The following is a 57,671-nucleotide window of genomic DNA, read 5'->3' on the forward strand; positions in this document are numbered from 1 at the left end:
CCTTTAATCCAAAGCGGTATTAAAATCGCTTCTAATAATGGCATCTATGCGAACTCTGTTGTTTTGGATGAGGGGGGCAGCCATTTTAAAGTGTTTTTCAACTATGGGTGGGTATTTTAGGGGTTAATGGGGGGGGTTGGTAAATCAAAAGGCTTTGTTTAAGAACTGATAAAAGAGCTTGCATCAAGCGTGCCAAAAACAACAGCGCCAACCATCAAAAAGCGATTTTAATGCGTCTATCTTTATATTTAAGTTCATTCTGATACAAGGATCTTTTCCAAATCTTGTTTGAAGGTTTCTAGCGTCTTTTTCTTGGATCGTTGTTTAACGCTGTGCCTTTTGGGGTATTCTTCAATGGGTTTTTCATTTAATTTATGTTATGTCTATACTTTTTTATACTTTTTAAATTCAGACAAATTTAGGCTGAAAGCTTTGTGTTTCAAGCTTTCCAATGGCCATTGAGTTGCAATAACTCTTTGCTGTTTTCTGCTTTTTTGATGAATTAGGCGAATTTTGCATATTCTCTGGCATCATGGATATTTGGAGCTACAAAAACACTGAATTTTTCTCTAATATCGGTGCTATTCTTAACCAATTCTTTTAAATGTCTGGCAATAGGTATCATTTCGCTTTGACTTCTGTCTCTAATCAAGCTCACTTCTATATAACTTTGGGCTGTCCATAGCTACAATATCAGGTTTGTTACCGCTTGCTGTGTATACGGGCAAGCCTTCATCATCGCTTTTATAATTGGGTATCACGCTTAAATTTTTATAAGGCTTTAGTTTGTTTAGTCTATTTGGTGGGAATAAAAGCCAAAAATCTTTAGAGAGCTATTTTAAAAATGCCGCATCCAACAAAACAATAACGCTATAAAACTAAGGCGCAAAGTGGGATTATTACCCTACTTATAGCCCCGTATTGCCTTGCCCTTCTTTATTGGCATAATCTTTCAGTTCTTTATAAAGTAAAGATTGCAAGCGTGTGATAGCAAAATTCTTATTCTTTTCATCCACTTCAAGGCTTCTATTCAATACGGGCGTGCCTTGACAATCGCTCGCGCTAACAACCACTCTAATGCGTGTGGTACCATTAGCGCTGTCTGTGAAAACTTCATTTTTGATTTGATAGAGTTTTTCTTCATCGCTAGGGGTTAATACTCTAGCATAAGCACTTATGAGAGCGTTTTTAATCTCTGTATCGCTGTTGTTATCAAAAGTGATTTGCACTTTAGGTTTGAAAGCGTTTTGATAATAGATTTTTTCATAATTTTCTAACGAACTCACCGGAATAGAATACGCTTTTAAAATCCTTTCCATAGGCATCGCTTTAGCTAATAAATCCCCCATATTCTTGGATTGCTGTAAAAAAACCCCCTTGCAAGCTTTAGGCATTAAAGTGGCGAATTGCCCATAAAGAGCGTTATATTTATCCCTTAAACCCTGCAAAAACAAGTTTTGATTAATCCTTACTCTGGTGTAGTAGATCCCTTTTTGCGCTTCTTGATTGACAATTTCTACATTATCCAATTCCAAGTCATCGGTTTTTAAGTTAATCGTTTGCGAATCGCTGGATTTTAACTTGTTATCCACACGACTTTTTTGAATATGGATTTGTGAATTGACCACCACACTAATAGACGCCACTAAATCCGCTAACGCTTTCTGTTTAGAAGCCTCTTTAGAAGTGGCTGAACCACTCCCATAAAGATAGCCTTTTTGGGTGTTTGTCTTGTTATAGGCCTTGCTATACCACTTAGGCTCTGCGCTTAAATTGGCACCCACAAAAGCCATAAGGCATGCAAGAATAATCTTTTTCATCATTAATCCTTACTCATTCATTAAAGTGATGTGTTTCTTAGTGATTCTTAGAAGCACATAAACTTTATCCGTATCAATAAAAGTGGCCTTTAGCTCACTAGCCTTAATCTCTATCTTATCCCCCTTGAAAGCTTCCATCACTTTCTCTAAGGCGTTTTGTCTGGCTGAGGACAAGCTATAATCCATATCTGAAAGCAATATATCGCTCATCCCACACACCAAAATTTTTTCATCTTTGGTTTGGGTCTTTTCAATCTGCACTTCTTTTGAGCAATCCCTAGCCCATTTAGGCAAGGATTTCCCCCACATAACCCCCAATACCAAAATAAGTGCAATAGCAAGACGTTTCATTAAAGCCCTACTTTTTAACCATACCTAGCTCTTCGCGTACTTTATCCACAATTTGCTTATCCAAACCGACTAAAACAAAAACCCTATCCTTACCGACATAGCGGGCAAGCATTTTAGAAGCGATCAATTCCTTATCCACCAATTGAGAGATTTTTTCAGTGTCAGTGCCGCTGATGGACCTTTTACCAGAAGCGTCTACCGTTCTGGTTTTTTCATTTTCCAAATCTTTTTGTAAAGTGGATTTTAAATTCGCCGCTAAATTAGCCCTAGCTTTCGCTGTAGCCTGGTTAGTGGAATAATCCACATCATTATTAGTGATCAAATCTTCAGCCCTTCCTAAAAAGACCCCTGAATATTTTTCATACTTCGCCACTTTTTCTAAATCCCCTACAACCCAATCAGGAGCGCCTTTAGTCGCTTCTTTGTAAGCCTTATTGCTTTTACTGATACCTGATTTTGGGGCATGGCTACAACCTACGATCACCATCGCTGCTATCACGCTCATCCCTAAAATTTTTTTAACTTGATTTTTCATCGCTCATCCTTTCAAATATAAATTTAAAACATACGCTTATTGCTAGCATTTTTCACAATAGGCTTAACATCGCTCCATACCTCTTCACCCGTTTTCCTGTTGGTAAGGCTTAGGGTGAAGTCATAGTCCAAGCGCTGCCTAGAACTACTAATAGAGGCTGCGATACTGGATACTTTACCACTTAAAGATAAATCAGCAGCTTTTAAAGTGCCTTTTTCTACAGTGGTGTCTTGATTATACTCTTCGCTCTCTCGTTCTTTTTCGCGCTGTTTCACCATTCGGCTGTCCGCTGCAATGCCACTCCCTCCACTCGCTCTTGTGATATTGAACCTCCCATTAGATCGCAACCGCAACTGCCGTGCGATTTCAGTCGTGAGAAGATTCATGTCCAAATTGGGCTGCGTGGTGTCGTTAATAACATCTGAAACTTCAATCAAATGCTTGCCCTTGAGTTGCTCAAAATTAGGGTCGCTAAACATGGAATCTAACATCGCGTTAGCGGTTAGCAATAAATCCGTGCTATTAATGCTTGCAGTCGTATTTTTAGTGGCATCATTCACGTTTTGATAAGTTGCCATTTCGCTTGAGCAACCCACCCACAACAAAGCGCTCAAAATCACCGAGCTTATAATTTTTAATTTTGTTTTCAATAACATAATGATAGAAACTCCCTATTCAAAATTTAAAACAGATACATCTGTTTCTAATTTTAAACTTCTAATCTAAACACATCGTCAGTGTTTTTGCGGATTTTAGCATTTTATGCGTCTTTTTTTTCACATTTTCAAGTTTTAGCCCTACAAATTTCACACTGCAAGCATTAATACCACATATTCGCTCATTTTTAGCTTAATTAGAGGAACTTTTTAACAAACATGTTTTTGTTAAAAATGATAAAAACGATTTTTAAGATAAAAGATAATATAAAAGTTCTTTGAAGTTAGCCCCCCTAAAAAAAGGGACTATGAAAAAAGACTAAATAAAAAAGGGGTTAAAAAAGATTTTTTTAAACTCTTATTTTTGTAATAAGACTCTTTACAACGCCCCTTACAATAACGCTTTTAGAGCGTCTTCAATCGGTTTTTGAGAGCTAGGTTCTACAAGCCTTTCACCCACTTCTTTGGCGTTTTTGTAAAAAATCAAAGTAGGGATCTTGCGGATGCCTAAACTCTCTTTTAAATCCTGGCTCTCATCAAAAGAAACCTTAAAAAATTCCACCTTGCCTTTGTAAGTTTTGGCTAAATTTTCCATGATCGGCTCAATCTTTCTGCAATCCGGACACCAGCTCGCCCCCACATTGACCACTACCGCTTGATGAGCGATTTTTTCTGCGTAATTCTTCCCGTTAATCACTTCTAACATGATAATCCTTATTTTTTATTTCCCCCAACCGCCGAAGTATAGCACAACAAACGCTAATCCTCTTTAACATTAACCCTATTAGCCATAAACGCATGCAACTCATTGTATTCTTGGCGGTTTAGAAAACGCATTTTCCCTACCGGTAAGGCATTCAAATTCACAAAACCATAACGAACGCGCCTTAAATCCAACACTCCAGCGTTAAAAAACGCAAAAAAACGCCTTAGTTCTCTGTTTTTCCCCTCATTGATAATGACTCTCAGTTTAGAATATTTGGCATGGTTTTTGATAATTTCATAACCAATAAAGGGGGCAAATTCCATGCTTTTAATGGGGGTTTTTTGGTGCGCTCCCTTAGTAGCGTTTTCTAATTTCAAGCCCTCTTGCATGGCGTTTTCTATCTCTCTTGTAACAAAGCCTTGAATTTTAACAAGATATTCTTTTTCTAAATTCGCATGCATTAAAGCGCTCACCACCGCCTTACTATCGCTCAATAATAGCACCCCCTCGCTCGCAAAATCCAAACGCCCCACCGGCGCGAAATGGGCGTATTTTTTCTCCAAGCTTTCATAAATCACACGCCGTTTTAAGGGATCGGCTTTACTCACTAGTTCGCCCTTTGGCTTGTGATAAACTAACACGCTGAATTTTTTGTTTTTTAAGGGCTTGATGAGTCGTTTGTCTAAAAACACCTTGTCGTTTTCTTTAACCACGCTAGCGAGTTTGGCATGCTCATGGTTGATTTTCACCCGCCCTTCTAAAACCAATTTTTCAGCTTCTCTTCTGGAGTGCTTGGTGTAATGGGCTAAAAACTGGTTGATCCTCAAGCTAAATCCCTCCACTCTAATTCTTTAAAATCGTCCTTAATCTTTTCATTTACCATTAAATCGCTTTGGATTTTAAATTGCTTGCCCTTATCTTTGATGATCAAATACAAGGGGCGTTTGCCCTGGTGTTTTAGAGCGCTCTCTTTGATTTGTCTTAAAAACTCTTTTTTCACGTCATTTTCTAACACGATCGCTAAAGAGCAAGAACTGGAGGCGAGTATTTCCATGGGGGGGATTTCGCGCACATCTTCTTTTTGCTTTTCAGGGTCTTTATAGCGGGCTTTAGGGATTTTAACCTCTCTAGCGCTCTCTAAATCCAAGATCTCAAAAAGTCTCAATCGCGCCACTTCTTCTTGCTCTTCAATCTTGCATTTAAACACTAAAGGCTTGTTAATATCCAACTCCTCTAAGGCGTTTAATTGCTTTTCAAAAAGCATGAGTTCAAACTTGCCGTATCGATCCAAAATGTCTGCTGTGCCATAAGGCTTACCGCTTCGTTTGCCAATTTTCTTTTTAACTTCCATGATTTTACCCAGCAAATAAGCTTGCGAGCCGATTTCTAACTCTTCAATATCAATGCTTTTGACCAAGTTTTTAAAGCCCTTAATTTCTTCTTTAAACTCATCTAAAGGGTTGCCTGAAACATGGATGCCTAAAGTCTCGTATTCGCATTCTAAAAGCGTTTTAGCGTCATGTTCGCCTAAATCAACCATATCCAAAATAACCTGCTCTTTGGTTCCGCCTTCCATGGCTCCAAAAAGGGAGTTACCCCCTTGCATCATTTCATTAGCCTTGTCTTTAGTGCGCCCCGCATCACAGATCAAATCCAAGTTAGCGAGCATGGTTTTTCGGGTGTAGCCTAAATTGTCCAAGCTCCCGGACTTCACTAATGGCTCTAAAGATTTTTTAGTGAGTTTAGAAAAATCCACCCGTGAAATAAAATCTTCTAAACTCTTATAATCCCCTTTAGCCCTTTCTTCAATGATGTTTTTAATCGGCTCACCCCCAACCCCTTTAATTGCTCCCAAACCAAACACGATTTTCTTTTCCAACTCGCCCTTTTGATTTTTAAACTCCGCCACGCTGAAATCTTGCATGGAAGAATTGATGTGTGGGGGCATCACTTCAATTTCTAAAGCCCTGACCTCATCAATATAGCGTGCCACGGATTCAATCTTATTGGATTCGCTAGTGAGCATCGCTGCCATGAACTCATGCTTGTAATAAGTCTTTAAATACGCCGTTTGGAAAGTAATCATCGCATAGGCGGCGGAATGCGATTTGTTGAAGCCATAGCCGGCAAATTTAACGATCAAATCCCACAAATTAGCCGCTTTTTGGCCATCATGCCCTAAATTTTTAGCGCCTTCTACAAACTTAGCCTTATTGTCCGCCATGATCTGAGCGTCTTTTTTCCCCATAGCGCGGCGGATCAAATCCGCTTCACCCAAACTAAAACCGCCGATAGTTTGCACGATTTGCATCACCTGCTCTTGATAGACGATCGTGCCGTAAGTGGGCTTTAAAATCGGCTCTAATTCTTTAAACGCATAAGCGATAGGCTCAATGCCATGCTTTCTGTTCACAAAATCATCCACCATGCCTGATTCCATAGGCCCCGGTCTCCCTAGCGCGATAATGGCGATAATGTCTTCAAAGCTTGAAGGCCTTAAGCGCTTGTTAAGCCCTTGAAACATTCCGGATTCAATTTGGAAGATCCCCACCGTATCCCCACTTTGGATCGTTTTATACACTTTCGGATCGTCCATATCCAACGATAAAAAATCCACGCTAATTTTGTGCTGCGTTTTAATGATTTTAAGCGCATCATCAATCACGGTCAAGGTTTTAAGCCCCAAGAAGTCAAACTTGATCAAATCCACAGGCTCTAAATACTTCATGGAATATTGCGTAACGATACCACCGGTTTTTTCAGAAGCAAATAAAGGGGTTTTGTGCCACAATTCTTTTTGGCTATCCACCACTAAAGCTGCAGCATGCACGCCTGCATTGCGATTCAAATTCTCTAAATTGAGCGAATACTCCCACACTTGTTTGGCTAATTCATTACTCTCTACTAATTCCTTGATTTTAGGCTCTAATTCCCACGCTCCCTCTATGAACTCGCCATTTTTTTCATAGCCCTTAAGCGTGATGCCTAAGCGGTTGGGTATGAGTTTGGCAAAATCATCAGCCTCCTTATAAGGCATGTCCAAAACCCTTGCGACATCTCTGATCACGCCTTTAGCCAACATCTTATTAAAGGTGATGACTTGGGCCACATTGTATTTGCCGTATTTTTCAATCATGTATTCTATGATTTCCTTACGCCGGCGCTGGCAAAAATCCGTATCAATATCAGGCATGCTGACTCTTTCAGGGTTTAAAAACCTTTCAAAGAGCAGATCGTATTTCAAAGGGTCAATATCCGTGATTTTTAACGCAAAAGCCACCAAGCTCCCGGCCGCACTCCCCCTACCAGGCCCTACAGGAATGCCCATTTCTTTAGCGTAACGGATAAAATCCCACACGATTAGCATATACCCTGGGAATTTCATGTTCGTGATGACTTCAATTTCTTTTTCCAAGCGTTCTTGGTATTGATCATGCTTTTCTTTTGGCACTAAGATTAAGCGCTCTCTCAAGCCCTCTCTAGCCTTATGGGCAAAATAAGAAGCGTCATCTTCAAAATTCAGACCCTCTTCTTGAGCGTAAGCTTTAGTGAATTTGAAACTTGGAGGGGTTGGGGGGTTCTTTTTATCGTCTTTTAAATCAATCTCTAAAACGCATTTATCCGCAATTTCTTGGGTGTTTTCTAAAGCTTCTGGAATATCTGCAAACAGCTTCGCCATTTCTTCAGGGGATTTAATGTAAAACTCATGCACGGAGTGTTTCAAGCGCCCCTTATCGTTTAGGGTTTTACCCATCGCTACGCACATCGCTACTTCTTGAGCTTTGGCGTCATTGGGCATGGTGTAGTGGGTGTCGTTGGTAGCAATGATTTTTAACCCTGTTTCTAAAGACATTTTAATGACTTGCTCATCAATGAATCGCTGATCTAAAATGCCATGACGCATGATCTCTAAATAAAAATCGTCTTCAAAAATCTCTTGGTATTCGCAAGCGATTCTTTTAGCTTCATCATAGCCTTTAGCCCCATACTTGCGGTTTCTCTCATTATTGGTATTCAAATGGTAATTGACTTCCCCTTGCAAGCACGCGCTAGAAGCGATAATGCCTTTAGAATGCTCTTTTAGAAGCTTTTTATTGATGCGCGGGAAATAATAAAACCCTTCTAAATACGCCATAGAGCTTAAGAACATCAAATTTTCATAGCCCTCTTGGTTTTTAGCGAACAGGCACAAATGGAAACGCTGCTTGGTTTCTTTGCTAGAAAGGTTGTCATCATTATGGATATACGTTTCCATGCCGATGATAGGCTTAATGCCTTCTTTTTTCATGCTCGTATAAAAATCAATCGCTCCAAACATGTTCCCATGGTCGGTTACGCTCACGCTTTTCATGCCCAATTCTTTAATGCGTTTGGCTAGAATTTTAATCTTATTCGCCCCGTCTAAAAGCGAATATTCCGTGTGCAAGTGCAAATGCGTGAAGGCTTTATTCTCTTTCATTGTCTAACCCCTATTTGGATTTAACGCCATTATACCTATCGCTCTTTAAAAAACCCTTTATCCGTTCGTTTAGTGGTAAATTATTTTAAAATGGTGGTTATAATAAGAAAGTTTTTATTATTTTTAATGCTATTTTAGGAGCTCATCATGAAAAAATCCGTTTTATTGGGCGTTTGCTTGGCTTTTTCTTGCGCTCATGCCCTGAACGATTTAGAATTGATCAAAAAAGCGAGGGAAAGCCAATTAGAGCCTATGCCTATGGGCAAAGCGCTCAAAGAATACCAGATCAAAAAAACCAGAGATGTGGGTATTGGCACCAAAAACAGCGAGATCATGACTCCCGCTCAAGTGGAATTAGGCAAAATGCTCTATTTTGACCCTAGGATTTCCACTTCCTATCTCGTGTCTTGCAACACATGCCATAATCTAGGCTTAGGCGGGGTGGATTTAGTCCCAAGCGCTATAGGCTCTCAATGGAAGAAAAACCCCCACCTTTTAAGTTCCCCAACGGTGTATAACTCTGTGTTCAACGATGTGCAGTTTTGGGATGGTAGGGTTACGCATTTAAACGAACAAGCGCAAGGGCCGATCCAGTCTTCTTTTGAAATGGGGGCTGATCCCAAAGTGGTGGTAGAAAAAATCAATTCCATGCCAGGCTATGTCAAGCTCTTTAGAAAAGCTTATGGCTCTAAAGTCAAAATTGATTTTAAATTGATCGCTGATAGTATCGCTATGTTTGAAGCCACGCTTATTACCCCAAGCCGTTACGATGATTTTTTAAGGGGCAATCCTAAAGCGCTCAGTAAAGCCGAAAAAGAAGGGCTAGATTTATTCATTTCTAAAGGCTGTGTGGCTTGCCATAACGGCATCAATCTTGGGGGGACAATGCAGCCTTTTGGGGTGGTCAAACCTTATAAATTCGCTAATGTGGGCGATTTCAAAGGCGATAAAAACGGGCTTGTGAAAGTGCCTACTTTAAGGAATATCACCGAAACGATGCCTTATTTCCATAACGGGCAGTTTTGGGATGTCAAGGATGCGATTAAAGAAATGGGCTCTATCCAGTTGGGCATTGAAATCAGCGATGAAGAAGCGAAAAAAATTGAAACCTTCTTTGGAGCCTTAAAGGGTAAAAAACCTAAAATACTCTATCCAGAACTCCCTGTAATGACAGACAAAACCCCTAAACCCTCTTTTTGATTTTAAAAAGTCCTTTTGGGGGGTTTTTGGTGCTAAATCTAAAAAACACTCAAAGCATCTTTTATGATCAACAATAAAAAAGCCAAAAGCAAGCGGTAATCTCTTAAAAAGCGCTTAAAAATCTCTTTTTAATCCCTAATTTAGTGATCTTAGATCGTTTTGAAACCAACAACCCACTCAAGGCGTTTTCAAATAAATTTTCATTTTTTGGTTGTCTAAAATGAGCGTGTCCTTGCCCTTAGTTACCGTAAAATTACCCTTAAAATTCTCCATAAATTCCAATTCAAACGCCATCAAATGCTCATCTTTACACACTTTTCTTGAAATCCCACTGTCTTCAATCCCAATGTGCTTGTCGCCTTGCCATACATAGCTGGCAAAATACCGGTTGCAATAGCCTTTCCCATAAATACGATTTTCTTTTTGATCAAACACAAACTCTCCCATAGAGCTTTTGGGCTTTGGTTTCTTTTTAAAAAGCTCATACCAGTGTTTTCTTTTTTCTTTTCGCTCTTGCTCTTTGGCTTCAAGCGTTGCTTTATCTTCAGGTAAAGCGGTATTTAGAGAGGAATCTTGCTCTTCTTCATGCTCTCTAAAAGCACTATCAGCGAGCATGGTTTCAATGTCATACACCTGATGGTTCATTTCCACTTTTTGGATATGCCAATCGTTGCTAGAAAGTTTTTTATCAAACATTTTTAAAAAAAAACACCCCGAAAAGACACAAGCCGTTAAAACGCTTGCTCCAGCCAATCGTAAATTCAAACAATTCCTCCTTATGTTTTATTTTTTTAACGGGCTTACGCTTTGCGCTTCAATGGCTTTTTTAATCAAAGAAACCGCTTCTTGCATCGCTTGCGTGCTTACATGTTGGAGGGATTGTATTGCGCTTTCTTGAAAATCTTGATTGCCATCTTTACTCGTTTTGGTCGTTTTATTTTCCAAGCTAGAAATGTTTTCATGCTTAATGATCACTCCAGAATGCGAATCGCCTTTCACGCTAATATCATAGCCTAGCGCAAATTCCGCCCTATAGGTAGAATTTTCTTTTTCTAAAAGAGAAAACGATAAAATCGTAAAGCGCACCGCATAAGTGGGCGTGCCCGCGCCATAAGGGGGCAAAGCCACGCCTAAGCATGCTTTTTGCGCTTCTTGCATGAACATGGTTTTTAACATGTTGCGAGGCAAGTCTATCCATTTTTGGTGCTTCCCATGCGTGATCTGCCCGTCTTTGGCTTTAAACACGATCTCTTTAGTGTTGAATAAATCCGCGCTCAAAATACTAATGAGCCTCACTTCAGTCAAAGGTTTAGGGCATTGCGTGATTTCAAAAGAACTCGCGTTCAAATCATAAGTCCTGATCTCTGGCAGCATTTGTTTTAAATTGATGCTCAAGCAACCCTGAAGCAAGAACGCTAATGCTGATGAGAGTGAAAAAATTTTTATCGCCGTAGCTCTCATGATTATTTCCTTTCTCCAAAAATCGTTTTATAGGGGTTAGCGTCAAATTTGTCTATCAAAGCAGAGCCTTTTTCCACAAAATTATCAATGTTTCTCAAGCTCAACTGCGCTTGCATGATCAAGGGAGTAAACATCGCTTTAAAGTCGTATTGCCCTTGTTTTAGGCGCTTATCTACATCTAAAGCCACATTATTGACATTAGAAACGAGGTTGTTAGCGTTGCTGATTAGTGAATCAAATTGAGTCTTTCTTGAATCCAAATTAGCGATGAGATCATCCACTGAAGCGAGAATGTGCTTGAATTTTTCCACATTTTCATCATCTAAAATCTTATTCACGTTTTTAATCGCTTTCATCACTTCTTGCATCACTTGATTAGCATCCACGCTCAAGCGATCCATAAGCCCTTCTTTAAAGATCAAAATGCGCTCCCCTTTATCGCCACTACCATAAAATTCTTCATTGTGGCTTTGCTCTAAGGCTAAAAATTTTAACCCCATAAGCCCCCTAGAAGAAACCGCCACTTTGGAGTCTTTGCGGATCTTAACGCTGGATTTAATCATCAAATCCAAACGGACCACCCCCACTTTATCCTTTGCAAAGCCCACCTTGATGACATTACCCACTTGAATCCCCTTGTAATTAACGGGCGAGTTGGTCGCAATGCCTCCCAAGTCTTTGTCCGTATAGACCACGTATTCATAATACTTCCCGTCATCTAATCCCAAATGGCCTAGCCATAAAATAAAGCCTACCATGCACACTAAGCATAAAAAGAAGAGCCCGCCGATTAAAGTGTAATTCACATGCCTTTCCAAAATTTCTCTCCTCGTGTTGAATTGAATAAATTGCCTTCATCTAGCCCTTGAGTTTGAGCTTTTTTAATAAAATCTTTTAAATCCCCGTTAAACTCTAATAGCCCGTCTTTGAGCATGATGAATCGATCCACGCAATCATGCACAGAATCCAAATCATGCGTGATCATCACCACCGTAAGCTGTAAGCTCTCTTTGAGTGTCATGATCAATTCATCAAATTTGCCCGCGCTATAAGGATCTAGTCCGCTTGTTGGCTCATCTAAAAATAAGATTTCCGGATTAGTCGCCATAGCCCTAGCTATACCCACGCGCTTTTTCATCCCCCCACTCAATTCATAGGGGTAAAGGTGGTAAGCCCTAGGGGGCAAACCCACTTTTTCAATCCACATTTTAGAAATTTCTTCAACAATTTTTTTAGAATAAGCGCCGTATTGCTCTAGCATGACACCCACGTTTTCCAAAACCGTTAAAGAGCTATAGAGCGCGCCAAACTGGAAGCAAATGCCGCAACGGTTAAAAATCTTTTGCTGCTCTGCTTCTTTGAGTTTCCATATATCTTCCCCAAAAAGCAACACTTCCCCCTTTGTGGGGCGATTGAGCAAGATCATGCACCTTAAAAGCGTGCTTTTACCGCTCCCTGAACCCCCTAAAATCGCCATCACTTCGCCCTTATGCACGCTAAAACTCACGCCCCTATGGATAATGGTGCTCCCAAAAGCGCTATGGAGATCCTTCACTTCAATTAAGACCTGGTTGTTAGTAGCGTTCATTATACGTTCAACTTAGAAAAGATGATAGAAAAAATAGCGTCTAAGAAAATGATCCAAAACAACGCGTTCACGACGCTAATGGTGGTCAAGCGCCCAATGCTCTCAGTATCCCCCTTGACTTCAAAACCGCGCATGCACCCCACCATCGCAATCGCAAACCCCCAAAAAGGAGCCTTGATAATCCCTACTAAAAAATGGTTCCAACCCACTGTGTCATGAAATCTGTCTATATAACTCGGGAAGCCTAAATCCAATTGGTATTTAATCGCAAACATGCCCCCAAGAATGGCGAACGAATCGGCAATAAACACCAATAAAGGCAAAACAATCACTAAGGCCAACACCCTAGGTAATACTAAAAACTCAAAAGGGTTAAAGCCCATGGTTTTCATCGCGTCCAATTCTTCAGTGATCTTCATCACCCCAATTTGTGCGGTAAAACTGCTCGCGCTCCTCCCAGCCACCACAAGAGTTAAAATAAAAGGGCCGATTTCTCTTAAAGCGAGTTTAGCCGTCATTTCAACCGACATTAAAGGTGCACCCATGTCTTGTAATTGCAAAGCCCCTTGTAAAGCAACGGCAAACCCCACGATAAATACCGTCAAAATACTCACCGGCAAAACCTTAAACCCAGATTCATTAATATGATAGAGCAAAGGGGTGATACAAAAGCGTTTGGGGTTGAAAACGCTTTTAATAAAGTAGAATAAAATCATGCCGCAAAAATTGAACGCGTTTAAAAAGGTGTTATAAGTCTCTACGATACTCTTACCCAATTTAGTGATCATAAGCTCGTGTTTTTTGCCCGCTTTTTTAGACTCTAAATCCTCTTCTTTTTCAAGCCAGTCTTTAACCACTTTCAAAGCGCATGCGTTATTCTCGCTCACATTGCACAATTCAATGTTTAAAGAACGCTCCTTAACTAAATCAAATAAAAACATGCCAAAAACAAAATCCACTTTTTGGCACTCTGAAAAATCCATTTTCAAAGACCCTTGATGATCTAATAAATTTTTTTTCAACTCATCTAAACGAAACACGCTCGTTTTAAAATCCCAATCCCCTCTTAAAATCAGCACAGAGTTCGCCCCATCTTTACGCATCTCTAAAAATTTTTGTTTCTCTGTCTTCATTAGAATATATTCTCTCTCAGATTAGATAAAATCTATTAACAAAATCTTGTTTTTTAAAGCGATTATTTTAACACAATGATAAAACAAAAAGTTAAACAACATTCTATTGGATAAAGGATTAATTGTTTTTAAAATGTTTAAAAAAATCATTTTTTTTGGTGTTTTCTTGATCGGAGGATTTGTTGTCTCGCCCCTTGATGCAATGCCTATTTTGCACGATAAAACCCCTAAAAAAAATTACCAAGAAGCCCATGAAAAGCTCTACAGGAGCATCATTAACCGCCAAAAGCTCACGCGTAAAAAAAGCGGGTGGTATTTTTTAGGAGGGTTTGGCGCTGTAGAGGCCATTAAGGACTATCAAGGCAAGGAAATGAAAGATTGGATCGCAACGCTCAATTTAAAAACCGGCGTGCAAAGTTTTTTCAAAAAATATATCGGGATTAGGGGGGTTTTTGCATGGGATCTTGGGTCAGGAAAAGTGAATTACCAAAGCCATAAAGATCCTACAAACTCTTTTTTTACCATGCTTGCGGTGGGTTTGGATGTGATTATGGAATTTCCTTTAGGGAGCTATAAGCATTATTTGGGGGCGTTTGGGGGAGCTAGGGGGGCTTTAGTCGTTTATACAGACAAGCAAAATTTCAAATTTTTTAAACATTCGGTGGTTTCAGGGGGCTTAGCGATTAATGGGGGGGTTATGCTCACGCTTTTTTTAAGACACCGCATTGAATTAGGGTTTAAAATCTTACCCACCGCCAGATTGCTTTCTAGCTCCAAACGCTTTGAGACTTCGCCCTTATTTTATGCGGCATACAGCTATAAATTTTAACCTTTTAGCCAACTTCAAAAATCCAATCTTTAGGGGCTTCTTGTTCGCCTTGCTGGATAGATAAAAGCAAATCATAGAGTTGTTTAGTAATATTGCCTGGCACTTCAAAAAAATAAGACTTGTTGTTATGCGTGATTTCTTTAATGGGCGTAATGATCGCAGCTGTCCCGCACGCTCCGGCTTCTTTAAACGCATCTAATTTATCAATCAAAATTTCTCTTTCTTCCACTTTCAAACCCAAATATTCTTGAGCCAAAACCATCAAGCTTTTTCTGGTGATGCTTGGCAGAATGCTTGGCGAATGCGGGGTGATAAAGGCATTATCATGCGTGATGCCAAAAAAATTCGCCGCCCCCACTTCTTCAATTTTAGTGTGCGTGGTAGGATCTAAATAAATGCAATCATCATAGCCTTGCTCTGTGGCCATTTTATGGGCTAATAGGCTTGCAGCGTAATTCCCCCCCACTTTCACCCCACCGGTGCCTTTAGGCGCGGCCCTATCAAAACTCGTAGTGATAAACCTAGCCCCACCCTTTTCTATACCCCCCTTAAAATACGCCCCCACAGGCGCGCAAAACACGATAAAAAGGTATTCATTAGCCGGCTTCACCCCCAAATTATCCCCCACGCCTATGACAAAAGGGCGCAAATACAAACTCGCCCCGCTTTTATAAGGAGCGAGCCATTTTTGATTCGCTTTGACTACTTCAGCACATGCCCTTAAAAACAATTCTTCGCTCACTTTGGGCATGAGCAGTCTTTCGCATGAAGTTTGCAAGCGTTTGGCGTTTTCTAAAGGGCGAAAAAGTAAAGCCTTCCCCTTTTGAGAGCGGTAAGCCTTCAAGCCTTCAAAACAAGCCTGCCCGTAGTGCAAGACCGGCGAGCCTTCGCTGAGTTGCAACGCATTTTCGCTCACCAATCCGCCTTGCGACCAAGAGCCGTTTTTATAAGTAGCGATGAAGCGAAAATCCGTTTTAATGTAATTAAAGCCTAAATTTTCCCAGTCTAAATTTTCTAAATTTGCCATTTCACACCTTTAAATGGATAGTTTTAGGTGCGATTGTATCTAAAAAGGGGTTAAAAATCCCTCAAGTAACTGATCTGAAACGCATAGACTCTGCGCACATTAGCTTGTAAGGTGTATCCTTTTTCGTTGGTAAGAGAGAAAAGCTGGTGCGTGATCGTAGGCACTTTAATCCCTAACTCCAAGCTGTTGTGTTTAGCGATATGGGTGCGGACCCCAAACTTCCATAAAAACTGGAAATTAGCCGGACTATAACTGGAATTGCTGTGGTGTTTTGCATAATGAGCGATCTCTTTACTGATGCTCGTTGCCCAGCTATCCCCAGCTAATTGGATCCCCACCACAAAGCCAAAAACCATGTTTTCTTTATTCACAAAATTCCACAGCGTATCCAGCCCCACACCATAAGTGAACAAATTGACGTAGTATTGCCCTTGATAGGAATCCCTTTCGGTTAAAGTCGTCCCTCCAAAACTAAAACTATTGTAAATAAACCCGCTCTCGCCCACCGCAATGCCCTTTTTCATCACGCCAAAGCGATCATGCGTGTAATCAAAAAACCCATAATAACGCATACCAAACCATTTTTTCTTGCCAAAAAATTGCTTATAGCCCACTTCAAAACCCGCTCCTGCATAAGGCGGAAACTTCATCAAAGGCTTTTGCAAGCCGTTTTCATTCACCATTTTAGTCTGATTTTGTATCATGCTCACCTGGTAATTGACTCCCACAAAAGCCGTGCTCTCTTCAGCACTCGCTAAAACACCCAAAGCCCCTAATAATATTATTCTTTTCAGCATTCAGTCTTTTCCCTTTATTTTTTGATAACCACTTTATATTATATTAGCTTAACATGGTTAAGTATTACTTATAAAGAAATAATAATATATTTTTTCTTAAACTCAATTTAAAAAACTAACCTTTTAATTCATTCCAACGATTCGCCACAAACGCGCTCGTTTCTAGCGGCACCCTTAAAGCATACACCTCATTATTGAGAATGCGTTGGATTTCTTGCTGCAACTCTAGGGCGTTTTTTTCTTCAACCTCAAAAATCAATTCGTCATGCACTTGCAAAAGCAGCCTCACCGAAGGGTCATTTTTGAAACGCTCGCTCACTTTGAGCATGCCTAATTTCAATAAATCGCTGGCACTCCCTTGAAAAATCGCATTCACGCCCTCTCGCAAATAATTGCCCTTAACGTAATCATTCACGCCATTAAAATCAAACACCCGATAACGCCCAAGCAAAGTGAAAGCCTTAGAAGTTTTTAAAATCTCTTCTTTCATGCGGTTTAAATAATCTTTGATGCTAGGGAATCGTTTGAAATACGCTTCTATGTAGCTTTTAGCCTCATTTAAAGGGATGTTTAAAGTTTCGCTCAATTTCTTACTCCCCATGCCATACACCAGCCCAAAATTAATGCTTTTAGCGATGGATCGTTTTTCTTTGGCCAAATCTCCTCCAAACAACGCCCTAGAAGTTTCTAAATGGATGTCTCGCCCCTTTAAAAACGCCTCCATTAAATCCTTATCCTGGCTGAAATGGGCTAACAGGCGCAATTCAATCTGCGAATAATCCACCCCTAGCAAACAATATTCTTTAGAGCTGGCAATAAAACCCTTACGGATGAGTAAGCCCTTAGGCGATCGCACCGGGATATTTTGCAAATTAGGCGAATGCGAGCTTAAACGCCCGGTAGCTGTGCCGGTTTGGATGAAAGTGGTATGGATTTTATCGTCTTTGTCTTTTAAGCGCAATAAGGGGGTGGTATAAGTGTTAAAAAGCTTGTTCAATTCTCTGTATTCTAAAATCAAAGGGATACTTGGGTGCTTGTCTAGGATTTTTAACAAACTTTTTTCATCGGTAGAATGGCTTTTATTTTTAGGAAGCCCTAATTTTTCATACAAGACTTCGCCAAGTTGTTTGGGTGAATTGAGGTTAAAATCCACGCCGATTAGATCCAAAATTTGGCGCTCTAAAACGTTTAATTCATTCTTAAACTCCTGCTCTAAACGCTTGAAATAAGGCGCATCAATCTTAAAGCCTTGAAATTCCATGCTCATTAAAACTTTCACAAACGGCGTTTCAATTTCTTTAGCCAAAGAAAGCAAGTTTTCTTCCAATCCCCCTTTTTCAAAATACTCGCACAAACGCTTCAAAGCGTTTAATTCCATGCTTAAAAGTTCTAATTTTTCCGCCTTGCTTGTTGTTTTAAAATCTTTGATTTTTTCATGCGGGATTAAATCTTCTTTTAAATATTCCTTTAAAACCTCATCAAACCCCACTTTTTCCGGATTCTTTAAAAACGCTAAAATTTGAGTGTCTTGGATGCGGATGTTTTCTAAAGGCACCTGGTATTTGGCTTTTAAAAAGCTCAGTAAGGGCTTTAAATCATGCCCAATGATACACGCATGCTGTAACATTTGAGAAAAAGCGTTTTGCAAAAACTCTAAAGAAAAGGGCGAAAATAACGCCTCTTCTAAAGGTAAAAAATAGCCTTGATCTTCATATAAAAACGCTAGGGCCAAAACTTTTTTTTCTTTATTTGACACCAAACGCATAAAAACCCTAGCGTTAGGATTTTCTAGTTTTTCTAAAAACGCACTAAAAGGCTCAGCGCTTTCCAAAACGATCATGCTTGATTTTGTAGGGGCGTTGTCTGATGTGGGGGCGTTGTCTGATGTGGGCATGCTGTCTAATATGGGGGCGTTTTCTAAAATTAAAGGCGTAGGGGAATTTTCTAAATCCCTTAAAGTAGAAATAAAACCATATTCTTTCAGTTCATCTTTAATTTTCAATAAGGGGTTTTCGCTAGGAAAAGCGCAACTTAAAAAATCAAATTCTTTAATGCATCCTCTTTCTAAAGTGGCTAATTCTTTGCTTAAAAACGCGCTTCCTTTGTCTTGTATCAGGGCTTGATACATTTTAGGGCTGAGTAAATTTTTCGCCAAGTCTAAATTTTCATAGATTTTTTCCAAACTCCCTAACCGCTGTAACAATTCCTTAGCGTTCTTGCTCCCAATGCCTTTAACCCCCTTGTAATTATCGCTACTATCCCCCACAATGCCCTGATAATCCGTGAATTGACTCGGCAAAATCCCGTATTTTTCCACGCAATCTTTCGCCAAAAACTCCGTTTTGCCATCAAAAAGCGCGATTTTATCGCTCAAAAGCTGGTTAAAATCCTTATCTTTAGAATAAATGCGGGTTTTATAAGGGCTTAGCGTGGCTAGAGTGGCGATAACGTCATCGGCTTCAAACCCATTCACTTCCACGCAAGTAAAACCCATTTTTTGCAACCATTCTAAGGCGATAGGGATTTGTAAAAGCATCTCTTTGGGAGCGTCTTTGCGATTTTGTTTGTATTCGCCTAATTTTTCAGCTCTTTTAGTTTTAGTCTGGCTTTCTAGAGCGAACACGATAAAAGGCATGTTTTTTCTGTCTTTATAAAATTTTTTAACCATGCCCACAAGCCCCGTTAAAAGCCCTGTAGGAAAGCCCTTATCGTTCGTTAAAGGCTTATTTTTAGCGCTCATGTAATAGCTTCTAAACAAATACGCAAAGGTATCAATTAACGCTAAAGTCCCCTCTTTAATGACTGGCTGCTCCATTGTTCAACCCTCTTCAATCAAGCAAATTTTAAGTTTATTGTAACACAAGCTGGACCTCATCTCTTTCAAAATAACGAGTCTTTTTGAACGGGTGTTTCTTGGCTGATAACCTCTTTTGCGGCCTGTATTTTAGCACCGCAGTATTGAGCCACGCCTTGAATAATTTGTTTCATCAGGGCGTTGATGAGGGTGTGCATGAAATGGAAATCTATTTTGCCATGTGGGTTGGTGGGTAGTAGGATTTTTTGCTCCCTAAAAGTTTTATCAATATCCCTAACTAATATACTCAATAAAGGGCGTTTTAAGGCGTTTAAAAGCATTGTGAAATAGTGGGCTGTGCGCGAATTAATTTTATTTTTGATTTCAGCTTTTGGCGTGATTTTTCGCATGAATTGTCCCGCATACCATGATTTTTTACGATAGAAAAAATCCATTTGTAAAAGCCCTAAACTCCAAGTAAATGGTGGGTTTAAATTTTCTGCATTGACAAATCCTGTGGTTTGCAAAACGCCTTGATTTTGCGAAGTCCTTGTAATATAATCGTAATCTTCTCCTTGCGTTAAAGCGTCTTTATTAAAGCTTAAGGTTTTTTCAATTTCAAACAAATCCCCTAATCTGAAGCTTTGCCATGTTAAGCTGCATGGGGTATTACCCCCCATAGAATTATTGAAAACATTAAGGGCGTTTTCTTCATCCTTAGAAAGGGTGGTGTTTTCTAGCCCTGTAGCTTTTAAATAAGCCTCAAGTTCGGCGAGCCGACACTGCTCAAGTTCGGCTATGAATTTTTCCATGAAATCAAAATCAATATCTTTAAGGGTTTGAGTTTTAGCGGTGGGTTTTAGGGGTAGAGAAATTAACTCGTTTTTAACTTTATTCCAACTCGCTTTATTTTCATAGCTAAATTTTAGTTTAATAGCTTTATAAATACAAGGCGTAAAAAATAATAGCGTTTCTCTTGTTGGCGTGAATTTTGGTTTTATTAAATAGGCGTTATAAAGAACTCCTGTTTTAAGGGGTTGTGGATAAACATTTGCGGTTGAAACTGCCCCATCATTGACAATAATCATTGACAATATCAATTGTCATTTCTGCACTTTCAAAATCGCTTGACCTACCATAATACATAATTCCATTATCACCATTTTTAGCATTGACAAGAGGTAAATCAAACTCGCTCGTTTGGACTTTTGAAATATCCTTTTGCTTATTAAAGATTTTTTTCTTAAACTTTAAGTCTAATTTTTCAAACAAATCCCCTAATTTGAACTCGCCCCACTTAATAGCGTTGAGTTGGCTACTAAGGGGGCCAATCACTTTGGGGGCGTTTGGTTTTTTAAAATCAAGCCCACTTCATAAGAAAGGTAATCGGCTATCGTTCTTTTAAAATCCTCTAATTCGGGTTTGGTGTCGGTGGGTTTGTTTTGGTTCCAATCGCTTCCGTTTTTGGGGTCTATGGTGTTTTCATAGTAGTCATCTTCGCTTAAAAATTTCAAACATGATTGGCCAATATGGACTAAATCCACGACTTCGTTGTAGCGCTCTTTGGCGTTATGCGTGTCTTTTAAATTGTGGCTGGCTTTGGCTTTTTTGCGATTCGCTCTAGCGTAGCCGTCGTTACTGAAATTAATAAATTTCACCCTTTGCTTAGCGTCATGCTTTTCATTGACTCTAAAAACATAGATGTGGGTTTGAACGCTGCTTTTACCGATGAATAAATCTAATGGCATTTTAATGCTCGCTAAAAGCGTGTGTTTTTCTAAAATCCTTACATTGTATTCTTTGGCTTTGCCACTGCCCGCGCTTGATTGGATGATCACGCTCGCATAACCACTTTGCATTTTTGCTAAAGCCTGCTCCACAAACACCATGCCATTACCGGGAGCGGAATAAGGCGGATTTAAAACAAAAGCGTTAGCTTTAAATTCTTTGTTATTGACTTTGCCATCAAAACCGCTCAAGCTGTTTTGGTTTAAGATTTGACTGCTCCCATCGCCCATTAAAATCATGTTTAACACCGCTAGGATGTGGATATCCGGTAAGATTTCTATGCCTAAAAGTTGCTTGGCTTTAATATGGGCGATTTTTTGTTCCAATTCCTCTGGACTAGTGATACACTTTTTAGCGTCTTCTATCATTAAATTCATGCTTGCGACTAATAACCCAGCGCTTCCGGTAGCAAAATCCCACACAAAACTATCCTTATTGACTTTAGAAAGTCTGGCTAAAAGCGTGGCGGCATAAGGGGGCGTGAGCACCACATCGTTTAATTTGTCTTGCGTGAAACCCAGCCAGCGATACATTTCATTGAACAATTTACCGGTAAAATCCGTGCTAAGACCGATCTTATAATAAATGCCCAAATTATCCACGATTTCACTAAAACAGCGCTTCAAACGGCTTTCGCCATTAATGGCTTTATTGTTGTTTTCATTTCTTAATAAAGGCTCTAATAAAGAAATAATGCTTTGCTCTTTTTCTTCGGGCAAATCCTTATGCTTTAAAAAGGATCGGATTTTTGTAAGTATTTTATCGCCATCTCTTTGAAGGATCTCATCGCTAGATTTTAAATCTTCTTTGTTTAGTGGGTCTACCAAATTGGGGATGCCTAAATTAGCGATAATACTCGCAATCACTAAATATACCCGATTGTGTTCGCTTAAAAAATTCTTTTCTTTGTCATAAATATTGTTATTGAGACAAGTCAAGCAGTCTTCTATTTCTTGGTTTTTCTTTTCTCTAATGCGCTCTAAATCTTTATCGCTTAAAGAAAGGGTGTCTACTCGTTTAATAAAGTCGTTAAAATGCTTACGGCTTAAAAAGGATAGATCACTATAAGCTTTCTCGCCTTTTGAGACATCTATCCCCATACCTAAATTGTTTTTATTCACATAATAGACAGCGATTTGAGAGCATATACCGCCCTTATCGTCTTTATAGCCTGTGATGCCTATGGCGATGCATTCAGTGTAGATCGTGTGGTGTAAAATCGCATTAGCGTAATGTAAAGCCCCATTTAGGGCGTATTCTCTAATGTTTTTATAATGAGGCTCATGGTTTTTAAAGTTTTCTACCAGTTTGTTTTTGTCTAATTTAATGAGCTTGTCTTTTAGCCCTTTGTATTCTATTAAAATAGGGACTCTTCTGTTGGGGTCTTGTGTGTTTAATAAAAGTTTTACATCAGGGCGGTTACCCCCTAAACCCCCTCTTTTAGAAGCGTAATTTTTTAAAGCTTCATCAATTTCTGTATTCAGGCTTTCTTGCTCTAGTTTGTATTCTAGGTTATAACTTCTTAACTCGTTGTTGAACTTATCAGCGATTTGAGGCTCAATGGATTGAACTTTATTCATGGGTATCCTTTTTAAAAAACAAAATTATAACTCATTCATCTGCGCTGCAAAGCGCGATCGCAAAGTGCGCTTTAATGTTTAAAGCTTTAAGGTGTTTTAGGGCTTCTTTTAAGGTGGTGCCGGTGGTGATAATATCATCTAATAAAAAATAATCTAAACTTTCATCGCCTTTGAATTTAAAATTCCGTGGGTTGTTGGCGCGAAATTCCAGGCTTTTCCCGGCATACGAAATGGTATTAGTCGCCCTTAAACGCCCGTAAGTGGCTTTTAAATTGCCTTGACAAAAGCCTTTCAAAAGCGCGGCTGAATGCGAATAAAAGGATTTGATTTTATCATCAATGGCGATGCCATAAAGGGGAATATTCAAGCCTTGTTCTTGTAAGATTTTCACAAATTCCGCGCCGGCTTTTTGAGAAAGCAAGGGCAAAATGCGAGAGCCAATCAACGCGTATTTGCTTTTAATGAGCTCTTCTATTTCGCTATAAGCGTAAAAACTATACACGCTCACGCCCTCTAAAACCCTTACTTTTAAGCTTAAGGGCAAATCGTTCAAGCAATTTGGGCAAAGAGGCTTGAAAGAAAGCTTCAAACAAGTTAAACAACGCATTCAATAAAAGCGGCGATTTTTTCGTGCAAGTTTTTAGCGCTTTCTTTGGCGTCTAATTCCAAAACTTCGCACCCGAATTTTTCTTGTAACGCATAAGCGTGGGTTTTGAGCTTTTGCTGGATTGTGAGTAATTTTTCTGTGCCTTGGTTTTCTATTTTGTCTAAACTTTTAAGGCTTAAGCGCTGTTTTAAGCCCTCTTCATCTATCACTAAAAGAATGATTTTTTCAGGCAAAATGCTTTGAGTGGCAAGCAGGTTTAATTCTAAGCTTGAAAATTGGCTATAAGCTATGCCAGAAATCAAACTCCTGTCGCTAATGACGAGCTTTTTTTCTTTCAATGCCGGTTTTATCACGCTTTCTACATGCTCAGCCCTATCGCTTAAAAATAAAAACGCTCTAGCCAACTCGCTGATATTTTCATTCAAAGCGATACGCCTCAAACTCTCGCCTATTTTTGTCCCCCCTGGCTCTTTGGTAAAAAGGGCGTTTTTAAACCTGTTTTTTAATAATCCTACTTGAGTGCTTTTGCCCGCGCCATCAACGCCTTCTAACACCACATACATTTTAAACCTTTAAAATCAAAGGATAAATTTCTTCAGGCACTAAATGGCTCGCATCGCCCTTATGCGCGATAATGGATCGCACGATAGAAGAGCTTATGAAAGCGTTTTGTAAAGTGGGCATGAAATACAAGGTCTCTAATTCGTGGTTTAAGGATTTGTTCGCATAACCCATTTGCAATTCGTATTCAAAATCGCTCACCACCCTTAAGCCCCTAACTAGCACTTTACAATGGTATTCTTTAGCCAAATTAGCCAATAGCCCTTCAAACGCGATGCATTCTACATTTTTAAAACTTTTAGTGGCCAGTTGCATCATTTTTAAACGCTCTTTTAAACTAAACATGGGGTTTTTAGCGCTTGAATGCGCCACAGCGACAATGAGCTTTTCAAACAATTCGCTAGAGCGGTGGATGATGTCTATATGCCCATTCGTGACCGGATCAAAAGTGCCCGGGTAAATGCCGATTTTTTGCATCAGTTCATTCCCCATCGTGGGTATAAGTCATTTTCTATCCCTAAGCTGTCAAACCACTTCCCCACTAAAAAATCTTGCATCGCTTCTAAAGTCTTGCTCTGGGTGTAATAAGTCATCATCGGTGGCGCGATGATCGCGTTAGAATGGGCGAGTTTGAGCAAATTTTCTAACATGATAGCGCTTAAAGGCATTTCTCTGGGGGCAATGAGTAAGGGGCGTTTTTCTTTAAGCATCACAGAGGCGCTCCTAGAAATCAAATCCCCCCCAAAGCCATGCGCGATTTTAGCCACCATGTCCATGCTCGCTGGAATGATCGCCATCTTATGGATGCCATAACTCCCTGAGGCAATGCTTGCATGAATATCTTGCTCGTTAAAAAAAGTCGCGCCAGGCCGTAAATCCTTCATGGCGTTTTTAAGGTTGATATTAGATTCTTCTAACGCCACGACATGTGCGTTTTTAGACGCCACGACAAACACTTCAATTTCTTGGGGTAATTTTTCTAAAAACCGCAAGGCTAGGGGTATCCCGCTCGCCCCACTGATGCCTAAAACCAATTTCATGAATATCCTTTATAAGATTTGCGCTTTAGAACTGCTCAACACTTTTGCTTTCAGTATTTTATTGCTTTCTAAATTCTTCGCTTGAATGATTTGATGGAGCGCACCATTTTCTAGGGCTTTTAGGCTTATTTCTATGCTGATTCGCCCCTCTTCATACACCCCAGTGATAATGTCGTTTTTACGCACGATGATTAAGGCTTGGGTTTTATCCGCGCTTAAAAGCGTGTCAGGGGGGATAAAATTTTTTGCGCTCACTTTATCGATCGCGCCCTCTAATAAGGGGTTAGAAAGCGCGCCAAACAAAACGCGCTCTTTTTGAGTGTTGTTAGCGGTGATGTTTTCATCTTTTTTAATCGCGCTTATGCTTTTAAAAGCCTGCATGCTGCCTATCACGCTATAACGCACCGGTAAGCGTAAATTAGGCTCATTTTCCAATTTTAAAAACACGACCCCATCTTTTTTAAGCTTGTTAGAAGCGCTCAATTCATAGCTTAAAATGGGAGCGTTAGAAAAGCGCTCTGGGATTTCTAAATTAATGGTTTCAATTTCTAATTTCAAGTCTTTGTATTCTTTGAGATAAGTTTCTTTAATCTCTGTTTTAAGCGTATTGGTATCCATAGCTAGTAGCGTGCGTAAAACCATGAAAAAAAGGATTACAATTTTCAAAACTCGTTATCCACTTTTTCTACAAATTTTTCTGAGATTTTATCATAGACATTCCCTCCGCAATTGATTTTCAAGCACAAACCGCTCAAGCCTTTTTCCACGCCTAAAACCCTACCGGTGCCAAAAATCTTATGCTTGATCAAGTCCCCCACTTTAATGGGCGTATTTTTTTGGTGATTTTGTTTAGGGGTTTGATCGCTTTTGAGCAACTTGGCTTCTTCTAAAAACACAGAGGGCGAGCAAGAAATTTTCCTCCCAAAATACGAACGCTCTTTGACATAAGAAAGTTGCAATTCTTCTTTAGCCCTAGTGATCGCCACGTAAGCCAAGCGCCTTTCTTCTTCTAAATCGCTTTCTTGATTGAACCCCCTATGCGGGAAAAACCCTTCTTCTAACCCGATCACAAACACATGCTTAAACTCTAACCCCTTACTCATATGCACGCTCATGCAGCTCACTTTTTGCGCGCTTTCTGTATTATGGACATCCAACACGCTTTCATTCAAAAAATCCAGCAAAGAATGCGTGGGGTTAGTTTTAAAATGCTCTTTCACTAAACTTAAAAGCTCTTTAACAAAGCCCTCTCTTTCTTCGTAATTGTCCTCTTTTTCATAGCTTTTTAAAAGGTTGGTTTCTTCTAAAAACTGAGCGCAAAACTTCTCTACTGAAATTTCAAAAGCCTCCCTTAAACGCCCTATCATAGCCATGAATTTCTTTAAAGCGTATTCGTTTTTAGGGTTTAATTTGTCTTTAAACGCCCCAAGTTTTAGCGCTTCTTCTAAATTCAAATCCTCTTCATCTAAAAGAGAAAAAATCCATTCTTGAGTGATCTTGCCAAGGCCTCTTGGGGGCTTGTTTAAAACGCGCTTAATGAAAAAGCGATCGTCTTTTTTAGCCACTACATGCATGAACGCTAAAGCGTCTTTAACCTCAGCTCTTTCATAGAAACTCACCGCCCCAATGAGCCTATAAGGGATATTCAAAGCGTTCAAACTCTCTTCAATGCTGCGACTAAGCCCATTTAAGCGGTACAAAATAGCGATATTTTCTAAATTTTCGCCCTTCTTTAAAAGGGCTTTGATTTGATAAGCCACATCCAGGCTCTCTTCTTTTTGCGTGGGGTATTCCTTACAAACCACGCTTTTATGCGAGCCTTTGAAACTTTGAAGCGTTTTAATATGGCGGTGTTGGTTATGGCTAATAAGGGAATTAGCGCACGCTAAAATTTCAGCGCTGGAGCGGTAGTTGGTCTCTAATTTCACCACTTTAGCCCCTTTAAAATGCTTGGAAAAATTTAAAATATTAGAAATATCCGCCCCCCTAAAACCATAAATGCTCTGATCGTCATCGCCCACCACGCACAAATTATGGTGCGTGCAACTCAATTGTTTTAAAAATTCTAATTGTAAGGCGTTCGTGTCTTGATACTCATCTACCATGATGTAATGGTAGCGCTCGCTAGTCTCTTTGGCGAGTTTTTCATTATCTTGTAAAATCTTAAGGCTTAAACAAAGCAAATCGTCAAAATCCACTAAATTGTCTTTTTTGAGCGCGTTTTGATAAAGCTCATACGCTTTATAACATTCGCTATCTTGCGCGCTTAAATCCATCATGCCGTTTTTGATTTGAGAAATATTGGCTCTAAAGTTTGAAATTTTGAGCTGCTTGCACAGCGTTTTGACTTCATCGCTATCTAACACCGAAAAATCGCACGCTCTTTTTAAAAGATTCATGCGTTGCCTTAAAAACAGCAAACCAAAACGATGGAAAGTGCAAAGCAAGGGGGGGATAAGGGCTTGGTTTTTCAACAATCTCAAAGCCCTTTCTTGCATTTCCTTGCTCGCTTTATTGGTGAAAGTGAGCGTTAAAGTGTTCTCGCTAGGCACGCCACAAACGCCAATCAAATACGCTAAACGGCTCGTTAAAGTCTTAGTCTTACCGCTCCCAGCTCCCGCTAAAATGAGCAATGGCCCTTGAATGTGGCTTGCGGCGATTTTTTGCGCTTCGTTTAAATTGCCTAAAATGCTTTTTTCAAAATCCATTATTCTAAAAACTCGCCCTTTTTTTCTTGGTTTAAACGCTCTTTTAAAAGGTTAGCATCAATCTCAAAATCAAAATAAGGCGAAAAAAAATCAGAGGTTTTAATGGCTAAAAAATGGTTTAACGCTGATTTTAAATCCCCTTTTCTTTGATACAACAACCCTAAAGCGTAACGGATATTTTCATTATTCGGATCGTCTAATTTCCCAAGCTCTAGCCATAAAGCGGCGTTATTGTAATTACTTTGCGCGATATAGGTTAAACCCGCTAGGATTTTTAAACGAGTCTCATTGTCCTTAAGATCGCTAATTAAATTTTGATACAACGCGCCCGCTTTTTCATACTGGCCTTGAAACAAACTCACTAGTGCTAAATTGTCTAACCAATCGTTAGGGGCTTCGCCTTCTTCTAAACTGGCGATTTTTTGCTCTAGTAATCTTTCTTGATGATCCAAATCATTGACCATAAACCCCATGTAAGCGTAGAAATGACGCCCCAAAATAGGCCCTTGCATGGTTTGATCCCAACTGATTTTACGCGAATCTAAAAGGGTGTAAATGCTTAAAGTATGCCGGATACTCGCATCGTAATACGAGACGATTTCATAAAAGATATTAGAGATGAGATCTTTAGGGAGCATTTTTTTTAAATTCCCAAAAGATTGCACCATCAATTTTTTATCCTTGCTCTCTTTAGCGAACACCGCTTCTAGCGCGTAATAAAAAGGGAGCTTTTTAGGGGCGTTTTTAAGCCAGTCCATGTCCCAATTCGTGCGGTAATTCAAATAAGCGATGAGCGAAGAGAGTAAAGCTTTTTGCGTGGGGCTAGAAAAATCCTGACTATAAAAACTCTCGGTGATTTCTCTTAAAAACTCCGTGGTGTCTTCATGGGTGAAATGCGAAGCTAGAACCGCAAAAACCGCGCTCAAATAATCCGCAGAGTTCAAATGGAAAGCCCTTAAAAAATGGAAATAAGCTTTGTGGTAATTTTCTAATTGCGCATAAATCAAGCCTACATTATAATGGAGGAGCGCGTTATTGGGGCTATTTTTTAAAGACAAATCAAAAAAAGAAAGGGCTTTTTTTAAGCGCTTGTTTTCTAACGCTTTCAACCCTTTGAGCGCATTTTTATCCGCTATCGCCATCAAACGCCCCCTTTTAAAAGCAAGGCTTGCCCCCTCTAAATCCTTTTTTGCATCAGAGTCCAAAAGAAACAGCCCCTCTTCAATCACACCTAAGGTTTCTTTAGAGTCTAAAACCTTAAAAGGAGCGTAATAAAAGAGCAAGCGGTAGATAAAATCCCTTTTGCCTTCAAAATATTGCGTGTTCCAAAAACGCTCTTTGGCTCTTTCTTTATCCAAAAAAACAGGGTTGATAGTGGGCTTGATGGGGTAAAAAGAGTTGGCTAATAGCGTGTCTTCTTTGGTGTGGCTGGCTAATTTTAAGGCTTCGCTCGCTTTAAGGGTGTCGCCCATTTTCAAACCCACCAATTCCAAAGCCATTAAAGCGTTTAAATCCTTAGGGTAGTTGTGCAAATAATGCTGCAAATGCTCCAAAGCCTGCTTGTAATGGCCCAAACGCGCCTGCAAAAGCCCTAAAGCAAGCTCATCTTGGGCGTTCGCGCTTTTTTGTAATTGCTTGTAAGCGTTCGTTTCATCTTTAAACATCAAAAACAATTTAGACGCTAGGCGCGCGTTAGGCTTTAAAAAAGCGTTGGAATTAGGGTGCATTAAAGGCGAAAGGGCTTCAAAATACTCTCCAGCGTAATAGGATTTGAGCGCGTAAGCGTAGGAATAAAAAGACTTTTTGTAATCTTTATACAAAGTGTCTCTCACAATTTTTAAATAATGATAATACAAATCCTCATCTTGCAAATGATACGCGCTCACTAACGCATCAATCGCGCTCACGCTCGCGTTTTCTTTAGAGGCGATACTGGAATCAAACAAATCCAACGCCCCGTTAAAATCCTTTTCTTTAAATTTAATCACCCCTAAATTATGGCTCGCAATCCCTTGCGAAAAAGAAGCGATTTTATCAAACAAATGCAAGGCCTCATCTTTTTGCCCTTGCTCATACAAAATACTCGCTTTTTGTATCATCGCATCCACTTGATTCTCGTCGCTTCGTTTGAGGGAGTCTTTACCGATTAAATCGGGTAAGTCTAAATTCTCTATTTGCCCCTCGGCTTCTGCGTTATTAGCGTTATTAGGCGTTTCGTTATTGGTGGTGGCGGTATTAGTTTGTAAAGAAGTGGGTTGGCTTTCTTTTTTATGCCCTAGTAACAAGCTCAAAATTACAATGAGCGCAATGAGTGAAACTAACGCTCCAAGTGCGATATAAAGCCTTTTTTTATCATGTAAAAGTTGTTTGAAAAACTCTTTAGAACTTTTGATTTTGTTAATCGTTTGCTCTAAAGCCTGCTTCAAAGAGGGGATTTTAGAATGAATGCCCTTTAAAGGGGTTTCTTTTTCGTTTTTATTTTCGCCCTCTTTTTCTTCTAATGAATTTTGCTCTTCGTTCAGCACAAACTAGCCTTAAAGGTATTTTTCTAACGCCTTAGGAATATGGATGCTCCCGTCCGCTTGCTGGTGGTTTTCCATTAAAGCGACCATCGTCCTGCCTACCGCTAAAGAAGATCCGTTTAAGGTGTGCGCTAATTGGTTTTTTTGATTTTCTTTGAAGCGGATTTTAGCGCGCCTGGCTTGAAAATCCCTCGTGTTAGACACCGAGCTGATTTCTCGGTAGCAATTTTGCCCAGGCAGCCACACTTCAATGTCTATCGTGTTGCTTGCGCTAAAGCCTAAATCCCCACTGCACAATTGCACGAACCGGTGCGGTAATTCCAAAGCCTTTAAAATCTCGCTCGCGCTCTCTAGCATATATTCTTGCATGGCATCGCTTTCTTTAGGGTGCGTGATAGCCACAAGCTCTACTTTATCAAATTGGTGCTGTCTTATCATCCCCCTTGTGTCCTTGCCCGCACTCCCTGCTTCGCTCCTGAAACAAGGCGTGTGCGCGGTCATTTTAATGGGGAGATTTTCAACGCCAATGATCGTGTCGTTGTATAGATTGGTGAGCGTTACCTCAGCGGTGGGGATCAAATACAAATTTTCATTTTCTATTTTAAAAACGTCTTCTTTGAATTTGGGTAATTGCCCGGTCCCAAAAAGCATTTTTTCATTCACTAACGCCGGCGTGTAGATGATTTCAAAGCCATTTTTTTCATTAAAATCCAACATTAAATAAATGAGCGCGCGATAAATTTTCGCCCCAAAACCTCTGATGACCGAAAAACGGCTTTTGGCGAGTTTCACGCCGCTTTCAAAATCAATCCAGCCATTTTGTTGAGCGAGTTCAAAATGCTCTTTGGGTTTGAAAGTAAAAACCCTGGGGGTTAAGATTTTTTTAATTTCTATGTTGTCTTCTTCATTCGCTCCTAAAGGGGTTTTTTCATCCACTAGATTGGGGATTATGGAAAGCTTCAAATCTATTTGTTGCTCCAATTCGCTCGCGCTTTTGGAAAGCTCATTCAGTCTGATTTTATTGTTTTCTAGCTCTTTTTTGAGATCGCTTGCATCCACTTTTTGAGCCATTTTGATACCAAATTCTTTAGAAACCTTGTTTTGAAAGGCTTGAAAGCCTTCTAATTCAATGAGTTGCTTTTTATAGCGCGTGATGACTTCGCGCAAACGCTCTAATTCATCGTCCATCGCATGGTTACGCTTTTTTAAAGAAAGAGCCACCTTGTCAAAATCTTGCAATAAAAGTTTTCTATCAATCATTCAACCCTCTTTAATCGTTCTAAAATGCCACAATTTAGCCCATTCGTCTATATCGTTTTTATCTATTTGAGCGCTCAAAGCCCCCATTTTACCCTCTAAAGAATCTTCAATAGCGCCATTAGGTAAAGCCACAAAACTATCCCCATAAAATTTCCACAAAAATTCGTTTTTTTGATCTTCTTCTACAATGATTTGGCGATACGCTCCGATCCTATTAGCCCTTACCACCACGCAAGAAGCGCAAAAAGCGCGCATCTGGCACAAAAGCCGCCACCTTTCATTGGATTCAAAAGTGGCCACGCTACTCAAAAGCACCACATCCACGCCCTGATTTTTAGCCTGAACCCATATTTCATCAAAATGCGTTTCAAAGCCAAACAAAGGGGCGATTTTTAAGCCGTCTCTTTCAAAGACTAATAATTCTTTAAAGCCGCTTTTTTCATTGTCAAAAAAGCTCTCTTCATCCCAGTGAGGATAGGGGATTAGGCGTTGCTGCGTGTAATATTGGATATTTTCTTTAGAAATGAGGGCGATTTTTTTATAGATTTTAGAATGTTCTTCTAAAAGCACCGGGGCTGAAATGATTAAATCCAATTCTTCGCATTTTTGAGACAAAAACTCTATCGCTCGCTTGGACTGATCGCTGATTTCATTCACATCCAATTCCATGTTATGGTGGAAAAAGGGGTTGATCACGTATTCAGGCAACACGATTACGCTCCGCTTAGGTATGGAGTTGAATAAGGATTGCATGAGGGTTTCTTTAAAAGATTCTAGTTGCAAAGCAAACACTTGCATGCTTTAAGCCTTTTTGTCTGGCGTTTGGAGTTTTTCATACTTCAAATAAGCGTTTTCTAAAAGCTTTTGCGCCAAAAACAACTCTTGCATGGCTGTTTTATACAAATCCATCCCGTCTTTTAAAGATAAATTAGGATCATTCAAACGATCTATGGCTTGCTCTAGGGAATGAACATGCTCTTCAAAGCTTTTTTTAGGGGCGTTTTTAGTGTTTTTAGTGTTTTTTTGGGGGGCTTTTTCGGTTTCAAATAATTCATTTTGCATGGCATTCCTTTAGCTTTTTTTAACAAGCACGGTCGTTGAAATTTGAGCGATAGAATCTTCAGCCCTTAAAACCTCAAACCCTGCGTTTTTTAATTCATTCTTCAAACCCTCTAAACTCAAAAACCCCTCAATGGATTGCGGCAAATAAGAATAAGCGCCATAATTCTTACTGATAGCCCCTCCCACTAAAGGCAAAACCTTATTCGTGTAAAACCCTGAGATTTTATCCAGCCATGTGGGGTTGTCTTTTTTTAAAAATTCCAAAATCACTAAAACGCCCCTGGGTTTTAACACCCTAAAAAACTCTTTTAAGGCTTCTTGTCTTTCCACGACATTACGCAAGCCATACGCAATAGAGAGGATATCCACGCTGTTGTTTTCAACGCCCTTTAAATCTTTAGCTTGAGCCTGGATAAAAGAAATTTTGTTTTCAAGCTCCTCACATTTTTTGATAGCCAATTCAAGCATGTTATTAGAGGGATCAATCCCCAAACATTCCTTAAACTCTATATTGCAATTCAGAGCGCTTTTTTGCCAAGCAACAAGCATATCCCCCGTCCCGCATGCCACATCCACAAGCCTTAACGCTTTTTTATTCTCCAAAAACAAAAACGCATGCTCGCAAGCTCTTTCTCGCCATTTAACGTCTAATCCAAAACTCATTAAGCGGTTGGCTTGATCGTAAGAGCTGGCTATATCATCAAACATGTTGATGATTTTTTCTTGCTTGAGGTGCTTTTCTTTCTTCATGATTGGTCTTTAAAAAGGCTTGATAACCACTAAAACCACAATGAGGATCATTAAAATCGTGGGTATTTCATTAAACACACGATAGAACCTTGCGTTTCTTCTTGTGGGGTCTTTTTCTAGCTCGCGCATGCATTTTTTGCAATAAAAATGGTAGGCTAAAAGTAAGATCACTAAAGCCAACTTAGCATGCAACCAACCCCCACTTTTAAACATTTCAGGAGCAATCAACAGCATTAAAATCCCTGTGATCAGCGTGAAACCCATCGCCGGCGAAGCGATAAAGGAATAAAGCTTTTTTTCTTGGATTTGAACCACCCCTACAAACTCTTTTTTATGGGCGTTTTCTGCATGATAGACAAAAAGGCGCGGCAAATAAAACAACGCCGCCATCCACGAAATGACCGCTATCACATGGAAAGCCTTAACCCATAAAAAATACCCATTCAAAAATCCCATACCACTCTCCCTAATTTATTTTATTTTGTTGTAAAAACGCTTGCAAATATTCTCTTGCACCGCTGATTTCCACTTCCACGCTTTGGTTTGAAAAATTCTTTTTGCTTAATTGTAAGCTAAATTTCTTAATTTCACGCTGAAGAGCGTCTAATTCTTTGTAAGAATAATGAGCGCTTAAAGTTTCCAACTCCACAAAATCCTTCAAAGCGTTTTCTCTTTGAGCGTTTTCTACGCACAATAACGCGCTAGTGGTATAAGCCTTCATCAAGCCTCCCACCCCTAAAAGCGTGCCTCCAAAATAACGCACGCTCACTAATCCTATATTGATCAAATCCTCTCGCCTCAAAACGCTAAGCACAGGCATCCCTGAACTCCCTTTAGGCTCGCCATCATCGCTAAAACCCTCCGTGATTTTGCCCTCTAAAGAATAGCGGAACGCCGTTACAAAATGCGCGGCTTTAAAATGCTCTTTTTTCAATTGTAAAAGGTTTTTTTCAAAATCATCAAAAGGCATAAGATACCCTAAAAAGCGAGACGCTTTAGTCTGGTGCTTGGAAATGATGAGATTTTTAAGCGTTTTCACAAGCTTTCTTTAAAGAGCTGAGTTTAAAGACACTCCCTATAAAACTCACAATAAAGATCACAATAAGCGCATAAAAATGGATGGACACATCTATAAATTCCGCATGCATTTGATTCAAGCGTCCTAGCAAACTGATCCCATGATAAGCCGGCACGATTTGAACGAAAACTTGCAAATAAGAGGGCAGGGATTCAAAAGGCCACACAAAACCCATCATAAAGATCAAAGGCAAAGAAGAAATCAAAACGATTTGAGTGGTGTAAGCTTCATTTTTGATCCATGCGCCTAAAAACGACCCCAAACTCAAGGTTGCAAGCATGAATATCAAACTATTTAAAAACACCATTAAAGCGCTCGCATGCCGTTCGATGCCATGGAGAGAAAACAGCACCCCAAAATACCATAAAATAAAAACGCTAAACGCTGCTACAAACACCAAGAGTCTTGCACACAGCCTTAAAGCGATTTGCTTTTTGTCTAAAAAGGCTAATTCCAAACGCCTGGAGCTAGTAAACATGCTGCTTGCAATGAGCATCACCTGGTGTAAAATGAAAATAAACACGCTAGAGAGCGCGTAATTCAAATACCCCTCACTAGGGTTATACAAAGCGATAGGCCTGATTTTAATCCCGTCTGTCCCTAATTCAGCTTCTTCTATTTGGGCGTTGCGTTTGAACCTTATCTCATCATTTAAAGCGTTGATGCTCTCCACCACCGCATTCGCTAACGCGCCATAAATCAAAAAGTAATTGGAATTCGCGTAAAAATCTATCGTTACAGGCACTTGTTTATGGATATTGGCTTCAAAATGCGAAGGGATATGCAAGATCCCATAAATTTTTTCTTCTTTTAAAAGCTTTTTGGCTTCCAGCATAGAGGGGCTAAAAAAAGCGATTTCTAACTCGTTGGAGCTTTGCGCCATGAAGGCTAATTGCCTAGAAAGGAAGGAATTGTCTTCATCTACAAGGGCGATTTTTTGCTGCGTTACGATGTCTTTCAAATAAGGCAAAGGGTATAATAAGCCATAGATTAAAGGAGCGCCTATAAGGATTAACAAAACGCCTTTATGAGAAACAATAGCCCTTAATTCCATTAAAAGGATTTTAAAAAAATTCATGCGCTAGCCTTGTCTTTTTTAAAAGAAAAATAAAAAATCAAAAGCCCTAAAGCTAAAAAAATCAAAAAGAACAAAAGCGGCATTAATGAATTTAAAGACTCAGTAAAATCCGTCTTATAATAGGCCTCTTGTAAAAAGAACTTCATAAAATGGCTAATAGGCAAGCAATGGCTCCAAAAATCCCCAAAAATTTCCATGTTATTTTGCGGGTAAGTTACCCCAGCAAACGCAAAGCTTGGAGCGGTATAGACCCCAATCGCTCCCGCAGTCTCAATAACGCTTTTTGAAATGCCATAAACTAGCACCACAAACCCGCTCATAATGAGCGCCATTAAAACTACTGCCAAAAAGACCAACAACAAATGCGCATAATTCCCCTGCATGCCAATGAAATTAAAATAAAACGCCATGCCCATCCCCCAAAAACTAAACACGCACACATTCGCTACAATACTGATCAAAAGCTCGCGCATGTTAGAGGTTTTTTGAATGAAATTGAGCATGCCAATCGCAATGAAAATAAGCCACATGCAAGGCAACATCACGCTTAAAAGGTATTGCGTGTAATTGTTTTCTTCATTGTATAGGGCATGCAATTGAAGAATGATGGGTATTGCTTGGGCTTTAGCCAAAATCAAATTGGAATCTCGCACTAAAGCTTTGGTGGCTAAGGTTTTAGCATCTAAAGTCAAAGCGGTTTGTAAGAAGGCGTTTTTGAGCGTTTTCCCCACTAAAACATACTCAGCGTTATAATAAAAGGGCAAACCCACCTTCCGCCCCATTTTGATTTTTTTCTCTAAATCTCTAGGCAAAACTAACGCCCCATACACTTCAGCGGAGTTTAAAAAGCGTTTGGCTTCTGAAAGGCTAGTTACTTGGTGTTTGATTTGAAGCGCGCTCGTTGCGCCTAATTCAAACGCTACTTGAATACTTGTAGTGGTCTTATCCAAATCCACCACCACGATAGGGAGTTGTCTTGGGATTTCTTGTTTAAAGATTTGCGTGCCTAAAACCCCTAAACAAAAAGGCAATATAAAACACACGACAAACAAGAACTTGTCTTGTAAAACCCATGCGCTTATCAATCTGAACAAAACAATCCTTTTTAAGGTTTAATAGTAACTAACACGCTCATCCCTACCCTAAAATTTTCCAACTTTTCTAAGGGTATGGCCTCCACTTCATAGCTTTTCATGTCGTAAGTGTTGGAATTATTCGTCGCTTTCCAAGTCGCAAAATCGCCCATCACGCTCAAATATTTGACCCTGAATTTCGCGCTTTTTTTCAACGCCGGGATGTAGCCTTCAAATTCCTTGCCCACTTTAAAATCGCTCAAATACTTTTCAGGCACGCTGATTTTTAGCCAACTATCCTTTAAATCTATCATTAAAACCACAGGAAAGCCCTTAGGGCTAAGCTCACCACCGCTTAAAAGCACGTTGCTCACTTCCCCATCAATTGGGGCTGTAGCCTTGACATCTTTTAGATAGGATTCCACTTCATTCACTTGCCCTAACGCCGCACTTTCTTTAGCCTTAGCGGCAATCTTGCTTTCAGAGCTCGCCCCCCCTAAAGCCATTTTATACTTTTGATAAGCCGCGCTCTCGTTGTATTTGGTGCTTTCATAGGCTGCATAAGCTTCATCGCGCTTTTGCAAGCTCGCCACGCCGCTATCATACAAATCTTGAACGCGCTTATAAGTCTCTTTGGCTAAAGTGGCTTGAGATTTGGCCGCTTGCCAAATGTCTCTCGCAGAATTAATCGTTTCGTCTCTTGAGCCTCTTTTGACTTCATCGCTAAGCGCTTTAGCGGCTTTATGCCCGGCCTCAGCTTGAGCGAGCTTGGCTTCTAATTCAGGGCTAGAAATGCTAAAAACCAAATCGCCCTTTTTAATGTGATCGCCTTTTTTAACAAACACCTTTTCAATGCGTCCAGGGACTTTGGAGCTCACGCTGTATTCTCTGGCCTCCAAAAACCCTTGCAACACTTCAGCCTTAGGGCGATAAGCTAAATAAAAAAGCACGATTAATCCTAATAATAAAGCCCCACCCCCTGTAAGAATCGCTTTATTTTTATCCAACATGCTATTTGACATGATTTTTTCCTTTAATAAACAAATTCATAAAATAAATCAATGTGATCGCTCAACGCCATTAAATTCGCTAATGAAACGATATATTTATAAGCCACGCTTTTTTGCTCCACGATGATAGAAGAAAGCGTGTTCCTCGCATCAATGACTTGAGCGTTCGTGCTTAAGCCTTGTAAAAAAGCCTGCTCTTGGAGTTTTAGATTTTCCTTGGCTAATTCCACGCTAGAAAGCAAGCTTTTGTATTCTTTCAAATAAGAAAGCGTCTCTTTATAAGTCTTATTCACTAACAATTCCATGTTTTTTTTAGCTTGGATTTGCTCGCTACTCACTTGCAATTCCGCTAATTTGCTCGCTTGGTATTTTTGGATACGCCCTGTGGGGGAAAGAATAGGCATGCGCCCAGCCACGCCCACAAACCAACTAGGGATCATGTCTTCAAACACCGAATTGTTTTGCTTCATGAGATAAGAGCCAAAAAAACTCACTTGGGGCAAGAATTTAGCGATCTGTAGTTTCGTGTTTTCTTTAGAAATTTGAACCTGGTTTTCTAAAGTCTTTAAAGCCGGGTAGGAATTGAGCGTGGAAGAAACAAAAAAGCTCAAATCGGGCAAATCTTTTTCCGTGCGGATCTCTAATTTATTGGAGGGCGCTAGATCGTCCTTGCTAGACAAAATAGAATTGAACGAGAGCTGCGAAACTTCTAGCACATCTTTAGCCTTAACGCTAGCGATATGGGCCTTATCATAAGCCACTTGAGCGCCTAAGGTTTCCACCCTAGCGATTTGGCCTACTTTTTGCATTTTCAAAGCGTTTTGGAAATGCTTATAATGGCCTTTTTCTACCTCTTCTAAAGTTTCAGCCACTTCTGCGTTTAACACCATGCCATAATACACGCTCACAAGCTCTTGAAAAGTGGAAAGCTTTTTCAAGCGATACACTTCATTAGCGTCTTTTTGCATCAAATCCGCAATGCGCACCATCGTGAATCTTGCCCCACCCATATAAAGGGGGTAAATAATGCTCAAAGCCCCAATCACCACATTTTGCTTAGAAAACAATAAGGGGGCCTCTAAAGTGCTGCTCAAAGCCCCAAAACCTTGCATCACCCCTTGCATGCCCGCTTGGATTTGAGGGGTTAATACTTGAGGGGGGATATTTTGCTGGATGTTTTGCAAGCCTTGATGGATCTGGTTGGTGGCTTTTTGCACGCCCGGTTGTTTTTGGCTGGCGAAATCCATTTTAATAGGGTTAGAGAGGTACACATAAAAAGCGCTCAAATCAATTTGGGGTAAAAAAGAAAGCTTAGCCGCTAATTTCATTTTACTCGCTCTTTTAATGGCGTATTCTTGCGCATGCAAACCTTCATGGTTAGACAACACCCTAGCCCATGCGTTTTTTAAAGAGAGTTTTTGAGCGTTAGGATGGTTCAAAGGCGCGCTGTCTTCAGCCATGCTCAAAGAAGAAGGCTCGGTTTTTTCTTGGACATTTTCAGGGTTTTCATCAACAGCGTTTAAAGAGCTACTGAACAACAAGCTCAATACAAAAAGGGTTGTTTTTTTCATGTTCATTCCTTATATTCTATCCTTATTTTCCTTGCTCGCTTTCAAGCGTTTTATCCTAGCGCCATCCACGCTTAAGACTTCAAAAACATACCCATGCGAAATAATCGTATCCCCTTCCATAGGCATGCGTTCTAACAAGCTGAAAACATAGCCCCCAAGCGTTACTTGCTCGCATTCTTTGTCAAATTGGATATGAAGCACTTCTTCTACGCTCTCTAAATCCAGCATGCCCTCTAATTCAAACACGCCCTCTTCAAGCTTGTTCACGCCCTCTTGTTTCAAGTCGTATTCGTCGCTAATCTCTCCCATGATTTCTTCAATAATATCTTCCATCGTGAGCAACCCGGCCGTGCCGCCGTATTCATCAATCACCAAAGCGGTATGGATTTGCTCTTTTTTCATTTTAATAAGGATTTGAGAAATGGATGCGCTTTCGGGGACGATGATCATTTTCCTGACGATTTGCTTGAAATCATGCATTTTAGGGGTGAAAATAGAGCGAGAGAGCAAGTCTCTGATATGCACCATGCCGATAATGTTATCTTTAGAACCCTTACAATAAGGGTAGCGCGTGAATCGGCTTTTTAAAACAATGTCTATATTTTCTTCATAGCTGTTTTCTTCGTCCAAACACACCATGTCTTTTCGTGGGGTCATGATTTCTTTAGCGCTCGTGTCAGAAAAATCCACCGCGTTTTTAATGATTTCACCCTCCACTGAATCAATAATACCCTCCCTCAAACTCTCGCCCACAATGATTTTTAACTCTTCTTCAGAATGCGTGCCGTCATGCTCTTTAGGGTTGATACCCACTTTTTTTAAAAAGAAATGAGCGATCACATCAAACAAGCGCACCACCGGGTAAAACACCACCCAAAACACATGCAAAGGGCGCGCGGCAAAAAGAGCGGCCTTTTCAGATTTAGCGATCGCTAAAGATTTTGGCACAATCTCGCCTAGCACGACATGCAAAAAAGTGATGCTTAAAAACGCTATAACCACGCTCATTGAATGGATAAAAATAGGATTATCTTTTAAGTCCATAGACTCAAACAGCGCGGCTAACAACTTTGCGATAGCAGGCTCACCCACCCAGCCTAAAGCTAATGAAGAAAGGGTGATGCCTAACTGCGTGGCGCTCAAATAAGTGTCTAGCCTTTGACTCATCTCTAAAGCGAGTTTAGCGTTGGAATTACCGATTTTAACCAGCTCTTCTAAGCGGGTTTTACGCACTTTCACAAGGGCAAACTCTGAAAGCACAAAAAAAGCGTTCAACAGCACCAATAAAAAAGCAACCATCAACATCAAAATCGATTCAGACGGATCCAAATAAGCTCCTTGATTCCTCCCCATGACTTTAAACCTAAAACCTAACGATCAATATAAAATAAAGATAAAATCTTAGAATTTTAACATAAAAGATTAAGCCTAACTTTAAAAAACAAATCCTTAAAAACCCTAGAAATACTTTTCTATAAAACCAAGAGCCACAAACAGAAGCGCCCCCAAAAGCGCAGAAACCGGCACGGTTACCAACCAAGCGGTAACAATCTTTTTTAAAATGGAGCGTTTGATCACTTCTTCTTTATACACTTTTTTAAGCGACTTTTTTTCTTTCTTTTTCAATTCCAAAGCGATGGCGGTGTTCTTGCTTTTTTTCAAGCTCTCTAGCATGAGCGATTTTTCTTTCAAATTGGCTTTATCAAAGCGCTCTAAAAAGCCCTCAATTTCTTCTAAATCTTCCCCAAAGTGCGCCGCTACAATGTTGTCTCTGATCCTAGCAAAACGCCTTCTTGATTGCTCTCTTAAGCGCTCCCTTAAAAAGCCCACCCCAAACACCGCGCCCACCACAATATGCGTAGAGCTTACCGGTAAGCCTAATTGAGAGGCTAAAAGCACGGTAATGACCGCAGAAAGCGCGATGCAAAAAGCTTGCATTTTGTCTAATTCTGTGATTTCTGAGCCCACCGTTTTAATGAGCTTTGGCCCATACAAGCTCAAGCCTAAAGCAATCCCGGCTGCCCCTACTACCATAATCCACAACGGCACAGAGCTTAAAGTATTCCCTATAGGGCTACTCGCTTCTTCTAAAGTTTGACTGATTGCCGCTAGTGGGCCTATAGCGTTAGCCACGTCATTAGCCCCATGCGCAAAGCTTAAAAGCGCAGCAGCAAAAATCAAAGGGACATTAAAAAGCTCATTGATGCTTTCATGGCTGTTTTCTAATTGTGGGGCTTTTTTTGACACAAATCTTTTAAAAAGGATAAAGATTAAAAGTGCAAGGATACAACCGCAAGCCAGCTGGATTTCAAAACCCACCGTATAAAGGCGTTTTAAAACCTTAACGATCAAATACCAGCTGAATGTTAAGCTCATCAACGCTACCAAATAAGGCACGACCTTTAAAGCCGCGCTCTTTTTGTTTTCTTTATAAGCGATAGTCTTTTTAATGAGCATTAAAAAAAACATGGCTATCAAAGCCCCCATTAAAGGCGAAATTACCCAACTGGCCACAATGCCTGACAAAAAATGCCAATTGATCGCTGCCATTCCAGCTGCTGCCATTCCAGCCCCCATAATCCCCCCCACCACAGAGTGTGAAGTGGAAACAGGAGCGCCAATTAAAGTCGCTACATGCAACCACAACGCCCCGCTCAAAAGGCTAGCCAACATGACATTGATGAAAATATGCGCATCATTAATAGATTCAGGCGAAACAATGCGCCCTTTAATCGTAGAAACCACTTCCCCCCCAGCAATGATCGCTCCAAGCATTTCACAAATCCCGGCGATCAAAATCGCCCCACCCATGCTAATGGCTTTAGAGCCTACGGCAGGGCCGACATTATTAGACACGTCATTAGCGCCAATATTCATCGCCATATAGCCCCCAATCACAGCCGCAAAAATAAGCAACAAGCCCTTAGAATTAGCTTGCCCAAAAATGAGAGCGAGCAAAGCAGCGCCAATGAGAAACAAAAGAGCGAGAGCGATCTTTAAAGTGTCTTTTTGGAGTTTTTTGGAGGCTTTTTCAAATTCTTTGATGTTTTTAATTTCCATACCGTCATCAAAACCTTATTCTAATAGTGGTCTTATTCTATCCAATTAGCCCTTGAGCCACTCTTAAAAAGCGTTGTTTGATAAAAATGGCTCATTATATGGTATCTTAAAGTAAAATTTCAAAGAGGGTTTTAAAAAATGATAGAATTTAGCGATGAAGATTTACAAAAACCGGTGCGTATTGTGATAGAAAAAATCCGCCCTTACTTGCTTAAAGATGGCGGTAATATTGAAGTGCTAGGGGTGAAAAGCATGAAAATTTATGTGGCTTTAGAGGGAGCGTGCAAGACTTGCTCTAGCAGTAAAATCACTTTAAAAAACGTCATTGAAAGGCAGTTTAAAATGGATATCCACCCCAATTTAGAAGTGGTGTGCTTAGAAAACGCTAAGGAGTTTGATAAGCTTTAAGGATTATAGGCATGCAAAAGTTTGATTATGAATTTAAAAAGCGCGCGTTGATTAAAGAGGGATTTTTAGCGTTCAAACAAACCCGTTACGCTGAAGCGTTGCACCTTTTTTCTGAAGTGTTGTTTTTGGACAAAGACAACCAAAAGGCCAAAGTGGGAGCGTTATTAAGCGATATCGCTAAAGATTTCCCTAAAGAAGCCCACAGCTTTTATGAATTGTATCAAAGCTTGATCGCTATGCAAAAACGAAGTTTAAAACACCAGGCTGAAGATCAAATCATGACTTTAATCGCTTCTTTTGATGAGGGGTTAAACCAAATGGCTGAAAAGATTGATGCGCAAATTTCTCAAAAAGGCGAGGAATTGAATGGCATTTTGTATGCGGATTTCAAACGCTTGAGCTTGGAGCGCGGCTTTAAGGAGGCGTTTGAAGATTTGATGTTCAGCTCTAGGGTGATTTTTGACAATAAAGAGGATTTTTATGAATTTTTGAAAGAATTGAACCACTATGGCTATTATGAATTAGCGATCAATTACATTGAAAACATGCATGAAGGGTCTTTCATTTATGATGAATTTTTGCGCTCTCTTTTAGAAGACGCCTTAAAATCCCACAAGGCTTGAAAAATGAAACTTAAAAAATCCTTGACTTATCGCAACCACACCTATTCTTTTTTAAGCGATAACACGCATGAAGTTTTAGAAAACCCTGAAGAAATCCTTTTTGTCAAAACGCCTTTAAATGAAAAATACTCTCCCTTAATTGAAGCAAAAAACCTGGCTATTTTAGATTTTAACGAGCTTAAAAACTATTTTGATTTTAAGATTAAAATTGTAGGGGTTACTGGCACTAATGGTAAAACGACCACAGCGAGCTTGATGTATTCCTTGCTCTTAGATTTGAATAAAAAGACCGCTCTTTTAGGCACAAGAGGGTTTTTTATCAACGACACACAAATCAAAGAAAAGGGTTTGACCACGCCCACTCTTTTAGAGCTTTATAGCGATTTAGAAGAAGCGATTCGTTTGGGGTGTGAATATTTCATTATGGAGGTGAGTTCCCATGCGATTGCCCAAAAGCGCATCGCCGGGCTTGATTTTGCCCTTAAAATCTTAACCAATATCACAAGCGATCATTTGGATTTCCACAAAAGCCTAGAAAATTACAGAGGTATTAAAAACAGCTTTTTTAAAGACGAGGGCTTGAAAGTCATCAACAGAGATGAAACAAACGCCCTTTTTAACCCCATTAACGCACACACTTACGCGCTGGATAAAAAAGCGCATTTAAACGTTCAAGCCTTTTCGCTCAACCCCTCCATTAGCGCGTCTTTATGCTACCAGCAAGATTTAAGAGATCCTAATCTTAAAGAAATCGCCCTCATCTATTCCCCCCTTTTAGGGCGTTACAACCTTTATAATATTTTAGCCGGCGTTTTAGGGGTCAAACTACTCACTCAGTTACCGCTAGAAGCGATCACGCCGTTGTTAGAAAACTTTTGTGGGGTTAAGGGGCGTTTGGAAGTGGTGCATTCTAAACCTTTAGTGGTTGTGGATTTTGCCCACACCACAGACGGCATGCAACAAGTCTTTGAAAGCTTTAAAAACCAAAAAATCACCGCTCTTTTTGGAGCAGGGGGCGATAGGGATAAAACCAAGCGCCCTGAAATGGGAGCCATAGCGAGCTGTTATGTGCATAAAATCATCTTAACTTCAGACAATCCTAGAAGCGAGAATGAAGAAGACATTATTAAGGATATTTTAAAAGGCATCAGCGATTCTTCTAAAGTCATTATAGAAAAAGACCGAAAGAAAGCCATTTTAAACGCTTTAGAAAATTTAAAAGACGATGAGGTGTTGTTGATTTTAGGCAAGGGCGATGAAAACACTCAAATCTTTAAAGACAAAACGATTTTTTTTAGCGACCAAGAGGTCGTTAAAAGCTATTACCAACATTTAAAACAAGGATAAAACATGCAAGAATTCAGTTTGTGGTGCGATTTTATAGAAAGGGATTTTTTAGAAAACGACTTTTTAAAGCTCATCAATAAGGGGGCTATTTGCGGGGCGACGAGTAACCCCAGCTTGTTTTGCGAAGCGATCACCAAAAGCGCATTCTATAAAGATGAAATCGCTAAACTCAAAGGCCAAAAAGCTAAAGAAATTTATGAAACTCTGGCGCTAAAGGATATTTTACAGGCTTCTAGCGCGTTAATGCCTTTATATGAAAAAGACCCTAACAACGGCTACATTAGCCTAGAAATTGACCCTTTTTTAGAAGATGATGCCATTAAAAGCATTGATGAAGCCAAGCGGTTATTCAAAACATTAAACCGCCCCAATGTGATGATTAAAGTCCCGGCGAGTGAGAGCGGTCTTGAAGTGATTAGCGCTCTAGCTAAAGCCTCTATTCCTGTTAATGTAACTTTAGTCTTTTCGCCTAAAATTGCCGGTAAAATCGCTCAAATCTTAGCCAAAGAAGCGCGAAAAAGAGCGGTCATTAGCGTGTTTGTCTCACGATTTGACAAAGAAATAGACCCTTTAGTGGCTCAAAACTTGCAAGCTCAAAGCGGGATCATGAACGCCACAGAGTGCTATTACCAAATCAATGAGCATGCCAACAAATTCACAAGCACCCTTTTTGCATCCACAGGCGTTAAGTCTAACTCTTTAGCTAAAGATTATTACATTAAAGCGCTGTGTTTTAAAAACTCTATCAATACAGCCCCATTAGAGGCTTTAAACGCTTATTGGCTTGACCCAAACACAGAATACAAAACCCCTTTAAAAAGCACAGAAATTGAAGCGTTTAAAAAAGAATTGCAAACGCACAACATTGATTTAAAAAACACCGCTCAAAAACTCCTTAAAGAAGGCTTGATAGCGTTCAAACAATCCTTTGAAAAGCTTTTAAAGAGTTTTTGATTTTTAAGGGTTTTTTGGATAGAATAAGCCCCTATTTTATTTTAAAAAGGATTGACATGTTAGAAGGCGTTATTAGAGAGAGTATTACTAAAGCTAACGCTAAAGCTTTAAAAAAAGATGGCTATCTAATCGCAAATGTTTACGGGAAGGGTATTGAAAATGTGAATTGCGCGTTCAAATTAAACCCTTTCATCAAATACCTTAAGGAAAAAAAGCATTTGATTTTTCCGGTGAAATTAGGGGATAAGACTTTTGAAGTTGTGGTTCAAGAATACCAAAAAAACCCAGTTACTAACGAGCTTATCCATGTGGATTTACTCGCTGTTGCTAAAGGCGTGAAGTCCAAGTTTAAAGTCCCTGTTAAATACCAAGGCACTCCAGTGGGCTTGAAAAACAAAGGGATTTTAATGCTCTCTAAAAAGCGTATCAGCGTGGAATGCGCTCCAGAGCATTTGCCCGATCACTATTTAGTGGATGTGACCCCTTTAGACGTGAATGAGTCTATTTTGGTACGCGATTTAGAAAAACACGAGAACGTTAAGATTTTAGATCATGATTCTATCGCTGTGATCGGTGTGATTAAAGCGAAGTGATTTTAGGTTATGACGCTTTTAGTAGGTTTAGGCAACCCTACTTTGCGTTACGCTCACACCAGACACAACGCTGGTTTTGATATTTTAGATTCACTCGTTAGCGAATTGGATCTTTCTTTCACTTTTTCTCCCAAACACAACGCTTATTTGTGCGTTTATAAGGATTTTATCTTACTCAAGCCCCAAACTTACATGAATTTAAGCGGCGAGAGCGTTTTGAGCGCTAAAAATTTTTACAAAATTAAAGAGCTTTTGATTGTCCATGACGACTTGGATTTGCCTTTAGGTGTTGTGAGATTTAAAAATGGCGGAGGGAATGGAGGGCATAACGGCCTAAAATCCATTGATTTATTGTGTTCTGATTCTTATTATCGCTTGAGGGTGGGGATTTCTAAAGGAATTGGTGTGATTGAGCATGTGCTTTCCCAATTTAATGAAAATGAAGAGCCTTTAAAAAACGCTGCGTTTGAACATGCCAAAAACGCCTTAAAATTTTTTATAGAAAGCCATGATTTTAACGCCATGCAAAATCGTTTCACGCTTAAAAAACCTTTAATCATAGAAAGTTAAGGGTTTAAAGTGCGTTTGTTTAGATTTGTAGGGTGGTATTATTTCAAATACTTTTTAATCGTGCTTTTAGCTTTAGAATTGTTTTTTGTAGGCATTGACAGCCTGAAATACGCCGATAAAATGCCTGATTCTGCGAACATGATCATCTTATTTTTCACCTATGATATTTTATTTGCGCTCAATTACACCTTGCCCATTTCCTTGCTTTTAGCGATGGTTTTATTCTATATCGCATTCATTAAATCCAACCAATACACCGCCTTGCTCTCCATTGGCTTTTCTAAACGCCAGATTTTAAAACCCATTTTTTTCATCAGTTTGTTTTTCACGGCGATTTATGTGGGGTTGAACGCCACTCCTTTTGTGTATATGGAAGAAAAAACGCAAAATTTGATCTATAAAGACAATTCTTTGAGCGTCTCAGAGCATTTGTTAGTGAAATATAACGATGATTATGTATATTTTGATAAGATTAATCCCTTATTGCAAAAAGCCCAAAATATCAAGGTTTTTCGCCTGAAAGACAAGACTTTAGAATCTTATGCTGAAGCTAAAGAAGCTTTTTTTGAAGACAAACATTGGATTTTGCATGACGCTACCATTTATAGCCTGCCTTCAAGTTTTGAATTGGGCGCAAACGCTTTAAACGCTATGCGTTTAGAAACCTTTAAAACGCTCAAAAATTTCCGCCCTAAAGTTTTGGACACCATTTATCAAAACAAGCCTGCGGTTTCTATCACAGACGCTCTTTTATCTTTGCATGCTTTAGTGCGCCAAAACGCCGACACGAAAAAAGTGCGCTCGTTTTTATATGTGTTTGCGATTTTGCCCTTTTTTGTGCCGTTTTTAAGCGTTTTAATCGCTTATTTTTCGCCCAGCCTCGCCCGCTATGAAAATTTGGCTCTTTTAGGGCTAAAGTTTATCATTATCACGCTCGTTGTGTGGGGGCTATTCTTTGCTTTAGGGAAGTTCAGCATTTCAGGGATACTCATTCCTGAAATAGGCGTGCTATCGCCCTTTTTTGTATTCTTAGCTCTCAGTCTTTGGTATTTTAAAAAGCTTAATAAGAGATTGTAAGATTTATAAACTTATAGTCAAGATAACTCAAGCTCTCATTAGAGAGCTAAATTAAAAGACTTGCAACGCAACATTAACTTAAGACTTGTAAAGTAGCTTGAAAAATTGTTAAGGTTTTTGGTGAGTTCTGTTCAAATCCTATCTAATCTCAATTATCCCAAAGTGATTACCGAAGGACTAAGAAATTCTTTAGACACTCACATTGCAGTTGCTTTTTTAAAATACAGTGGGGTTGAAGTTATTCAAGATGCTTTGATTGATTCTTTAGAAAAGGGGGCAGAATTTGAGATTATTGTAGGACTTGATTTTAAAACAACCGACTCAAAATCCATACGATTTTTGCTAGACTTAAATAAAACTTATAAAAAATTAAGATTTTATTGCTACGGCGATAAAGAAAATAACAAAACAGATATTGTCTTCCACCCTAAAATTTATATGTTTGACAACGGAAAAGAAAAAACTTCCATTATAGGTAGCACCAACTTAACCAAAGGGGGGTTGGAGAATAATTTTGAAGTCAATACCATTTTTACAGAAAAGAAACCCTTATATTACACGCAGTTAAACGCTATCTATAATTCTATAAAATATGCAGATAGTCTGTTCACTCCTAATGAAGAGTATTTGCAAAACTATGATGAAGTTTTTAGCGCCATTATTAAAAATGAACAAAAAATCTCAAAAGATAAAAGCATTCAAGAAAAGATTAAAGAGATTGAAAAACAAGAAAAATGGCTTCCTGGAACTATCCCCTCTATTAAGGCAATGATAGTGGAATTTATTTTCGCCTGTGAGGAAAAAGGCGTTAAACAAGCAGCATTGCAAGATATTTATCAAGCATTAGAAGAACGAATAAAAAAAGAAGAGTGGGGATACAAATACAAAAGCGATACTTTTAGGAACACTATCAGGGGCGAACTCAACCACCATGTACTGAAAGATAACCCTTCAAAAGATAACTTGGGGCTTTTTGAGAGACCAGAAAAAGGTTTTTATGCTCTAACACCAAAAGGGCGTTCGTATAAAGGACGCTAAAGGTATTTATTTCAGACAATCCAGCCTAGTCTAATTAAACTCTTTGCGAGACTATCTCTATCAATCAAAATAAAGAATTGAAAGAAAAATTTGACTCCAATGAATATATCTTTAACGATGAAGAATTAGAACGCATTATAGAAATATCCCTACAACAGCATAAGGACTCATTAGTGGTAATGATAGATTTATCAAAAAAGTAGAAAATAGTGCAGAATGGTTACAGATCAATGACGATTTGAAAGCTTAGAACATCAAGCTTTCATCTCTAAGCCTTGCCTAAAACCCCTACCAAACTTAAAAAGTATAAACATAGCGCAAATACATAGAATACTGACGGCGTAAGGTTTGGGTTAAGCTGAAATTGGTTTCTGCCCCGGTGATAGTGGTTGGTTGGCCATTCTCTAGTGGGCCTTGTTTTTTCGCTCTTATGGTAGTAGAGCCTTTGAAAAAGTGATTAGGGAGCGTGGGGATTTTGATACCAAACTCAATGCCATGGTGTTCAAAAATATTAGTCCTAATGCCCACATTCACTAAAAATTGGAAAATCGTGTGATTCACCTTAGCGTTTAATTTTCCTGTGGCATAGACGCTATTAGGGTTAATCCCCACATTACAACTCGCCGGCGTCGTGTCCCCGCAAGTGATTGTGCCATCAGCGTTAGTCATGTAAGCGTCAGCGTCGGTATTGACGCCATAAACATACCCGTCCTTAAAATACCCCACACGATTATTAGTCCAAGTGTTACCCGCAAAATTCACGCCCACAAAAAACCCGGCCGTGGCTTTAGGCTTATCTATAATATTAAAAAGCATGTCTGTGCCAAAACCATAAGTATACATGTCGGCTTTTTGATCGCTCAAATAGAAAGGCGAAATAGCGTTAGCGGCCCTGGAGTTAGAGAAATTGGTATGCCCATAATCAAAAAAGCCATAATAGCGCAACCCAAACCACCTTTTTTTACCGATAAAATGCTTATAGCCTGTCATCACGCCTAGCCCATACATCGGCTGGTTACGGCCAGGAATGTTTTTATTGGTGCTAAGCATGGTGCGCGAAGTCCAATTGACCACACAGTTAGCTTTAGTGTAGCCTGGCGTTCCTGGCGTCCCTGAAGCTGGCTGACAGCCACCGGTCTGCCCGTCAGGAACTTTGCCATCATCATTGGCCGAAACATCGCCAAAAGGCACCTGAAACAACTCGCCGTTTTTATAAGCGTTTGTCTTTTGATCAGCCCTACCCACTTCCAAGCTAATCCCCACAAACGCGCCATTCTTTTCATGGGCATTTAAGGGGTTTGTCAGCCATAACGAACTCAAAAGAGCGCCTAAAATTACCGAACCTTTTTTAGAAATATCTAAAGATTGAGCTATCAAAACAGATTCCTTACGATTAAAATTTTTACAAACCATTTTGCAATCTTGCATTCTATTTTTCTTCTTTGTCATAAAATTAAGCATCACTCTCTAGGGTCTCCACTTAAGTGTTACTTTTTTAATTATTTTATTATAGCTAATTACAATCTTAAAAGTCAAATAAAAACCACCCCTAAAATTCCCATAATAGTGGGCTACTTGACAATAAAATCCTTTTATAGTAGATTAAAAACTCTTTAATTTTCCCATGAATAAAGGATTTTAAATGGATGCGATTTATCCTTATGCGTTGGTTGTTCATTTATTGTGCGCCATTATTTTTATTGGCTACTTGTTTTTTGATGGGGTGATTTTCCCCAATGTGAAGAAAATGTTTGGCGAAGAGTTTGCCAATAAAGCAAATACAGGAATCACTCAAAGAGCGGTTAAAATCATGCCCTTATGCGTTTTAGGGCTTGTTTTAACAGGGGGAATAATGCTTAGTCGGTATATGGGGGGCGATAAAGGCTGGTGTGAAACCCCTTTTCAAAAGATACTCATGCTTAAAGTGATCTTAGCGTTAAGCATTTTTCTTTTAGTGCTTTTTTCTTTATCGTGTAAGTTTTTGGGCAAGAAAAACCCTATTGGCAACTATATCCACCCTATCGCTCTAACTTTTGGTTTTTTAATCGCTATTTTAGCCAAAACGATGTGGTTTGTTTAAGAGCGTTTCAACCTCAAAGAATTTAAAACCACTAAAAGCGAGCTAGCGCTCATGCTCAAACTCGCTATTAAAGGGTTGATGTATCCTAGCATAGCGACTGGGATTAAAATAGCGTTATAAATCAAGCTCAAAACAATGTTTTGCAACACCACTTGATAGACTTTTTGAGCGTTATCAAACGCTTTTTCTAACAAGCTCAAATTCTCTTCTAAAAGCAAAATATCGCATGCGCTTTTACTCAAAGCGCTTTTTTCAAACCCTAAAGAAACGCTCGCTTGTTTCAAGGCTAGCGCGTCATTATTGCCATCGCCTATCATCGCGCAAACGCCCTTATAAGAACTGATGATTTGAGCTTTATCTTCAGGGGTCAAATTCGCATGGTATTTAGAAATCCCTAATTTTTTCGCGCACTCCTTAACCGAGCTTTCATTATCCCCGCTTAAAATTTCTAATTCTAATCCCTTGTTTTGTAAGGTTTGAATGACTTCTTTAGCGTTATTTTTCAAGCGCTCTTCTAAAATGAATAACGCGCACAAAGTCTTATTTTTCGCAAAGCCTACCATGATATTAGCGCTCTCTTTCATTGGTATACCCACCCCCATAGATCCCAAGAATTTCAAGCTCCCCACTAACAGGGTTTCGTTTTGATAATTCGCTTTCAGGCCATGAGCGAAAAACTCTATCTTTTCTAAATTAACCTCATCGCTATTTAGAGATTTAAGAATCGCGCTATGGGCTAAATGCTCCCTCACTTTTAAAAGGCTCTTCAAAAGCCTTTCGTCAAATTCTTCGTAAATGATTTTTTCTTTTAAAAGGACTTCTTTTTGCGTGAGCGTGCCGGTTTTGTCTATAAAGATTTTTTTCACTTTAGCCAAGGTTTCTAAAAACAACGCTTCTTTAAACACGATCAAAGGGTTTTTAAACACCCCTATCACTAACGCAATGGGCGTAGCCAGAGCGAACGCGCAAGGGCAGCTGATGACTAACACGCTAATACACACCATTAAGGCTTTTTCAAAATTACCCCCCAAACCAAATTGCCACAATAAAAAGCTTACAAAGGCTAAAAACAACACCGCTTTGGAAAAAATATCCGCAATTTGATTCGCACTGCTCTCAATTAAGGGCTTTTCTAAAAAACTCTTTTTTAAAGTTTCTAACAAACTAGAAAGGCGTGAGTTTTGAAAATCAGCACTCACTTGATAGCTAAAAGGCACGCCCATGTTCACATAACCCCCTAAAATTGGATCATTAACCTCCAATTCCAAAGGCTTAAACTCCCCACTGATCAAAGACGCATCCACGCTCGCGTTATTTAAAAGCACGCCATCTAGCGCGATTTTAGCCCCGCTTGGCACCCAAACAACAGAGCCTATCGCCACATCTTTAGGGTGTTTTTCTATCTGCTTGTCCTTTTCTACAACGATCACGCTATGGATTTCATGCGATTCTAGGGCCAGACATTTTTCATTCGCAAACAGCCTGGCTTTTAATTCCAAAAACTTAGAACCAAAAACAAGCGTTAAAATCGTGCTGCTCGCTTCAAAATAAGTCTCTTGGGACACCAACATGGCATAAACGGAATAAACAAACGCCGATAACGCTCCAAAAGACACGCTCAAATCCATGCCCAAAACGCCATTTTTTAGCCCATAAAACGCCCCCTTAATGAAAAAACGCCCCACAACCACCAACACCAACAAGCTTAAAAAGAGCGACACGAGATCCAAATTCCTTTGCATGAGCTTATCCATGCCAGTGCCATAATTCGCGCTACCATAACCCGCACCACCATAACTTGCATACTTGGCAATGGCAATAAACATCAAATTCATGGTGGCAAAAAACCCCACGCTTAAAGTGAGCAAATAGGAGCGCTGCTCTTTTTGGGCTTTTAGGGCGTAATTTTTTGCGTTATAGATTTTAGCCCCATAGCCCAAACTCTCAATTTTTTGAACGATCTCTTTAGGGTTTAAGGACTTGTCAAACACGATTTGTAAATGGTGGGTGGTGAAATTCACGCTCACTTTTTTAACCCCACTTAAGCGCTCTAAAACCTTTTGATTGAGCCACAAGCAAGCGTTGCAATGCGTTTTTTCTAGCAAAAGATTGAGGATAAATTCGCCCTTATTATTTTCTTCAAGGGCTTGTTCTAATTCCAAAACGCTCATTGAATCTTGGGGCGTTACGGGGGCTAAAGTGGAAGCGCCTAACTTGTCATAAAAGCTCTCTAAATTCAAATCTAACAATAACGCATACACCCTAGCGCACCCTGCGCAACAAAAATGCAATTCTTTATGATTGATCACCTCTTTAAAAAGCTCGCTTTCTTTAAACTCCAACTGGCAATGCGAACATTTCATTTTTTAATCCTCAATCTAAAGGTGCTTTGATAGAATAAGTGTTACAAGTTTGATAGATGCTTAAAACTTCTTTAGTGTTGTCGCTTTGGTTTTTGGAATGATGCGTGATTAAAGGGGGCAAAACTTTTAGAGCGCTTTTGGAATTATTCCTAGCAGCCCCGAGCATCAAATGGGCGTTTTTGTCTTTAAAACTTTGGACAAACCTTAAAGTTTCTAGCGTGAGTTTAACGCTTCTTAAACTCTCTATCACTAAGCAAAGCGACAAGGCTTCATAGCAAAAAATAAAATACCCTTTAGGTTTTAGGCATTTTTTCACTTTAGTCGCTAAAGAAGCGAAGTCTAGTTCGCTCTGGTGCCTCGCATGCCCTTTAATTTTAGATTTGATAGAGCCCAAGGCATAAAAAGGAGGGTTGCACACAATTACATCATACAAAATCGGAGGGTTGAAATCTAAAAAATCGCTCTCAAACACTTGAGCGTTAGGGAATTTAAGGGCGTTTTTTTGGGAGCAAAACGCCATTTTGCTGTCCTTTTCCACCAAATGAACATTCGCTAGCGGGTTGTCTCTGGCGCAGAGCAAGCCTAAGATCCCACACCCTGAGCCTATGTCTAAAATCGCGCCGCTGTTTTTAATCAAAGGGCGTGAAAAATCGTATAAAAAGAGCGAATCGCTATTGTAAGCATAAGCGTTTAAGGGCTGGTATAATCTTAAGAGTTTTCTATCCATAAAAGGGCTTCATTTTCTAAGATTTGCGCATGCAACAACCGCCCCTTAAAAGGGGTTTTTAAAGCGAATGCATTAAACGCTTCGCTAATCATAGACGCATGCGAATGCAAAAGCAGTGCATCAATTTTATCCCTCAAGCTCTCAAACAATCCCCACCCCCCTTCAATGAAATTAAACCCTTTATTTAGGGGTAAATCTTTAGGGTCGCAGAAAGTATTAACCAAACGATTGGGTGCAGAAAAAACTTTTGAATGAGGATTAATTGAGCGCTTGGATAAAATAGCGATATTGGGGTTTTTACCTTGATAAAAATTATCGCAAAAGCGAGCGTCTAACAAGGGGTTATCCGTTCTTATGGTTTTCCCAGAAATGATGAGCGTGTCGCATACCGCTCGTTGGTTGTGCGTGAAAATCACGCTTTTTTGCCCGGTGATCTTGCCATGGTAATAATCCCCATTCATCCTTAAAGCGAGTTTGAACAAATTAAAACGCCCCTTTTGTTCCATTATCCTAAAAGGCAAGAGCAAGTCTTTAGCCTTGTTTTCTAAATTGTGGCAAATTATTGTTTCAATACGAGCCTTTTGTAGCCTTGCTAAACCCCCTTTTTTAGCTTCGTTTTCTTCTGTGGCAATGACCACTCTTTTAGGTTTTAAAATTTCTAACAATTCGCTACACGCTGGGGTTTTGCCATAAGAATTGCATGGCTCTAGGGTGATTAAAAAAACGCAGTCTGTAAAAGCGTTATCGTGGCGCGTTTTTAAAAAATCGCTTAAAATTTTAGGATCTTCTAATTTTTCTAAATCGTTTTTTAAATGGGGGCGTAAAATCTTTAACGCTGATTTGGTGGCCAAGACTTCTGCATGCGGGGTTTTGGCTTTTTTGTGGGTTTCTAAACTCAAGATTTCATGGTTTTTATCTAGCACCATGCAAGCCACGCTCGGGTTTTCTAAGGCTAGGGTTTGATGCTCCCACGCTTTATTCAAGCACATTTCTAACAAACTTTCATAAAGTCTCATGACGGGAAAAGAGGCAAGAGCAAAAAGCCTTTAATCGCTAAAGCGTTAATAATATCAACAAAAAACGCTCCCACTAAAGGCACGACGATAAACGCTACATGTGATGGCCCATAGTGGTTGGTGATGGTTTGCATATTCACCATAGCCGTTGGGGTCGCTCCAAGCCCAAAACCGCAATGCCCCGCGCACAACACCGCCGCATCATAATCCTTCCCGCATATCCTAAAGGTTACAAGCATCACATAAAGGATCATAACCATCACTTGAACGCTCAAAATAACCGCTAACGGCACAGCGAGTTTTAACAATTCCAATAAATTCACGCTCATTAAAGCGTAGGCTAAAAACAGACTCAAACTCACATTCCCTATGACTGAAACCTCTCTGTCAAACACGCTATGGATTTTAAAAAACGATAAGGTGTTTCTTAAAACAACCCCTACAAACAAGCACCACACAAAAGTCGGTAAGGTGAAGCTTTTAGGCATCAAATGCGATAAAAAAGTCCCCACCAATAAAGCGATCGCAATTAGGGCTAAAGTTTCTACAAAACTGGATGCAGTGATTAGGCGCTGCTCTTTAGGGGTTTCAAAACCTTTAGACACCACACCCTCTAAGGTGTCTTTTTCTTTGGTGTCTTTAGGCTCTAGTTTGTATTTTGAGATCAAATATTTAGCGACAGGCCCTCCAATAATCCCCCCACTCACCAAGCCAAAAGTCGCGCACGCCATGCCCACTTCTAAGCTGGAGCTAAAATTATAAGGTGGTTGGGTGAAAAAATTAGCCCATGCCGCGCTAGTGCCATGCCCTCCCACTAAAGCGATAGATCCCCCTAAAAGCCCCATTAAAGGATTGACCCCTAAAAGGCTAGCGATAGAAATCCCCACGACATTTTGACACACCACAAACCCCGCCACAGCCAGCAAAAAGACCGCAAGCATTTTCCCGCCTTTTTGTAAAGATTTGAAATCCGCGCTCAAACCAATGGTGATAAAAAAAGTCAGCATTAAAGGATCTTTTAAAGAAGAATCAAATTGCAAACCAAAATTGTAAAACTGACGCGCTAACATGATAGCAAAAGCGACTAAAACCCCGCCCACAACAGGCTCTGGAATATCATAATCTCGTAAAAACTTGACTTTAGAAATCACATAACGCCCCAAGAGTAACACTAAAACCATGCACACCAAAGTGGCGTAAATATCCAACTTAATTTCTTGCAAGCTTGCATCCTTATTAATCAAATTTATCTTATTATAATATAATACCCCCCTAAAAGAACGAGATCAGTTAGAAAGTAGGTGTTCCTTGCATACAGTATTACAAATTGGAGCTGGTGGCGTAGGCAGTGTGGTAACGCACAAAATGGGCATGAACAGAGATGTGTTTAAGAATATCATTTTAGCGAGCAGGACTTTAGACAAATGCCATGCGATTAAAGAAAGCATGCTCAAAAAGGGTTTGGGGGAAATTAGCGTTGAACAAGTGGATGCAGATGATACGCAAGCCTTAGTCGCTTTAATCCAAAAATACAAGCCTAAAGTCGTTGTTAATGTGGCTCTACCCTATCAGGATTTAACGATCATGCAAGCATGTTTAGAAACTAAAACGCATTACATTGATACCGCCAATTACGAACACCCGGATTTAGCGAAGTTTGAATACAAAGAGCAGTGGGCGTTTGACAAGGCTTACAAAGAAGCGGGGATTTTAGGGATTTTAGGGGCTGGGTTTGATCCGGGGGTTACTAACGCTTATGTCGCTCACGCTCAAAAACACCATTTTGACACCATCCACACTTTAGATATTTTAGATTGCAACGCTGGGGATCACAAACGCCCTTTTGCGACGAATTTTAACCCTGAAATCAATTTGAGAGAAGTCAGTTCTAAAGGGCGTTATTATGAAAACGGCAAATGGATTGAAACCAAGCCTTTAGAAATCAAGCAAGTGTGGGCTTACCCTCAAATTGGCGAAATGGATTCGTATCTTTTATACCATGAAGAATTGGAATCGTTAGTCAAAAACATTAAAGGCTTGAGGAGGGCGAGGTTTTTTATGACTTTCTCCCAAAATTATTTAACCCACATGAAATGCTTAGAAAATGTCGGCATGCTAGGCATTAAAGAAATAGAGCATCAAGGCGTAAAAATCGTGCCGATACAATTTTTAAAAACCTTGCTCCCTGATCCAGCGACTCTAGCCAAAGACACTACCGGTAAAACCAATATTGGGTGCTATATGACCGGCATTAAAAACAACCAGGACAAAACGCTCTACATTTACAACGTGTGCGATCACAAGAAATGCTATGAAGAAGTGGGTTCGCAAGCCATAAGTTACACCACCGGCGTGCCAGCGATGTGCGCGGCTAAAATGATTTGTAATGACACTTGGAGCGTGGAGCATTTTAAAGCTGGGGTGTTTAATATAGAAGAATTAAACACCGATCCCTTTATGGAAGAATTGATCAAACAAGGCTTGCCTTATGAAGTGATTGAGCGCTAGTTTTAGGCTTCAATTCTCACTTGGCGCGATAAACACCGATTCTCTTTCTATCGTGATGTTCTTATCGTCTGTGCTGTAAGCTTGTATCGTGATAGGAGTTAAAGCGTCTTTAGCATGTTTTTGTTCTGCACTTTTTAAAGGTTTTCTTAAAATCACTACCGCTTTGATCTTTTGCCCGGCTTTAATGGCGATAGGATTTAAAGGCTTTTTGATGTGAATGCCTTTTTGCCCTAAAATTTTGAAATAAAACTCATGGTCTTTAT

The 57,671-nt window shown here is 39.7% G+C and carries 53 protein-coding genes and 2 pseudogenes (1 of these 55 running past the window's edge); 12 read left to right on the forward strand and 43 right to left on the reverse strand.

Annotated elements, in window-relative coordinates:
• Positions 1-439: 439 nt before the first annotated feature.
• The 8 genes and pseudogenes from EAL87_RS04890 to dnaE form a co-directional block, all read right to left on the reverse strand.
• Positions 440-776, reverse strand: a pseudogene (locus EAL87_RS04890) (AlwI family type II restriction endonuclease); the annotation flags it as partial.
• Positions 777-908: 132 nt separating this feature from the next.
• Positions 909-1,820 (reverse strand): LPP20 family lipoprotein, encoded by a 912-nt coding sequence (locus EAL87_RS04895; RefSeq protein WP_120913362.1) that lies wholly within the window; start codon positions 1,818-1,820, stop codon positions 909-911.
• A 9-nt stretch (positions 1,821-1,829) separates the two neighbouring features.
• Complete coding sequence (locus tag EAL87_RS04900; protein ID WP_120913364.1) at positions 1,830-2,171, reverse strand: hypothetical protein; 342 nt, start codon at positions 2,169-2,171, stop codon at positions 1,830-1,832.
• A 7-nt stretch (positions 2,172-2,178) separates the two neighbouring features.
• Positions 2,179-2,706 (reverse strand): LPP20 family lipoprotein, encoded by a 528-nt coding sequence (locus tag EAL87_RS04905; protein WP_000795968.1) that lies wholly within the window; start codon positions 2,704-2,706, stop codon positions 2,179-2,181.
• A 23-nt stretch (positions 2,707-2,729) separates the two neighbouring features.
• Positions 2,730-3,362, reverse strand: a complete 633-nt coding sequence (gene lpoB / locus EAL87_RS04910; RefSeq protein WP_000925186.1) for a penicillin-binding protein activator LpoB — start codon at positions 3,360-3,362, stop codon at positions 2,730-2,732.
• A gap of 391 nt (positions 3,363-3,753) precedes the next feature.
• Positions 3,754-4,068: a thioredoxin family protein gene (locus tag EAL87_RS04915; RefSeq protein WP_000895147.1), complete on the reverse strand. Its 315-nt coding sequence runs from the start codon at positions 4,066-4,068 to the stop codon at positions 3,754-3,756.
• 53 nt (positions 4,069-4,121) lie between these two features.
• The gene (locus EAL87_RS04920; RefSeq protein ID WP_120913366.1) at positions 4,122-4,910 is read right to left on the reverse strand and encodes a pseudouridine synthase; all 789 of its coding nucleotides are present in this window, start codon (positions 4,908-4,910) and stop codon (positions 4,122-4,124) included.
• Positions 4,892-8,527, reverse strand: a complete 3,636-nt coding sequence (gene dnaE, locus EAL87_RS04925; protein ID WP_120913368.1) for a DNA polymerase III subunit alpha — start codon at positions 8,525-8,527, stop codon at positions 4,892-4,894. Before dnaE ends, EAL87_RS04920 begins: the two co-directional genes overlap by 19 nt.
• A gap of 147 nt (positions 8,528-8,674) precedes the next feature.
• Here dnaE and EAL87_RS04930 point away from each other — a divergent pair, with 147 nt between their 5' ends.
• Positions 8,675-9,727 carry a cytochrome-c peroxidase gene (locus EAL87_RS04930; protein ID WP_120913370.1) on the forward strand — a complete coding sequence of 351 codons (1,053 nt, stop codon included), beginning with the start codon at positions 8,675-8,677 and terminating at the stop codon, positions 9,725-9,727.
• Positions 9,728-9,904: 177 nt separating this feature from the next.
• Here the strand turns inward: EAL87_RS04930 and EAL87_RS04935 are convergent, their stop codons facing one another.
• The 5 genes from EAL87_RS04935 to EAL87_RS04955 are packed head-to-tail and all read right to left on the reverse strand — an operon-like array spanning position 9,905 to position 13,909.
• Positions 9,905-10,492, reverse strand: coding sequence for an META domain-containing protein (locus EAL87_RS04935; RefSeq protein WP_162972619.1), 588 nt, complete (start codon positions 10,490-10,492; stop codon positions 9,905-9,907).
• A gap of 18 nt (positions 10,493-10,510) precedes the next feature.
• Positions 10,511-11,188 (reverse strand): hypothetical protein, encoded by a 678-nt coding sequence (locus EAL87_RS04940; RefSeq protein ID WP_120913372.1) that lies wholly within the window; start codon positions 11,186-11,188, stop codon positions 10,511-10,513.
• Between the two features lie 2 nt (positions 11,189-11,190).
• Positions 11,191-12,006, reverse strand: a complete 816-nt coding sequence (locus EAL87_RS04945; RefSeq protein WP_120909774.1) for an MlaD family protein — start codon at positions 12,004-12,006, stop codon at positions 11,191-11,193.
• Positions 11,991-12,776 carry an ABC transporter ATP-binding protein gene (locus EAL87_RS04950; RefSeq protein WP_000994578.1) on the reverse strand — a complete coding sequence of 262 codons (786 nt, stop codon included), beginning with the start codon at positions 12,774-12,776 and terminating at the stop codon, positions 11,991-11,993. Before EAL87_RS04950 ends, EAL87_RS04945 begins: the two co-directional genes overlap by 16 nt.
• Entirely contained in the window at positions 12,776-13,909 is a 1,134-nt protein-coding gene (locus EAL87_RS04955) for an ABC transporter permease (RefSeq protein ID WP_120913374.1), read from the reverse strand. The genes EAL87_RS04950 and EAL87_RS04955 overlap by 1 nt, the downstream gene beginning before the upstream one ends.
• A 133-nt stretch (positions 13,910-14,042) precedes the next feature.
• Here EAL87_RS04955 and EAL87_RS04960 point away from each other — a divergent pair, with 133 nt between their 5' ends.
• Positions 14,043-14,738, forward strand: a complete 696-nt coding sequence (locus EAL87_RS04960; protein ID WP_108316936.1) for an outer membrane protein — start codon at positions 14,043-14,045, stop codon at positions 14,736-14,738.
• Positions 14,739-14,742: 4 nt separating this feature from the next.
• On the opposite strand, the gene ilvE is transcribed toward EAL87_RS04960, so the two are convergent.
• The 24 genes and pseudogenes from ilvE to EAL87_RS05080 all read right to left on the reverse strand — a co-directional run bounded on the left by ilvE (position 14,743) and on the right by EAL87_RS05080 (position 42,104).
• The gene (gene ilvE / locus EAL87_RS04965; protein WP_120913376.1) at positions 14,743-15,765 is read right to left on the reverse strand and encodes a branched-chain-amino-acid transaminase; all 1,023 of its coding nucleotides are present in this window, start codon (positions 15,763-15,765) and stop codon (positions 14,743-14,745) included.
• A 50-nt stretch (positions 15,766-15,815) separates the two neighbouring features.
• Positions 15,816-16,562, reverse strand: coding sequence for an outer membrane protein (locus EAL87_RS04970; RefSeq protein WP_120913378.1), 747 nt, complete (start codon positions 16,560-16,562; stop codon positions 15,816-15,818).
• 115 nt (positions 16,563-16,677) lie between these two features.
• Positions 16,678-19,377 (reverse strand): DNA polymerase I, encoded by a 2,700-nt coding sequence (gene polA / locus EAL87_RS04975; protein WP_120913380.1) that lies wholly within the window; start codon positions 19,375-19,377, stop codon positions 16,678-16,680.
• 65 nt (positions 19,378-19,442) lie between these two features.
• Positions 19,443-20,691 (reverse strand): annotated as a pseudogene (locus EAL87_RS04980) (restriction endonuclease subunit S).
• Positions 20,688-22,724, reverse strand: coding sequence for an N-6 DNA methylase (locus EAL87_RS04985; RefSeq protein WP_120913382.1), 2,037 nt, complete (start codon positions 22,722-22,724; stop codon positions 20,688-20,690). The pseudogene EAL87_RS04980 and the gene EAL87_RS04985 overlap by 4 nt, the downstream one beginning before the upstream one ends.
• A 31-nt stretch (positions 22,725-22,755) precedes the next feature.
• Positions 22,756-23,331 carry a ComF family protein gene (locus EAL87_RS04990; protein ID WP_120913384.1) on the reverse strand — a complete coding sequence of 192 codons (576 nt, stop codon included), beginning with the start codon at positions 23,329-23,331 and terminating at the stop codon, positions 22,756-22,758.
• On the reverse strand, positions 23,319-23,894 hold the full coding sequence (gene tmk / locus EAL87_RS04995; RefSeq protein WP_120913386.1) for a dTMP kinase: 576 nt from the start codon (positions 23,892-23,894) through the stop codon (positions 23,319-23,321). The genes EAL87_RS04990 and tmk overlap by 13 nt, the downstream gene beginning before the upstream one ends.
• A 1-nt stretch (position 23,895) precedes the next feature.
• On the reverse strand, positions 23,896-24,369 hold the full coding sequence (gene coaD, locus EAL87_RS05000) for a pantetheine-phosphate adenylyltransferase (protein WP_120913388.1): 474 nt from the start codon (positions 24,367-24,369) through the stop codon (positions 23,896-23,898).
• Positions 24,369-24,932, reverse strand: a complete 564-nt coding sequence (locus EAL87_RS05005; protein ID WP_000780139.1) for a UbiX family flavin prenyltransferase — start codon at positions 24,930-24,932, stop codon at positions 24,369-24,371. Before EAL87_RS05005 ends, coaD begins: the two co-directional genes overlap by 1 nt.
• A gap of 9 nt (positions 24,933-24,941) precedes the next feature.
• Positions 24,942-25,574 (reverse strand): flagellar basal body P-ring formation chaperone FlgA, encoded by a 633-nt coding sequence (gene flgA / locus EAL87_RS05010; RefSeq protein WP_423750102.1) that lies wholly within the window; start codon positions 25,572-25,574, stop codon positions 24,942-24,944.
• Positions 25,575-25,594: 20 nt separating this feature from the next.
• The gene (gene uvrD, locus EAL87_RS05015) at positions 25,595-27,640 is read right to left on the reverse strand and encodes a DNA helicase UvrD (RefSeq protein ID WP_205584684.1); all 2,046 of its coding nucleotides are present in this window, start codon (positions 27,638-27,640) and stop codon (positions 25,595-25,597) included.
• Complete coding sequence (locus EAL87_RS05020) at positions 27,640-30,165, reverse strand: tetratricopeptide repeat protein (RefSeq protein ID WP_120913394.1); 2,526 nt, start codon at positions 30,163-30,165, stop codon at positions 27,640-27,642. Before EAL87_RS05020 ends, uvrD begins: the two co-directional genes overlap by 1 nt.
• A 9-nt stretch (positions 30,166-30,174) precedes the next feature.
• Positions 30,175-31,422 (reverse strand): serine--tRNA ligase, encoded by a 1,248-nt coding sequence (gene serS, locus EAL87_RS05025; RefSeq protein WP_120913397.1) that lies wholly within the window; start codon positions 31,420-31,422, stop codon positions 30,175-30,177.
• A complete protein-coding gene (locus tag EAL87_RS05030; RefSeq protein WP_120913399.1) occupies positions 31,423-32,220 on the reverse strand; it encodes a carbon-nitrogen hydrolase family protein in 798 nt (265 codons plus the stop codon).
• Positions 32,221-32,223: 3 nt separating this feature from the next.
• Complete coding sequence (locus tag EAL87_RS05035) at positions 32,224-32,484, reverse strand: exodeoxyribonuclease VII small subunit (protein WP_120913401.1); 261 nt, start codon at positions 32,482-32,484, stop codon at positions 32,224-32,226.
• 9 nt (positions 32,485-32,493) lie between these two features.
• Positions 32,494-33,234 (reverse strand): bifunctional demethylmenaquinone methyltransferase/2-methoxy-6-polyprenyl-1,4-benzoquinol methylase UbiE, encoded by a 741-nt coding sequence (ubiE, locus tag EAL87_RS05040; protein WP_120913403.1) that lies wholly within the window; start codon positions 33,232-33,234, stop codon positions 32,494-32,496.
• A 9-nt stretch (positions 33,235-33,243) separates the two neighbouring features.
• Positions 33,244-33,690, reverse strand: a complete 447-nt coding sequence (hemJ, locus tag EAL87_RS05045; RefSeq protein ID WP_120913405.1) for a protoporphyrinogen oxidase HemJ — start codon at positions 33,688-33,690, stop codon at positions 33,244-33,246.
• A 10-nt stretch (positions 33,691-33,700) separates the two neighbouring features.
• The gene (locus tag EAL87_RS05050; RefSeq protein ID WP_120913407.1) at positions 33,701-34,273 is read right to left on the reverse strand and encodes a YigZ family protein; all 573 of its coding nucleotides are present in this window, start codon (positions 34,271-34,273) and stop codon (positions 33,701-33,703) included.
• Complete coding sequence (locus EAL87_RS05055) at positions 34,260-35,390, reverse strand: ABC transporter permease (RefSeq protein WP_120913409.1); 1,131 nt, start codon at positions 35,388-35,390, stop codon at positions 34,260-34,262. The genes EAL87_RS05050 and EAL87_RS05055 overlap by 14 nt, the downstream gene beginning before the upstream one ends.
• Positions 35,387-36,484, reverse strand: a complete 1,098-nt coding sequence (locus EAL87_RS05060) for an ABC transporter permease (RefSeq protein ID WP_120913412.1) — start codon at positions 36,482-36,484, stop codon at positions 35,387-35,389. The genes EAL87_RS05055 and EAL87_RS05060 overlap by 4 nt, the downstream gene beginning before the upstream one ends.
• An 11-nt stretch (positions 36,485-36,495) precedes the next feature.
• Complete coding sequence (locus EAL87_RS05065; RefSeq protein WP_120913414.1) at positions 36,496-37,485, reverse strand: HlyD family secretion protein; 990 nt, start codon at positions 37,483-37,485, stop codon at positions 36,496-36,498.
• Positions 37,486-37,496: 11 nt separating this feature from the next.
• The gene (locus EAL87_RS05070) at positions 37,497-39,044 is read right to left on the reverse strand and encodes a TolC family protein (protein ID WP_120913416.1); all 1,548 of its coding nucleotides are present in this window, start codon (positions 39,042-39,044) and stop codon (positions 37,497-37,499) included.
• 9 nt (positions 39,045-39,053) lie between these two features.
• The gene (locus EAL87_RS05075; protein ID WP_120913418.1) at positions 39,054-40,397 is read right to left on the reverse strand and encodes a hemolysin family protein; all 1,344 of its coding nucleotides are present in this window, start codon (positions 40,395-40,397) and stop codon (positions 39,054-39,056) included.
• Positions 40,398-40,502: 105 nt separating this feature from the next.
• Positions 40,503-42,104: an inorganic phosphate transporter gene (locus EAL87_RS05080; RefSeq protein ID WP_120913420.1), complete on the reverse strand. Its 1,602-nt coding sequence runs from the start codon at positions 42,102-42,104 to the stop codon at positions 40,503-40,505.
• Positions 42,105-42,242: 138 nt separating this feature from the next.
• Here EAL87_RS05080 and EAL87_RS05085 point away from each other — a divergent pair, with 138 nt between their 5' ends.
• From EAL87_RS05085 to EAL87_RS05120, 8 genes are all read left to right on the forward strand, one after another.
• Entirely contained in the window at positions 42,243-42,512 is a 270-nt protein-coding gene (locus EAL87_RS05085; RefSeq protein ID WP_120913422.1) for a NifU family protein, read from the forward strand.
• Between the two features lie 11 nt (positions 42,513-42,523).
• Complete coding sequence (locus EAL87_RS05090; protein ID WP_120913424.1) at positions 42,524-43,135, forward strand: histidine kinase; 612 nt, start codon at positions 42,524-42,526, stop codon at positions 43,133-43,135.
• Between the two features lie 3 nt (positions 43,136-43,138).
• The gene (locus EAL87_RS05095; RefSeq protein ID WP_120913427.1) at positions 43,139-44,482 is read left to right on the forward strand and encodes a UDP-N-acetylmuramoyl-L-alanyl-D-glutamate--2,6-diaminopimelate ligase; all 1,344 of its coding nucleotides are present in this window, start codon (positions 43,139-43,141) and stop codon (positions 44,480-44,482) included.
• Positions 44,483-44,485: 3 nt separating this feature from the next.
• A complete protein-coding gene (gene tal / locus EAL87_RS05100) occupies positions 44,486-45,436 on the forward strand; it encodes a transaldolase (protein ID WP_120913429.1) in 951 nt (316 codons plus the stop codon).
• A 56-nt stretch (positions 45,437-45,492) separates the two neighbouring features.
• Entirely contained in the window at positions 45,493-46,029 is a 537-nt protein-coding gene (locus tag EAL87_RS05105; protein WP_120913490.1) for a 50S ribosomal protein L25/general stress protein Ctc, read from the forward strand.
• Positions 46,030-46,038: 9 nt separating this feature from the next.
• Positions 46,039-46,599, forward strand: a complete 561-nt coding sequence (gene pth / locus EAL87_RS05110) for an aminoacyl-tRNA hydrolase (protein ID WP_120913431.1) — start codon at positions 46,039-46,041, stop codon at positions 46,597-46,599.
• Between the two features lie 9 nt (positions 46,600-46,608).
• Positions 46,609-47,676, forward strand: a complete 1,068-nt coding sequence (locus tag EAL87_RS05115) for an LptF/LptG family permease (RefSeq protein WP_120913433.1) — start codon at positions 46,609-46,611, stop codon at positions 47,674-47,676.
• Positions 47,677-47,796: 120 nt separating this feature from the next.
• The gene (locus tag EAL87_RS05120) at positions 47,797-48,714 is read left to right on the forward strand and encodes a phospholipase D-like domain-containing protein (protein ID WP_162972622.1); all 918 of its coding nucleotides are present in this window, start codon (positions 47,797-47,799) and stop codon (positions 48,712-48,714) included.
• Positions 48,715-49,011: 297 nt separating this feature from the next.
• Here EAL87_RS05120 and EAL87_RS05125 read toward each other — a convergent pair whose 3' ends face one another.
• Positions 49,012-50,175: an outer membrane protein gene (locus EAL87_RS05125; protein WP_162972625.1), complete on the reverse strand. Its 1,164-nt coding sequence runs from the start codon at positions 50,173-50,175 to the stop codon at positions 49,012-49,014.
• 181 nt (positions 50,176-50,356) lie between these two features.
• On the opposite strand from EAL87_RS05125, the gene EAL87_RS05130 reads away from it, so the two are divergent.
• The gene (locus EAL87_RS05130; protein ID WP_120913437.1) at positions 50,357-50,794 is read left to right on the forward strand and encodes a CopD family copper resistance protein; all 438 of its coding nucleotides are present in this window, start codon (positions 50,357-50,359) and stop codon (positions 50,792-50,794) included.
• Here the strand turns inward: EAL87_RS05130 and EAL87_RS05135 are convergent.
• The 4 genes from EAL87_RS05135 to gltS are packed head-to-tail and all read right to left on the reverse strand — an operon-like array spanning position 50,791 to position 56,123.
• Positions 50,791-53,157, reverse strand: coding sequence for a heavy metal translocating P-type ATPase (locus EAL87_RS05135; RefSeq protein WP_120913439.1), 2,367 nt, complete (start codon positions 53,155-53,157; stop codon positions 50,791-50,793). The genes EAL87_RS05130 and EAL87_RS05135 overlap by 4 nt on opposite strands.
• 10 nt (positions 53,158-53,167) lie before the next feature.
• Positions 53,168-53,884, reverse strand: a complete 717-nt coding sequence (locus EAL87_RS05140; protein ID WP_120913441.1) for a tRNA1(Val) (adenine(37)-N6)-methyltransferase — start codon at positions 53,882-53,884, stop codon at positions 53,168-53,170.
• Positions 53,866-54,900, reverse strand: a complete 1,035-nt coding sequence (locus EAL87_RS05145) for a dihydrofolate reductase family protein (RefSeq protein ID WP_120913443.1) — start codon at positions 54,898-54,900, stop codon at positions 53,866-53,868. The genes EAL87_RS05140 and EAL87_RS05145 overlap by 19 nt, the downstream gene beginning before the upstream one ends.
• Complete coding sequence (gene gltS / locus EAL87_RS05150; protein WP_120913445.1) at positions 54,897-56,123, reverse strand: sodium/glutamate symporter; 1,227 nt, start codon at positions 56,121-56,123, stop codon at positions 54,897-54,899. Before gltS ends, EAL87_RS05145 begins: the two co-directional genes overlap by 4 nt.
• An 85-nt stretch (positions 56,124-56,208) precedes the next feature.
• On the opposite strand from gltS, the gene EAL87_RS05155 reads away from it, so the two are divergent.
• Positions 56,209-57,408: a saccharopine dehydrogenase family protein gene (locus EAL87_RS05155; protein ID WP_120913447.1), complete on the forward strand. Its 1,200-nt coding sequence runs from the start codon at positions 56,209-56,211 to the stop codon at positions 57,406-57,408.
• 9 nt (positions 57,409-57,417) lie between these two features.
• Here EAL87_RS05155 and ccoG read toward each other — a convergent pair whose 3' ends face one another.
• A protein-coding gene (gene ccoG, locus EAL87_RS05160; protein ID WP_120913449.1) for a cytochrome c oxidase accessory protein CcoG crosses the window boundary here: on the reverse strand, positions 57,418-57,671 show its end. It continues 1,117 nt past the right edge of the window; 254 of the gene's 1,371 nt are visible here — the last part of the coding sequence; its start codon lies beyond the right edge, outside the window; it ends in the stop codon at positions 57,418-57,420.

Source organism: Helicobacter pylori (genome assembly GCF_003636935.1).
GTDB classification, from domain to species: domain Bacteria; phylum Campylobacterota; class Campylobacteria; order Campylobacterales; family Helicobacteraceae; genus Helicobacter; species Helicobacter pylori_CH.

Excerpts from the sequence above, each read along its gene's own strand:
- EAL87_RS04940 (WP_120913372.1), bottom strand. The coding sequence starts at position 11,188 with ATGAGAGCTACGGCGATAAAAATTTTTTCACTCTCATCAGCATTAGCG.
- EAL87_RS04930 (WP_120913370.1), top strand. The coding sequence starts at position 8,675 with ATGAAAAAATCCGTTTTATTGGGCGTTTGCTTGGCTTTTTCTTGCGCT.
- EAL87_RS04990 (WP_120913384.1), bottom strand. The coding sequence starts at position 23,331 with ATGCGTTGTTTAACTTGTTTGAAGCTTTCTTTCAAGCCTCTTTGCCCA.
- EAL87_RS04970 (WP_120913378.1), bottom strand. The coding sequence starts at position 16,562 with ATGCTGAAAAGAATAATATTATTAGGGGCTTTGGGTGTTTTAGCGAGT.
- EAL87_RS04950 (WP_000994578.1), bottom strand. The coding sequence starts at position 12,776 with ATGAACGCTACTAACAACCAGGTCTTAATTGAAGTGAAGGATCTCCAT.
- ubiE (WP_120913403.1), bottom strand. The coding sequence starts at position 33,234 with ATGAAGAAAGAAAAGCACCTCAAGCAAGAAAAAATCATCAACATGTTT.
- ilvE (WP_120913376.1), bottom strand. The coding sequence starts at position 15,765 with ATGGCAAATTTAGAAAATTTAGACTGGGAAAATTTAGGCTTTAATTAC.
- tal (WP_120913429.1), top strand. The coding sequence starts at position 44,486 with ATGCAAGAATTCAGTTTGTGGTGCGATTTTATAGAAAGGGATTTTTTA.
- lpoB (WP_000925186.1), bottom strand. The coding sequence starts at position 3,362 with ATGTTATTGAAAACAAAATTAAAAATTATAAGCTCGGTGATTTTGAGC.
- tmk (WP_120913386.1), bottom strand. The coding sequence starts at position 23,894 with ATGTATGTGGTGTTAGAAGGCGTTGATGGCGCGGGCAAAAGCACTCAA.
- EAL87_RS05030 (WP_120913399.1), bottom strand. The coding sequence starts at position 32,220 with ATGCAAGTGTTTGCTTTGCAACTAGAATCTTTTAAAGAAACCCTCATG.
- EAL87_RS04915 (WP_000895147.1), bottom strand. The coding sequence starts at position 4,068 with ATGTTAGAAGTGATTAACGGGAAGAATTACGCAGAAAAAATCGCTCAT.
- EAL87_RS05135 (WP_120913439.1), bottom strand. The coding sequence starts at position 53,157 with ATGAAATGTTCGCATTGCCAGTTGGAGTTTAAAGAAAGCGAGCTTTTT.
- EAL87_RS05055 (WP_120913409.1), bottom strand. The coding sequence starts at position 35,390 with ATGAATTTTTTTAAAATCCTTTTAATGGAATTAAGGGCTATTGTTTCT.
- EAL87_RS05125 (WP_162972625.1), bottom strand. The coding sequence starts at position 50,175 with ATGCTTAATTTTATGACAAAGAAGAAAAATAGAATGCAAGATTGCAAA.
- EAL87_RS04895 (WP_120913362.1), bottom strand. The coding sequence starts at position 1,820 with ATGAAAAAGATTATTCTTGCATGCCTTATGGCTTTTGTGGGTGCCAAT.
- EAL87_RS05065 (WP_120913414.1), bottom strand. The coding sequence starts at position 37,485 with ATGTCAAATAGCATGTTGGATAAAAATAAAGCGATTCTTACAGGGGGT.
- EAL87_RS05145 (WP_120913443.1), bottom strand. The coding sequence starts at position 54,900 with ATGAGACTTTATGAAAGTTTGTTAGAAATGTGCTTGAATAAAGCGTGG.
- EAL87_RS05090 (WP_120913424.1), top strand. The coding sequence starts at position 42,524 with ATGCAAAAGTTTGATTATGAATTTAAAAAGCGCGCGTTGATTAAAGAG.
- EAL87_RS05070 (WP_120913416.1), bottom strand. The coding sequence starts at position 39,044 with ATGAAAAAAACAACCCTTTTTGTATTGAGCTTGTTGTTCAGTAGCTCT.
- serS (WP_120913397.1), bottom strand. The coding sequence starts at position 31,422 with ATGATTGATAGAAAACTTTTATTGCAAGATTTTGACAAGGTGGCTCTT.
- EAL87_RS04905 (WP_000795968.1), bottom strand. The coding sequence starts at position 2,706 with ATGAAAAATCAAGTTAAAAAAATTTTAGGGATGAGCGTGATAGCAGCG.
- EAL87_RS05095 (WP_120913427.1), top strand. The coding sequence starts at position 43,139 with ATGAAACTTAAAAAATCCTTGACTTATCGCAACCACACCTATTCTTTT.
- coaD (WP_120913388.1), bottom strand. The coding sequence starts at position 24,369 with ATGCAAAAAATCGGCATTTACCCGGGCACTTTTGATCCGGTCACGAAT.
- EAL87_RS04900 (WP_120913364.1), bottom strand. The coding sequence starts at position 2,171 with ATGAAACGTCTTGCTATTGCACTTATTTTGGTATTGGGGGTTATGTGG.
- EAL87_RS04985 (WP_120913382.1), bottom strand. The coding sequence starts at position 22,724 with ATGAATAAAGTTCAATCCATTGAGCCTCAAATCGCTGATAAGTTCAAC.
- EAL87_RS05105 (WP_120913490.1), top strand. The coding sequence starts at position 45,493 with ATGTTAGAAGGCGTTATTAGAGAGAGTATTACTAAAGCTAACGCTAAA.
- EAL87_RS04955 (WP_120913374.1), bottom strand. The coding sequence starts at position 13,909 with ATGAAGACAGAGAAACAAAAATTTTTAGAGATGCGTAAAGATGGGGCG.
- hemJ (WP_120913405.1), bottom strand. The coding sequence starts at position 33,690 with ATGGGATTTTTGAATGGGTATTTTTTATGGGTTAAGGCTTTCCATGTG.
- EAL87_RS04960 (WP_108316936.1), top strand. The coding sequence starts at position 14,043 with ATGTTTAAAAAAATCATTTTTTTTGGTGTTTTCTTGATCGGAGGATTT.
- EAL87_RS05085 (WP_120913422.1), top strand. The coding sequence starts at position 42,243 with ATGATAGAATTTAGCGATGAAGATTTACAAAAACCGGTGCGTATTGTG.
- pth (WP_120913431.1), top strand. The coding sequence starts at position 46,039 with ATGACGCTTTTAGTAGGTTTAGGCAACCCTACTTTGCGTTACGCTCAC.
- polA (WP_120913380.1), bottom strand. The coding sequence starts at position 19,377 with ATGGAGCAGCCAGTCATTAAAGAGGGGACTTTAGCGTTAATTGATACC.
- uvrD (WP_205584684.1), bottom strand. The coding sequence starts at position 27,640 with ATGGATTTTGAAAAAAGCATTTTAGGCAATTTAAACGAAGCGCAAAAA.
- flgA (WP_423750102.1), bottom strand. The coding sequence starts at position 25,574 with ATGGTTTTACGCACGCTACTAGCTATGGATACCAATACGCTTAAAACA.
- dnaE (WP_120913368.1), bottom strand. The coding sequence starts at position 8,527 with ATGAAAGAGAATAAAGCCTTCACGCATTTGCACTTGCACACGGAATAT.
- EAL87_RS05035 (WP_120913401.1), bottom strand. The coding sequence starts at position 32,484 with ATGCAAAATGAATTATTTGAAACCGAAAAAGCCCCCCAAAAAAACACT.
- EAL87_RS05130 (WP_120913437.1), top strand. The coding sequence starts at position 50,357 with ATGGATGCGATTTATCCTTATGCGTTGGTTGTTCATTTATTGTGCGCC.
- EAL87_RS05080 (WP_120913420.1), bottom strand. The coding sequence starts at position 42,104 with ATGGAAATTAAAAACATCAAAGAATTTGAAAAAGCCTCCAAAAAACTC.
- EAL87_RS05075 (WP_120913418.1), bottom strand. The coding sequence starts at position 40,397 with ATGGGGAGGAATCAAGGAGCTTATTTGGATCCGTCTGAATCGATTTTG.
- EAL87_RS05005 (WP_000780139.1), bottom strand. The coding sequence starts at position 24,932 with ATGAAATTGGTTTTAGGCATCAGTGGGGCGAGCGGGATACCCCTAGCC.
- EAL87_RS05140 (WP_120913441.1), bottom strand. The coding sequence starts at position 53,884 with ATGGATAGAAAACTCTTAAGATTATACCAGCCCTTAAACGCTTATGCT.